At 69.9% G+C, this 57,074-nt stretch carries 51 protein-coding genes and 1 pseudogene (2 of these 52 cut by a window edge); 32 read left to right on the top strand and 20 right to left on the bottom strand.

The window, feature by feature from the left end; translation table 11 throughout:
* On the bottom strand, window positions 1–91 hold the 5' portion of the coding sequence (locus HS104_23190) for a 1-acyl-sn-glycerol-3-phosphate acyltransferase (GenBank protein MBE7482869.1). It extends 743 nt beyond the left edge of the window; 91 of the gene's 834 nt are visible here — the first part of the coding sequence; the start codon lies at window positions 89–91; the stop codon falls past the left edge of the window.
* Window positions 88–912 carry an SseB family protein gene (locus HS104_23185; GenBank protein MBE7482868.1) on the bottom strand — a complete coding sequence of 275 codons (825 nt, stop codon included), beginning with the start codon at window positions 910–912 and terminating at the stop codon, window positions 88–90. The genes HS104_23190 and HS104_23185 overlap by 4 nt, the downstream gene beginning before the upstream one ends.
* A gap of 699 nt (window positions 913–1,611) precedes the next feature.
* Here HS104_23185 and HS104_23180 point away from each other — a divergent pair.
* Together HS104_23180 and HS104_23175 are read left to right on the top strand one after the other, a co-directional pair.
* Window positions 1,612–3,819: a hypothetical protein gene (locus HS104_23180; protein MBE7482867.1), complete on the top strand. Its 2,208-nt coding sequence runs from the start codon at window positions 1,612–1,614 to the stop codon at window positions 3,817–3,819.
* 16 nt (window positions 3,820–3,835) lie between these two features.
* Window positions 3,836–4,747, top strand: coding sequence for an SUMF1/EgtB/PvdO family nonheme iron enzyme (locus tag HS104_23175; protein MBE7482866.1), 912 nt, complete (start codon window positions 3,836–3,838; stop codon window positions 4,745–4,747).
* A 232-nt stretch (window positions 4,748–4,979) separates the two neighbouring features.
* Here the strand turns inward: HS104_23175 and HS104_23170 are convergent, their stop codons facing one another.
* Window positions 4,980–5,486: a hypothetical protein gene (locus HS104_23170; GenBank protein ID MBE7482865.1), complete on the bottom strand. Its 507-nt coding sequence runs from the start codon at window positions 5,484–5,486 to the stop codon at window positions 4,980–4,982.
* Between the two features lie 68 nt (window positions 5,487–5,554).
* On the opposite strand from HS104_23170, the gene pip reads away from it, so the two are divergent.
* The 6 genes from pip to HS104_23140 all read left to right on the top strand — a co-directional run bounded on the left by pip (window position 5,555) and on the right by HS104_23140 (window position 14,842).
* On the top strand, window positions 5,555–6,511 hold the full coding sequence (gene pip / locus HS104_23165; protein MBE7482864.1) for a prolyl aminopeptidase: 957 nt from the start codon (window positions 5,555–5,557) through the stop codon (window positions 6,509–6,511).
* 162 nt (window positions 6,512–6,673) lie between these two features.
* On the top strand, window positions 6,674–8,104 hold the full coding sequence (locus HS104_23160) for an aldehyde dehydrogenase family protein (protein MBE7482863.1): 1,431 nt from the start codon (window positions 6,674–6,676) through the stop codon (window positions 8,102–8,104).
* Window positions 8,101–8,751, top strand: coding sequence for an acetoacetate decarboxylase family protein (locus HS104_23155; GenBank protein ID MBE7482862.1), 651 nt, complete (start codon window positions 8,101–8,103; stop codon window positions 8,749–8,751). The genes HS104_23160 and HS104_23155 overlap by 4 nt, the downstream gene beginning before the upstream one ends.
* A 35-nt stretch (window positions 8,752–8,786) precedes the next feature.
* The gene (locus HS104_23150; protein ID MBE7482861.1) at window positions 8,787–13,211 is read left to right on the top strand and encodes a cation-translocating P-type ATPase; all 4,425 of its coding nucleotides are present in this window, start codon (window positions 8,787–8,789) and stop codon (window positions 13,209–13,211) included.
* 93 nt (window positions 13,212–13,304) lie between these two features.
* On the top strand, window positions 13,305–14,039 hold the full coding sequence (locus tag HS104_23145) for a hypothetical protein (protein ID MBE7482860.1): 735 nt from the start codon (window positions 13,305–13,307) through the stop codon (window positions 14,037–14,039).
* 23 nt (window positions 14,040–14,062) lie between these two features.
* Window positions 14,063–14,842, top strand: coding sequence for a DUF3575 domain-containing protein (locus HS104_23140; protein MBE7482859.1), 780 nt, complete (start codon window positions 14,063–14,065; stop codon window positions 14,840–14,842).
* Window positions 14,843–14,846: 4 nt separating this feature from the next.
* Here the strand turns inward: HS104_23140 and HS104_23135 are convergent, their stop codons facing one another.
* From HS104_23135 to HS104_23115, 5 genes are read right to left on the bottom strand one after another with little or no spacing between them, the layout of a single operon-like run.
* Window positions 14,847–15,176: a TerB family tellurite resistance protein gene (locus tag HS104_23135; protein MBE7482858.1), complete on the bottom strand. Its 330-nt coding sequence runs from the start codon at window positions 15,174–15,176 to the stop codon at window positions 14,847–14,849.
* 20 nt (window positions 15,177–15,196) lie between these two features.
* Window positions 15,197–16,630 (bottom strand): ABC transporter substrate-binding protein, encoded by a 1,434-nt coding sequence (locus HS104_23130; GenBank protein MBE7482857.1) that lies wholly within the window; start codon window positions 16,628–16,630, stop codon window positions 15,197–15,199.
* A complete protein-coding gene (locus tag HS104_23125; GenBank protein ID MBE7482856.1) occupies window positions 16,617–17,453 on the bottom strand; it encodes a tetratricopeptide repeat protein in 837 nt (278 codons plus the stop codon). The genes HS104_23130 and HS104_23125 overlap by 14 nt, the downstream gene beginning before the upstream one ends.
* Complete coding sequence (locus HS104_23120) at window positions 17,450–18,988, bottom strand: serine/threonine protein kinase (GenBank protein ID MBE7482855.1); 1,539 nt, start codon at window positions 18,986–18,988, stop codon at window positions 17,450–17,452. The genes HS104_23125 and HS104_23120 overlap by 4 nt, the downstream gene beginning before the upstream one ends.
* A 35-nt stretch (window positions 18,989–19,023) precedes the next feature.
* Window positions 19,024–19,425, bottom strand: coding sequence for a nuclear transport factor 2 family protein (locus HS104_23115; protein MBE7482854.1), 402 nt, complete (start codon window positions 19,423–19,425; stop codon window positions 19,024–19,026).
* A gap of 41 nt (window positions 19,426–19,466) precedes the next feature.
* Between HS104_23115 and HS104_23110 the strand changes: the two genes are divergently transcribed.
* The 5 genes from HS104_23110 to HS104_23090 all read left to right on the top strand — a co-directional run bounded on the left by HS104_23110 (window position 19,467) and on the right by HS104_23090 (window position 26,281).
* Window positions 19,467–20,681 carry a pyridoxal phosphate-dependent aminotransferase gene (locus HS104_23110; protein ID MBE7482853.1) on the top strand — a complete coding sequence of 405 codons (1,215 nt, stop codon included), beginning with the start codon at window positions 19,467–19,469 and terminating at the stop codon, window positions 20,679–20,681.
* A gap of 98 nt (window positions 20,682–20,779) precedes the next feature.
* Window positions 20,780–22,753 (top strand): hypothetical protein, encoded by a 1,974-nt coding sequence (locus HS104_23105; protein MBE7482852.1) that lies wholly within the window; start codon window positions 20,780–20,782, stop codon window positions 22,751–22,753.
* 44 nt (window positions 22,754–22,797) lie between these two features.
* Window positions 22,798–24,003 carry a hypothetical protein gene (locus HS104_23100; GenBank protein ID MBE7482851.1) on the top strand — a complete coding sequence of 402 codons (1,206 nt, stop codon included), beginning with the start codon at window positions 22,798–22,800 and terminating at the stop codon, window positions 24,001–24,003.
* A 24-nt stretch (window positions 24,004–24,027) separates the two neighbouring features.
* Window positions 24,028–25,320: a serine/threonine protein kinase gene (locus tag HS104_23095; GenBank protein ID MBE7482850.1), complete on the top strand. Its 1,293-nt coding sequence runs from the start codon at window positions 24,028–24,030 to the stop codon at window positions 25,318–25,320.
* Window positions 25,304–26,281 (top strand): hypothetical protein, encoded by a 978-nt coding sequence (locus tag HS104_23090; protein ID MBE7482849.1) that lies wholly within the window; start codon window positions 25,304–25,306, stop codon window positions 26,279–26,281. Before HS104_23095 ends, HS104_23090 begins: the two co-directional genes overlap by 17 nt.
* On the opposite strand, the gene HS104_23085 is transcribed toward HS104_23090, so the two are convergent.
* Window positions 26,278–27,081, bottom strand: coding sequence for a hypothetical protein (locus HS104_23085; protein MBE7482848.1), 804 nt, complete (start codon window positions 27,079–27,081; stop codon window positions 26,278–26,280). The two genes, HS104_23090 and HS104_23085, sit on opposite strands and share 4 nt — an antisense overlap.
* A gap of 89 nt (window positions 27,082–27,170) precedes the next feature.
* Here HS104_23085 and HS104_23080 point away from each other — a divergent pair, with 89 nt between their 5' ends.
* A complete protein-coding gene (locus tag HS104_23080; GenBank protein ID MBE7482847.1) occupies window positions 27,171–27,767 on the top strand; it encodes a hypothetical protein in 597 nt (198 codons plus the stop codon).
* 42 nt (window positions 27,768–27,809) lie between these two features.
* Complete coding sequence (locus tag HS104_23075; protein MBE7482846.1) at window positions 27,810–28,649, top strand: hypothetical protein; 840 nt, start codon at window positions 27,810–27,812, stop codon at window positions 28,647–28,649.
* On the opposite strand, the gene HS104_23070 is transcribed toward HS104_23075, so the two are convergent.
* Complete coding sequence (locus HS104_23070) at window positions 28,558–29,667, bottom strand: DUF1624 domain-containing protein (protein MBE7482845.1); 1,110 nt, start codon at window positions 29,665–29,667, stop codon at window positions 28,558–28,560. The genes HS104_23075 and HS104_23070 overlap by 92 nt on opposite strands.
* A gap of 44 nt (window positions 29,668–29,711) precedes the next feature.
* On the opposite strand from HS104_23070, the gene HS104_23065 reads away from it, so the two are divergent.
* Window positions 29,712–31,301 (top strand): hypothetical protein, encoded by a 1,590-nt coding sequence (locus HS104_23065; GenBank protein MBE7482844.1) that lies wholly within the window; start codon window positions 29,712–29,714, stop codon window positions 31,299–31,301.
* An 87-nt stretch (window positions 31,302–31,388) separates the two neighbouring features.
* On the opposite strand, the gene HS104_23060 is transcribed toward HS104_23065, so the two are convergent.
* Window positions 31,389–31,706 (bottom strand): hypothetical protein, encoded by a 318-nt coding sequence (locus HS104_23060; protein ID MBE7482843.1) that lies wholly within the window; start codon window positions 31,704–31,706, stop codon window positions 31,389–31,391.
* A gap of 142 nt (window positions 31,707–31,848) precedes the next feature.
* Between HS104_23060 and HS104_23055 the strand changes: the two genes are divergently transcribed.
* The 3 genes from HS104_23055 to HS104_23045 all read left to right on the top strand — a co-directional run bounded on the left by HS104_23055 (window position 31,849) and on the right by HS104_23045 (window position 33,853).
* Window positions 31,849–33,174 carry a hypothetical protein gene (locus tag HS104_23055; protein ID MBE7482842.1) on the top strand — a complete coding sequence of 442 codons (1,326 nt, stop codon included), beginning with the start codon at window positions 31,849–31,851 and terminating at the stop codon, window positions 33,172–33,174.
* 68 nt (window positions 33,175–33,242) lie between these two features.
* Entirely contained in the window at window positions 33,243–33,653 is a 411-nt protein-coding gene (locus HS104_23050; GenBank protein ID MBE7482841.1) for a hypothetical protein, read from the top strand.
* Window positions 33,650–33,853, top strand: coding sequence for a hypothetical protein (locus HS104_23045; GenBank protein ID MBE7482840.1), 204 nt, complete (start codon window positions 33,650–33,652; stop codon window positions 33,851–33,853). Before HS104_23050 ends, HS104_23045 begins: the two co-directional genes overlap by 4 nt.
* A 3-nt stretch (window positions 33,854–33,856) precedes the next feature.
* Here the strand turns inward: HS104_23045 and HS104_23040 are convergent, their stop codons facing one another.
* Genes HS104_23040 through HS104_23020 form a run of 5 tightly spaced genes read right to left on the bottom strand, consistent with a single transcriptional unit; the run spans window position 33,857 to window position 38,239 of the window.
* Window positions 33,857–34,291, bottom strand: a complete 435-nt coding sequence (locus tag HS104_23040) for a hypothetical protein (protein ID MBE7482839.1) — start codon at window positions 34,289–34,291, stop codon at window positions 33,857–33,859.
* A gap of 8 nt (window positions 34,292–34,299) precedes the next feature.
* On the bottom strand, window positions 34,300–35,019 hold the full coding sequence (locus HS104_23035; protein ID MBE7482838.1) for a 4Fe-4S dicluster domain-containing protein: 720 nt from the start codon (window positions 35,017–35,019) through the stop codon (window positions 34,300–34,302).
* Window positions 35,016–36,398, bottom strand: a complete 1,383-nt coding sequence (locus tag HS104_23030) for an FAD-binding protein (protein MBE7482837.1) — start codon at window positions 36,396–36,398, stop codon at window positions 35,016–35,018. The genes HS104_23035 and HS104_23030 overlap by 4 nt, the downstream gene beginning before the upstream one ends.
* Entirely contained in the window at window positions 36,395–37,069 is a 675-nt protein-coding gene (locus HS104_23025) for a succinate dehydrogenase (GenBank protein MBE7482836.1), read from the bottom strand. Before HS104_23025 ends, HS104_23030 begins: the two co-directional genes overlap by 4 nt.
* 51 nt (window positions 37,070–37,120) lie before the next feature.
* Window positions 37,121–38,239: a VWA domain-containing protein gene (locus tag HS104_23020; GenBank protein MBE7482835.1), complete on the bottom strand. Its 1,119-nt coding sequence runs from the start codon at window positions 38,237–38,239 to the stop codon at window positions 37,121–37,123.
* Window positions 38,240–38,388: 149 nt separating this feature from the next.
* Between HS104_23020 and HS104_23015 the strand changes: the two genes are divergently transcribed.
* Genes HS104_23015 through HS104_23000 form a run of 4 tightly spaced genes read left to right on the top strand, consistent with a single transcriptional unit; the run spans window position 38,389 to window position 41,877 of the window.
* Entirely contained in the window at window positions 38,389–40,143 is a 1,755-nt protein-coding gene (locus HS104_23015) for a hypothetical protein (protein MBE7482834.1), read from the top strand.
* Window positions 40,140–40,598 carry a tRNA (adenosine(37)-N6)-threonylcarbamoyltransferase complex ATPase subunit type 1 TsaE gene (gene tsaE, locus HS104_23010; GenBank protein MBE7482833.1) on the top strand — a complete coding sequence of 153 codons (459 nt, stop codon included), beginning with the start codon at window positions 40,140–40,142 and terminating at the stop codon, window positions 40,596–40,598. The genes HS104_23015 and tsaE overlap by 4 nt, the downstream gene beginning before the upstream one ends.
* A gap of 16 nt (window positions 40,599–40,614) precedes the next feature.
* On the top strand, window positions 40,615–41,424 hold the full coding sequence (locus HS104_23005; protein ID MBE7482832.1) for an ABC transporter permease: 810 nt from the start codon (window positions 40,615–40,617) through the stop codon (window positions 41,422–41,424).
* Between the two features lie 6 nt (window positions 41,425–41,430).
* Window positions 41,431–41,877, top strand: coding sequence for a hypothetical protein (locus tag HS104_23000; protein MBE7482831.1), 447 nt, complete (start codon window positions 41,431–41,433; stop codon window positions 41,875–41,877).
* Here HS104_23000 and HS104_22995 read toward each other — a convergent pair whose 3' ends face one another.
* Window positions 41,878–43,968: a WD40 repeat domain-containing protein gene (locus tag HS104_22995; GenBank protein ID MBE7482830.1), complete on the bottom strand. Its 2,091-nt coding sequence runs from the start codon at window positions 43,966–43,968 to the stop codon at window positions 41,878–41,880. It lies immediately after the preceding gene.
* A gap of 1,036 nt (window positions 43,969–45,004) precedes the next feature.
* Between HS104_22995 and ltrA the strand changes: the two are divergent.
* Together ltrA and HS104_22985 are read left to right on the top strand one after the other, a co-directional pair.
* Window positions 45,005–46,346, top strand: a pseudogene (ltrA, locus tag HS104_22990) (group II intron reverse transcriptase/maturase).
* Window positions 46,347–46,724: 378 nt separating this feature from the next.
* Entirely contained in the window at window positions 46,725–47,867 is a 1,143-nt protein-coding gene (locus HS104_22985) for an HNH endonuclease (protein ID MBE7482829.1), read from the top strand.
* A gap of 629 nt (window positions 47,868–48,496) precedes the next feature.
* On the opposite strand, the gene HS104_22980 is transcribed toward HS104_22985, so the two are convergent.
* Window positions 48,497–48,679: a hypothetical protein gene (locus tag HS104_22980; protein ID MBE7482828.1), complete on the bottom strand. Its 183-nt coding sequence runs from the start codon at window positions 48,677–48,679 to the stop codon at window positions 48,497–48,499.
* 9 nt (window positions 48,680–48,688) lie between these two features.
* Between HS104_22980 and HS104_22975 the strand changes: the two genes are divergently transcribed.
* From HS104_22975 to HS104_22955, 5 genes are all read left to right on the top strand, one after another.
* The gene (locus HS104_22975) at window positions 48,689–48,862 is read left to right on the top strand and encodes a hypothetical protein (protein MBE7482827.1); all 174 of its coding nucleotides are present in this window, start codon (window positions 48,689–48,691) and stop codon (window positions 48,860–48,862) included.
* A gap of 241 nt (window positions 48,863–49,103) precedes the next feature.
* On the top strand, window positions 49,104–49,733 hold the full coding sequence (locus tag HS104_22970) for a hypothetical protein (protein ID MBE7482826.1): 630 nt from the start codon (window positions 49,104–49,106) through the stop codon (window positions 49,731–49,733).
* Entirely contained in the window at window positions 49,730–50,347 is a 618-nt protein-coding gene (locus HS104_22965) for a hypothetical protein (GenBank protein MBE7482825.1), read from the top strand. The genes HS104_22970 and HS104_22965 overlap by 4 nt, the downstream gene beginning before the upstream one ends.
* A 45-nt stretch (window positions 50,348–50,392) precedes the next feature.
* Window positions 50,393–50,611, top strand: a complete 219-nt coding sequence (locus HS104_22960; GenBank protein MBE7482824.1) for a hypothetical protein — start codon at window positions 50,393–50,395, stop codon at window positions 50,609–50,611.
* Window positions 50,608–51,234 carry a zeta toxin family protein gene (locus tag HS104_22955; protein MBE7482823.1) on the top strand — a complete coding sequence of 209 codons (627 nt, stop codon included), beginning with the start codon at window positions 50,608–50,610 and terminating at the stop codon, window positions 51,232–51,234. Before HS104_22960 ends, HS104_22955 begins: the two co-directional genes overlap by 4 nt.
* Window positions 51,235–51,241: 7 nt before the next feature.
* Here the strand turns inward: HS104_22955 and HS104_22950 are convergent, their stop codons facing one another.
* Both HS104_22950 and HS104_22945 read right to left on the bottom strand, forming a co-directional pair.
* Window positions 51,242–52,423 (bottom strand): glycosyltransferase family 39 protein, encoded by a 1,182-nt coding sequence (locus tag HS104_22950; GenBank protein ID MBE7482822.1) that lies wholly within the window; start codon window positions 52,421–52,423, stop codon window positions 51,242–51,244.
* Between the two features lie 85 nt (window positions 52,424–52,508).
* Window positions 52,509–54,620 carry a hypothetical protein gene (locus tag HS104_22945; protein MBE7482821.1) on the bottom strand — a complete coding sequence of 704 codons (2,112 nt, stop codon included), beginning with the start codon at window positions 54,618–54,620 and terminating at the stop codon, window positions 52,509–52,511.
* A 52-nt stretch (window positions 54,621–54,672) separates the two neighbouring features.
* On the opposite strand from HS104_22945, the gene HS104_22940 reads away from it, so the two are divergent.
* Together HS104_22940 and HS104_22935 are read left to right on the top strand one after the other, a co-directional pair.
* The gene (locus HS104_22940; protein MBE7482820.1) at window positions 54,673–55,425 is read left to right on the top strand and encodes a hypothetical protein; all 753 of its coding nucleotides are present in this window, start codon (window positions 54,673–54,675) and stop codon (window positions 55,423–55,425) included.
* Window positions 55,426–55,486: 61 nt separating this feature from the next.
* Window positions 55,487–57,074 carry the 5' portion of a sulfatase-like hydrolase/transferase gene (locus HS104_22935; GenBank protein MBE7482819.1) on the top strand. It continues 383 nt past the right edge of the window, so 1,588 of the gene's 1,971 nt are visible here — the first part of the coding sequence; the start codon lies at window positions 55,487–55,489; its stop codon lies beyond the right edge, outside the window.

The raw sequence follows: 57,074 nt of genomic DNA, 5'->3' as shown, positions 1-57,074 counted from the left end.
GCGCGAACGTCCCGCGGACGAAGCGGATCTGCGCGCGCTCGGTGCGGCTCAGCCGGTCGCCCGCCTCGCGGAGCAGGTCGGGTCGGGTCATGCAGAGGACGGGAGCGGGGGCTCCGGCGTGCGGTCGAACACGATGTCCACGTAGCCCGGCGGCGGCACCAGGTCGCGCAGTGCATCGATCAGCTGCTCGGTGACCTGCTCGAAGTCGATGCTGCGCGTCTTGGGTCGGAGGCTCAACGTCAGGTGGGGCTCGATGTCGCGATCGGCGTTGAACGTGGAGAGGACCTCGTAGCGCTCGATGTTGCCCAGCTCCTCGAGGCAGCGCTCGAGCGCCGTCAGGAACGCCTTCGGCGGCGGCGCGTCGGCCTCGGCGATCAGCGTCTTCTCGAAGTCTTGCACGGGGATGTCGCGCACGTAGCCGACCAGCGGCAGGGCGCGGCCCTTGGCGATGCTCGCGATCTCGTGGCGGTGCAACATCAGCTCCGTCTCGTGCCCGGCGTTGATGATCAGCGCCATCACGCTCTCTTCGTCGACGATCTGCTGAGCCAGGTCGAGGCCCACCTTGGCGGGCAGCGAGCAGTACTCGAGCGCGCCCTCGTCGGTGCGCCAGCCGAGCTGCTCCGCTACCGGCTCCAGGATGTCCGGCCGGGTGAACATCGCGGAGAACAGCCGGCCCTGGTCGTCCTCGAGCAGGTGGGGCGCGATGGTCAGATCGTCGTCGAGCGCCATCTGCTCGCCGATGGTCGCGCCGGGGACCTGCTTGGCCAGGGGCACGAACAGCTCCCCTTGCTCGATGCGCTGCACCAGCTCGACCACGTCGCGGCGGAGCCCACGGCGCGCGCCCTGCACCCAATGGGTGAGGTCCGTCGGGTCCAGGACGTCCCCGCCGCTGCCGTTGTCATGTGCCGACATGGGTCGGCGCGAATATCACGCAATTGTCGTCGACGCACGCGCCCCGTTCTGGCAAAGCCGGGGGCCAGATGAGCGCCGAGCGACGCACGCTCTACCCGGAGCTGGAAGCGAATCAAACCGGGCGGTTATCCGTCTCGGACGGACACGAGCGAGAACCTGGTGGGGGCGAGCCCGGGGCTGGCCGAGCACCTGGGACGTGCGGCTGGTAGCGCAAGTCGCGGGACCAGGTGTGTAGCACCATGGCGACGCCAAGCTCGCCACCGAGGCACCACAGAGCGATCGGCCAGCCGGAGATGAGCGACCTCCTCTGCGAGGAGACGCGGCGCCTCATTGTCGGTGGCGAGGGAGAGCGAGCCGATCTTGACGACCACGCGCCGCGCGCGGCTCAGGGCTGCGCGTTACTTGTTCACGCGCGGCCTACGATGCGTCAACCCGCGTGCGGCGTCGAGAGCGGGAAGAGCTCGACGATGGGTGCGCCGGCCTTGACGCTCGTCATGCCGCTCCGCGCCGCTGCTTGACTCCGGTCAACAGCGGCGTAGCGTTCTTGGCATGGCGAGTGCTCGGCTCGGCTCGGCTCGGCTCGGCTCAATATCCAGCTGCGTCGTGCTGACATTACTCACCTCTGCGTGCTCCGTCGATGACGGACGTCGCGCACCGCGGGAACCCCTTGGCGAAGTAGAGGAAGAGTTCTCGAGCGCCGTGCAGGAGCGGACGGTGCCGCTTCGCGTGGTCCAGATCGTCAACTCGGCGTCCGATCCCGACGTCATCAGCTACACGACCCTCCAGAGCGGAGTGCAGGCTGCCAACGAGGTCTTCAAGGCCGCCGGCGTGCAGTACTGGATCAAGTCCTACGAGCGCTGGGTCTCGCCGCAGTTCTCCGACTTGTCGAATGCATCGAACCTGGACAAGAGATGGGATCAGGTGAAGAGCGACTTGCAGGGGGTGTTCCCGAACCTGCCGGACAATGCCTGGCTCGACCCGCAGAAGAAACGCGAGCGGGTCTGGCTCCGGGCGGCCGCGACGCGCTACGCGGATTGGTCGGAGACCATTCTCTGGGTGCCGGTCAACGGCGGGACTTATCATCAAGGATTCGCGCCGGAGTGGGGCACGGCCGCGGTGATCTACAGTGGCGGCAGCATCCCGCGCTACAAGTTCGCTCACGAGCTCGGGCACACGCTGGGAGCGCACCATCCGTCGGACATTACGTGGGCGGGGGACGAGCCGCTGTTCGACCCCAGGACCTACACGGTGATGAAGCCCGAGCACCTCTGGGATCTCGTCTACAAGCCCGGCACGCCGAACCTGTTCTTCTCGAGCGAGGCGGAGGCGCAGCCCCACAGCGCGTCGCTCCAGCCCATCCACACGGGAAGCAACTGCATCACCCAGCCGGACGGCTACATGGATTGCACCGTGAACGGCGTTCACTACTACACGGGCTCGAACGCGCTGAAGGGGATCGCGTTCACGTTCGCGTCCGGCTACGGCCCGAACGTGACGAGCTACGACGATCTCAACAGCGAGAGCCACTCGTTCTCCATCAGCGACTCGCAGATTGGCCGTATCCGCAAGTACCTGCGTTACGAGCTCGCTACCCCTGCGCCGTGGAAGACGCAGATCATGGACGGTGCGAACGGCAGCGACGTGGCTGCTGGCCGGCGGCCGCGACTCGGGGAAGGTCACAATCGCGAAGCAAGCTTCAAGCTCGACTTCGACGGTGACGGTCGCCGCGACATCGGCGTGTGGGTGCCGCCGACCGATGGGGCGAGCTACGGTTCGTTCATCGTTCTGTTGAGCACGTACGGCTTCAGCGTGAGCGCCGGGCAGCACATCAATGTTGCGTTCGGCAGGCTGGGCGACATCCCCGTGCCCGCGGACTACGACGGCGACGGTCGTGCGGACGTCGCGGTGTACCAGCCGGGCGGGGGACTCGCCCGGAACGACCCGGCGGCCACGACGGGGTACTGGCGCTGGTGTGCTACCAATACCGGAAATCCCCCGAGCACGTCTTGTGGACACGACGGCGTGAATCCGATCGGCTTTGGCGAGCGTCAATCCGTGCCGCTTCCGGGTCTCGACTTCGATGGAAACCCGAGCACCGCCGAGCTGGCGTTCTACACTCCCGCCTATGGCCTCTGGTGGTGGAGGCCGGTCTCGGGTGGGTCAGGGACCGCGCGCTTCCTCGGGTCGCCCGGAGAAGTGCCCCTAGCGGGTCACTACGACGGCGACTGGAAGACGGACATCGCCGTTTACAACCCCGCCACCGCGCTGTTCCGGATGGCGCGCTCGGAGCTGCTCTGGAGCGAGCCGCTGGTCACCAGCCAGTTCTCCAACGTGTACGTGGGATCGCCCAACACGGTCCCCGGCTCGGGGAGCTCGGCGCAGCGCGGCGCCGGAGTCCCGCTGAACGGCGTGTTCCGCGCCAAGCAGGTGTGTCAGGGCGGCAACTGCTGGAACGAGCCGCGTCGGGTCTTCTCGCTGTGGTTCCCGCCGAATGGCACCTGGGTCACGAAGTGGGACATCTTTGCCGGCGGCTCGCCGACCTCCTGCCAATGGGGGGTCGACATCGACATGCCCATCGTCCACATCGATCGCGACGGCGACATGGCCACGGAGATGGCGATCTACCGCGCGGACAAGCACAGCGGCGCCAACAGCAACGCCTGGCTGTCGATTCGGAATAGCAGCGGAGGAGCCTCCTGCAACGGCACGCAGACGAACTACGCGCTCTGGTCGCTGAATCGGCCGCGCAACATGGTCTTCGCGGTGAGCGACATGACCGGGGACGGCAAGGCGGAGATCCTGATCGTGAACCCCGACACGATGACCGTCAACTGGCTCACCTCGCAGTCGGACTATACGATCTGGGAGTCTCGAACGATCGGCAACCAGCGCGCCGTGGTGCTCTGAGCTTCGGAGGATGAAGATGAACCATCGAATGGCAATGATGGCACCCGCGTTCGTGGCCCTGCTGCTCGCCGCTTGCAGCAAGGACAAGGCCGACAGCGGGATCACCTCCGAGCCGATCGGCGACGCAGAGAGCGATGCCCCGTCCGACGCCGCGAAGCCCGAAGCCTGTCCGGCCGGACTTCCCGGGCCGAAGCTGGTGAAGCTCGCGGCACCGGACGGAACCGGGTACTGCATGGACCAGCGGGAGGTGACGGCGGGGGAATACGTCACGTTCGCCAAGGCCATGGCCGGCAAGACCGGGGGCCAAATCGAGGCCTGCGCCTGGAACACCCGCTACGAACCCAAGCTAATTCCACCGCACGACGGGCAGATGGTCGGGATGGACGGGTACTGCATGGCGGAGGAGTACGACCCGGTGAAGTATCCGGATCGTGCGGTTGCGTGCGTGGACTGGTGCGACGCTGCGGCCTACTGCGCGTGGGCTGGCAAGCGGCTGTGCGGCAAGGTCGGCGGCGGGACCGCGACGCTGGCGGGGATCAACGACCCCGCCCAGAGCGAGTGGACGAACGCCTGCACGCAGGGCGGCAAGACGAAGTACCCCTGGGGTGACTCGTACGCACCGGGGACCTGCGTGGACCCTGTGAAGATCCAGCAGCAGGGCGAGGCCGCGAAGGACGTGACCGGCACGGCCTCGAGCGCGTGCCACGGTGCGCTCGAAGGGTTCGCCGAGGTTTACGACCTGGTCGGAAGCGTGCAGGAGTGGACCGCCGAGTGCGAGAGCCCGGGGCAGAACTGCTCGGTGCATGGAGACGGATCGATGAGCAGCCCCGAGGTCCCGATGTCCTGCAACGCCGGGAGTACCCACGTGACGAGCACCTACTTCGAAAGGGGGTTCCGCTGCTGCGCGGACCTCGTTTCGGGCAAGTGAGGTCACCCGGCTGCCGACCGGGAAATGGGTCACGAAGTGGGACATCTTTGCCGGCGGCTCGCCGACCTCCAATGGGGTGTCGACATCGACATGCCCATGGTCCACATCGATCCGACATGGCCACGGAGATGGCGATCTACCGCGCGGATAAACACAGTGGCGCCAACAGCAACGCCTGGCTGTCGCTTGGGGATAGCAACGGAGGAGCCTCTTGCAACGGCACGCAGACGAACTACGCGCTCTGGTCGCTGAATCGGCCGCGCAATCGAACGATCGGCAACCAGCGCGCCGCGGTGCTCTGAGCTTCGGAGGATGAAATGAACCATCGACAAGCCCTGATGGCACCAGCGTTCGTGGCCCTGTTCTGCTGAGCCAGGTCGAGGCCCACCTTGGCGGGCAGCGAGCAATACTCGAGCGCGCCCTCGTCGGTGCGCCAGCCGAGCTGCTCCGCTACCGGCTCCAGGATGTCCGGCCGGGTGAACATCGCGGAGAACAGCCGGCCCTGGTCGTCCTCGAGCAGGTGGGGCGCGATGGTCAGATCGTCGTCGAGCGCCATCTGCTCGCCGATGGTCGCGCCGGGGACCTGCTTGGCCAGGGGCACGAACAGCTCCCCTTGCTCGATGCGCTGCACCAGCTCGACCACGTCGCGGCGGAGCCCACGGCGCGCGCCCTGCACCCAATGGGTGAGGTCCGTCGGGTCCAGGACGTCCCCGCCGCTGCCGTTGTCATGTGCCGACATGGGTCGGCGCGAATATCACGCAATTGTCGTCGACGCACGCGCCCCGTTCTGGCAAAGCCGGGGGCCAGATGAGCGCCGAGCGACGCACGCTCTACCCGGAGCTGGAAGCGAATCAAACCGGGCGGTTATCCGTCTCGGACGGACACGAGCTGTACTGGGAGGAGAGCGGCAACCCGCAGGGCAAGCCGGTGGTGTTCCTGCACGGCGGTCCCGGCGCTGGCACCGAGCCCAAGCAGCGGCGCTTCTTCGATCCGGCGCGTTACCGCATCGTGCTCTTCGACCAGCGCGGCTCCGGCAAGAGCACGCCCCACGCCAGCTTGGAGGACAACACGACCTGGCACCTGGTCTCGGACATCGAGGCCCTGCGCGCGCACCTGGGCATCGAGCGCTGGCAGGTGTTCGGAGGCTCATGGGGCGCGACGCTCGCGCTGGCGTATGCCGAGAAGCACCCGGAGCGGGTCAGCGAGCTGGTGCTGCGCGGCATCTTCATGCTGCGACAATGGGAGCTCCGCTGGTTCTACCAAGAGGGCGCGAGCCGCATGTTCCCGGACGCCTGGGAGAAGTACCTCGCGCCGATCCCCGAAGCCGAACGGGGCGATCTGATCGCCGCCTATCATCGACGGCTGACCAGCCCCGAGCGCGAGGTCCGTCAGGAGGCCGCCCGCGCCTGGAGCATCTGGGAGGCCGCGACCAGCTTCTTGTACGCGAACCTGGCTCACGTGGCGCACGCCGGCGAGGACGAGTTCAGCCTCGCCTTCAGTCGCATCGAGTGCCACTACTTCGTCAACCGCGGCTTCTTCGCCCGGGAGTCGCAGCTCCTGGACGACGCGGTGAAGCTCCGCCACCTCCCCACCACCATCGTGCACGGACGCTACGACGTGGTGTGCCCGCTGGAGAACGCCTGGGATCTCGCGCGGGTGCTGCCGCACGCGAACCTCCGCATCGTCCCGGACGCCGGCCACAGCGCGTTCGAGCCGGGCATCGTTCACGAGCTGGTCGGCGCGACGGACGCGTACGCCGGCTGACTACGGGACCTGAAGGAAGCGGGTCTGGATCAGCCTCGCGGCCCAAGGCTCACCAGCCGTCGTCCGGACATGACGCCCTCATCCTAGCGCCATCCCCCCAATGATCCTGGGGACTTTCGCGGCTCCGCTGCTTTGTGCGCCGCGGAGACTATGCTCCGGCTCATGGCCATAGCGACCTCGCCCGCAGCCCCCGCCACCTTCGCCGCTCCGCCCGCCAAGTCGGACAAGGAGATCGCCGAGACGGTGCAGAAGCTCCGCGCCACCTTCGAGTCCGGCGTCACGCGCCCCGCCGAGTGGCGGCTGAACCAGCTGCGCCAGCTCTACCGCATGATCGAGGACGAGGAGCCCAGGATCCTCTCCGCTCTGACCAGCGATCTGGGCAAGTGCGCGGCGGAGGGCTGGATCGGCGAGACCGGCTTCGTGATGAACGAGCTCAAGCTCCAGCTCACGCACCTGAAGCGCTGGATGCGTCCGCGCGCGGTGAAGGCACCGATGACCGTGCAGCCCGCCAAGGCCAAGCTCTACCCGGAGCCGCTGGGTGTGGCGCTGGTGATCTCGCCCTGGAACTACCCGTTCCAGCTCGCCATCTCGCCGCTGGCCGGCGCGCTCGCCGCGGGCAACTGCGTGGTGGTGAAGCCCAGCGAGGTCGCGCCCGCTACCAGCGCCATCATGGCCGAGCTCGTCCACAAATACGTGGACCGCAGCGCCGTCGCGGTGATCGAAGGGGGCATCCCGGAGACGACGGCCCTGCTCGCGCAGCGCTTCGACCACATCTTCTACACCGGCAACGGCACGGTCGGCCGCATCGTGATGGAGGCGGCGGCCAAGAACCTCACGCCGGTGGTGCTCGAGCTGGGCGGCAAGAGCCCCTGCATCATCGACCGCGACGTGAACCTGGACGTGGCGGCGCGCCGCATCGCCTGGGGGAAGTTCTTCAACGCCGGGCAGACCTGCGTGGCGCCGGACTACGTGCTGGTCCACGAGTCGGTCGAGAAGCCGTTCCTGGACAAGCTGGCGTCGATCGTGCGCGAGTTCTACGGCGACGACCCGCAGAAGAGCCCCGACTACGCCCGCGTCGTCAACGCCCGACACCACAAGCGCCTGAGCGCGCTGCTCGACAGCGGCAAGGTCTTCATCGGCGGAAAGACGGACGTGGACGATCGCTACATCGCGCCGACCGTGCTCACCGGCGTGAGCCCGTCGAGCCCGGTGATGCAGGAGGAGATCTTCGGCCCCATCCTGCCCGTGCTGACCATCTCCAGCCTGGACGAGGCCGTGCGCTTCGTGAACGACCGCGACAAGCCGCTGGCGCTCTACGTGTTCTCGAACGACGCCGATCGCGCGCAGACGGTCATCGAAGGCACCAGCTCCGGCGGCGCTTGCGTGAACGACTGCATCGTCCACCTGGCACCCCACGAGCTGCCTTTCGGCGGCGTGGGTCCGAGCGGCATGGGCGCGTACCACGGCAAGGCGAGCTTCGACTGCTTCACGCATTTGAAGGGCGTGTTGCACAAGCCGTTCTACCTGGATGCCCCGCTGCGCTACCCGCCTTACACCGACGACAAGATGAAGTGGGTCAAGCGCCTGTCGTGAGTGACTCGCCAAGTTATCCCCCGCCGCCCTGGGAGACCTACGGCTTCGGGGTGATGTGCCCGTACCTCGTGCGGGTGAGCGAGGTCGAGCTGCCCCCCGGGCTCGAGCCGGTGGCCGCCGCCGGGCGCACGCTCGGCATGTTCGGCTACATCGAGTACCGGCCGCCGTCGCCCTTGGTCTACGCCGAGCTCTTGTGGATGCCGGCCACGGTGCGGTTCCGGGCCAGCGACGGCAAGACGAGCCAGGGCTACTTCGTCTCACGCATGTACGTGGACCACGAAGGCTCGCTGGCGGCGGGGCGCGAGCTCTGGGCTTTGCCCAAGACGTTGGCTCGCTTCGAGCGGCGCGCGGGCGGCGTCGAGGTCGAGGCCGACGACGGCACGCGTCTCAGCTTCGACTACCGCGGCCTCGGCCCCGCGCTTTGGCTCAAGAGCCGGGTAGCGACGCTGCAGCGCGGCGAGGGCGGCGTGGTGCGCTTCCGCTCGGACTTCGCCGGGCTGGTGCGCCCGGCGCGCACGCGGGTCAGCGCCTTCGCGAGCTCGCACCCGGGATGGGCGGCGTTCCCACACGCGCGCCGCGCGTTGGGCCTCGGCAGCTTGCTCGAGCGCTTCGAGAGCACGATGCACGCGCCGCTTCTCCTCGGCTAGACCGGCAGCGCGTGATACTAGTCGGGACTCGGTCGATGTCCGAGCGTCCCTCACTCTCCAGCATCATCGCGGGCATCACCGAGACCTTCGGGCCCCGCAAGCGCCGCTCGTGGATGGGGCAGACGCGGGCGCACGTCGAGCTGCGCGACCTGAGCAGCGACGAGCTCGGGCGCTTCTCGACGGCGCTCAGGGAGGCGGCCGCGCGCTTGCCGCGGATCAAGTGGGTCGAGATCAACCCGCACACGCGCCGCGCCGTGATCGAGATCGAGCGTGGTGCGCACGAGCTCGAGGAGCTGGTGGAGCTGGTGCACGCGGCGGAGCAGAGCGCGGGCGTGGAGAAGGCCGCCTTCTCCGAGAGCGCCGCCGAGCACCCGGCGGACGCCGAGCCCCTGCACCGCCTGGGCCTCGGGGCGGCGCTCGACGTGATCGGTTTCGGTGTCGGAGCCGCGCTGCGTTTCTCGCCGTTGCCGGCCTCCGGCATCGCGGCCTCGGTCGCCGCGGCCTCCGCCGTGGTGCGCGCGACGCCGCGCCTGCGCCAGAGCCTGGATCAGGCCCTGGGAGGCAAGCGCGCGGATCTCACGCTGAGCAGCGTGATCTCCTTGGCCCAAGGCGCCGCCCAGCGCCCCGTGGCGTCGCTGGTCGATCTCGCGCACAAAGCTGCGCTCTTGCGCGAGGCGCGGGCGCGGCAGGACACCTGGGAGGCGCGAGAGGCCGAGCTCTGCTCCGCGTCCTACGAGCACGATCTGGGGCGGGCACGGGTCGATCCCCGACCAGTGCCGCTGCCCCGGGGGCCCATCGAGGAGTACGCCGATCGGGCCTGGATCGTCTCGCTGGGCGGATTCGCGGTGAGCTTCCTGACCACGCGCAGCGTGCAGCACGCCGTGGCCGCGCTGTTCGGCGCGCTGCCCAAGCCGGCGCGCCTGGGTCGCGACGTGTTCGCGGCGGAGCTCGGGCGCACGCTCGCGGCGCGTCGCGTGCTGGTGAACGACCCGGACGTGCTCCGCCGCCTCGACCGCATCGACTGCCTGGTCATCCAGGGCGACTTGGTCGCGCGCGATCGCTTCGAGGTGACCGAGGTGGTCACCGTGGAGGGAGTCTCTCGCCGTGAGACCCGGCGTCGCGTTCTGGAGCTGTTCGAGCCGGACCACCCGGTGAGCGTGGTGCGGCGCGAGAGCTGGGTGCTCGGGCCGCCGGCGCGCCTGGGCTTGTCGCTGCCGCTCGAGCTGGAGACCCGGGCACGGGAGCTCTCCCGGCGCGGCGAGCTCTGCCTGGGCCTGGCGAGGGACGGTCGCGTCGAGGGCCTGGTCGCGCTCTCGATGATCCCGCAGACCGGCATCGAGGAGCTGATCACCGCGGCACACGAGGCGCAGATGCGGGTGGTCATCGCCTCGAACGACGAGGCGGTGCTGCAAGGGCTGAACGTGGACGACGCCATCCCCTTCGGCGACGGCCTGCCGAGCGGGATCCGGCGCCTGCAGCGCGAGGGGCGCAGCGTGATGCTGGTGGTGACCGGCCGCGCCACGGGCATCGGGGCGGCCGACTGCGCCATCGGCCTGGTGCGCGCCGGCGAGCCGCCGCCATGGGGCGCGCACCTGATCTCGAGCGACGACCTGTCCGACGTGCGCTTCGTGCTCCAGGCCTGCGTGACCGCCAAGAAGGTGGCGAAGCAGAGCGTGAACCTGGCGCTCGGAGCCGCCGGCGTGGGCACGCTGGTCTCGGCGGGCGGAGTGGTGAGCATGACCACGCGCCGGGTGTTCGCCGTGGTGAACACCGCGTCGCTGATCGCGATGGCGAACGGTCTGCGCAACAGCGCGTCGCTCGAGCGGCGCGCGCTGCCGCCGCCCCGCGACCGCACGCCCTGGCACGCGCTGGACGCCCAGGGCGTCTTGGCGAAGCTCGGCACCAGCGAGACGGGGCTTGCGCGGGCGGAGGCGCACTCGCGCCGGCGCCCGACGCCGGGTGACAAACCCGCCCTGCTCGAGCTCTCGGAGGCGGTGACGGACGAGCTGTTCAACCCGCTGGCGCCGCTGCTCGCGGCCGGCGCCGGTCTCTCGGCGGTGGTGGGCTCGGTTGCGGACGCCGGCATGGTGGGCGGCGTCGTCGCTTTGAACGCCGTCGTCGGCGGCGTGCAGCGCTTCCGCACCGAGCGCGCGATTCGCCGCCTGGCCAGCGACACGAAGCGTCGCGCGCGCGTGCTCCGCGGCGGCGAGCTCACGGACGTCGATGCCGCCGAGCTGGTGCGCGGGGACGTGGTGCTGTTCTCGCCGGGCGACGTGGTGCCCGCGGACTGCCGCATCATCGGCGCGGAGAGCGTCGAGGTGGACGCCTCGAGCCTCACCGGCGAGTCGTTGCCGGTCCGCAAAGGCCCCGCGGCGTCCTTCGATCCGGAGGTGGCCGAGCGCGGCAGCATGCTCTACGAGGGCACCAGCATCGCGGCGGGTCGCGCCACCGCCGTGGTGGTCGCCACCGGGGACGAGACCGAGGCGCGCCGCGGCTCGAACACCTCGCGACGGGACATCGCCACGAGCGGCGTCGAGCTCCGGCTGCGCTCGCTGATCAACCTCACCGGTCCCATCGCGCTCGGGGCGGGCGCCGCGCTGATCACCACAGGGGCGCTGCGCGGTCGGCGTTTGAAGGAAGTGGTGAGCTCCGGCGTGAGCCTCGCCGTGGCCTCGGTGCCGGAGGGCCTGCCGCTGCTCGCCACCGCGGCTCAGCTCGCCGCGGCGGAGCGCCTGAGCAAGCGCGGCGCGCTGGTGCGCAACGCGCGCAACATCGAAGCCCTCGGCCGCGTGGACGTGCTCTGCGTGGACAAGACCGGCACGCTCACCGAAGGGCGCATCGAGCTCCGGCGCGTCTCCGACGGTACGTGGGACGAAGCCGCCGATGCGCTGGGTCCGGCGGCGCTCCGGGTGCTGGCGGCGGCGCTGCGCGCGACGCCGGCGCTGGAGCAGAGCCCGGCGTTCGATCCGCTCGACGCCTCGCTGCACCGCGCGGCTGCCGGCTACGCCCTGCGGGCCGCCTACGGCGCGGAGGGCTGGCGCTCGGTGAGCGAGCTGCCCTTCGAGGCGGGGCGCGGCTACCACGCCGTGACCGGCGAGGGGACGAGCGAGCGCTTCCTGAGCGTGAAGGGCGCACCGGAGGTCGTGTTGCCGACGTGTACGCGGCGGATGCACGACGGCACCCGTGTCCCCCTCGACGAGGTCACCCGCAACGCGCTCGCGGAGCGGGCGTCCGAGCTGGCGCGTCAGGGCCTCCGGGTGCTGGCGGTCGCCGAGCGCAGCGTGGCCGAAGAAGACCGCCTCGATCCGGGTCGCCTGGTCGGGCTCTCGTTCGTCGGCTTCATCGCCTTCAGCGACCCGGTGCGCTCCTCGGCGCGCGCCGCCCTCGATCAGCTCCGCGCCGCCGGCGTGGCGACCATGATGATCACCGGGGACCACCCGAGCACCGCGGAGGCCGTGGCCCGTGAGCTCGACCTCTTGACCGGCAAGCGTGTGATGACCGGTGCGGAGCTGGCGGAGCTGTCGGAGGACCAGCTCGACGCGCGCATCGGCAGCATCAGCGTGTTCGCCCGGCTCACGCCCTCGCAGAAGGTGCGCATCGTGCGCGCCTTGCAGCGCGCGGGTCACTGCGTGGCCATGGTCGGTGACGGCTCCAACGACGCGCCCGCCATCCGCCTGGCGAACGTCGGCATCGCGATGGGCGAGCGCAGCACCAGCGCGGCGCGCGGCGCGGCGGACGTGGTGATCACCGACGAGCGCATCGAGACCATCGTGGACGCCATCGTCGAGGGCCGCGCCATGTGGGCGAGCGTGCGCGACGCGGTGTCGATCTTGGTCGGGGGGAACCTGGGCGAGATTGGCTTCTCCGTCGCGGCGGGCCTGGTGGACGGGCGCTCGCCGCTGAACGCCCGGCAGCTCTTGCTCGTCAACATGCTGACCGACGTGGCGCCGGCGATGGCCATCGCCCTCAGGCCTCCCTCCAAGGAGACGCTGGAGTCGCTGGCCAGCGAAGGGCCGGACGCTTCGCTCGGTGACGCGCTCAGCCGCGACATCGCGTCCCGTGCCATCGTCACCGCGGCCGGGGCAGGCGCGGCGTTCGTGGTCGGACGCCTCACCGGGAGCCGCGAGCGTGCCGCGACCGTCGGGCTGCTGGCGCTGGTGGGCACACAGCTTGGTCAGACGGTGACCTCCGGCGGGCTGAGCCGCCCCGTGCTACTGACCAGCGCGCTCTCCGCCGCGGTGCTCGCCGGCGTGGTGCAGACCCCGGGGGTCAGCCACTTCTTCGGTTGCCGGCCGCTGGGTCCGGTGGGCTGGGCGACCGCCGTCGGCGCGTCCGCAGTCGCCACGGTCGCGGCGGCGAAGTACCCGGAAGTGATCGAGAGGGTCGCGCAGCGGCTGCGCCTGGTGCAGGTGCTGCCCCGCGAGGACTCGCCGCGCGTCGAGCGCCTGCCGGCGTCCTGAGTCGACCTTCGCCGAGCGGAACCCGAGTCCGAGCGCTTCGATAAGCGGCCCGAAACTTGGCCGAAGCGTCGCGCGCTTGGCATTGGCACGGGCATGCGAACGAACCTCTTTGCCCTGATCGCGCTCCCGCTCGTCGCCGCCGCTTGTGGCACCGCAGGAGTTCCGCACCCCACCACGCTGGACGACGTCGAGGTCGCCCAGGCCAAGCCGGCCGAGAAGACCGCCATGCGCGGCGACGACGATCTGCCGTTCATCGAGGAGATCCCCGGCGCCGAGGAGACGCTGCCGCCGAATCCCTCCCAGTTCGCGAACAAGCAGGTGGGCGACCGCACGGTCCACCGCTTCAGCGGCTCGTTCCGCAAGGCCAATCTGATTCTGACCCAGGAGGTCGTGGCGCGGGCCGGCAGCCTCGTCGTGGTGGACTACCTGCTCGAGGAGGGCGACGCCGCCACCCGGCTGCGAGTCACTCACGACATCGGCAGCGATCGAGTGCTGCGCGTGCGCGAGGTGCGCGGCAAGAAAGAGCTGCCCTCCAGCACCGCCGCCTTCGAGAAGCTGATGGCCAAGACGACGTTCGCCCCCGACGACAACGAGGCCGAGATCGCCAAGGAGAAGGCTACCTGCCTGATCGGCAGCGAGCCCATCGAGTGCGAGAAGACCGCGTACCGCGTCAAGGTGGGCGACAAGACCGCGACCTTCAGCGTGGCGCGGAGCAGCGATGGCCGCGACGTGTCCGGCGAGATCAGCGCCGAGGACGGCGCCATCATCTACAAGGCGGAGCTGATCGAGTCGCGCACGGGACTGCCGGCTGGCGTCGCCAGTCGCTGAGCATCCGTGGTAGCTTCCGGCCCATGATGCGGGCCAGGAGCGTTCTGATTGGCACGGCCGTCGCGCTCGCGACGGCCGTCGCGTTTGCGCAGGGCTCGAGCGGCGCGCTGCCCCCGGTGGAGGAGCAACCGCCGCCGCCAACGGGCGCACAGCCGCCGGTGACGCCGCCCGCGGAGCCGGGCCCGCCGCCGTCCGCCACGGCCCCGCCGCCTGCCCAGCCACCGCCGCCTGCCGCGCAGCCGTATCCGCCCGGTGCCTACCCCGCGTACCCGCCGGGCTACGCGTATCCGCTGCCGCCGAAGCCCGAGCCGGAGCCGGTGCGCAGCGTGTCGGTCACCCTCTCGCCCATCCACCTGCTCCTGCCCATCTTCGAGCTGACGGTGGAGGCGCGCGTCGTGGATCACTTCGGGCTCGCACTGCTCGGCGGCTTTGGCTCGGTGACGGCGGAGAACAACCTGGGCGAGAGCGAGAAGTTCTCGGCTTACGAGGTCGGGGGGCAGGCGCTGTGGTACCCGATGAAGCCGTTCCACGGCCTGCACGTCGGGGCCGAGGTGCTCTACCTGAAGGTCGAGTCGGACGACATGAACGACGGTCGGGTCAGCGGTACGGGCACCGGGCTCGCGGTGGGTCCGCTCATCGGCTACAAAGTACTGACCAGCGGCGGGTTCACCTTCGTCGCGCAGGGCGGCGTCGAATACGTCGCCATCCAGGCGGAGGCGAACGACCAGGCCGGCAACTCCGCCCAGGAGGACGAGAGCCGCTGGATCCCGCTGCTCAACCTGAACCTCGGGTTCTCGTTCTGAGCGGTCAGGCCCCGAGCGCGGACTTCAGGCGCTCGAGCTGCTCGCGCTCTTCGGCTTCGACCTGACCGTCGGCGTACATCACGGCGCGCACCGCCTCGACGAACGCGCGCCGGTGCGCCTCCGGGACCAACGCGGGATCCACCTCACCCGGCGCGGGCGCGACGTGCAGCCACTGCTCGACCTGGGCCCGCTCGCTCGCGTCGAGCTCCAGGCGCTGGATCAGGCGCTCCACGAAGCGTCGCTCGCCTTCATGAATCTGGAGATCGGTCCAGGCTTGGGCGCAGACGAACTTGAGCAAGAGCAGCCGATCTTCACGCGACAGGGCTTCGAGCATGACCGCGACAGGATAGGACGTTACGGCACGAGTGTCTGCTCCACCTCGAAACCGCCGCCGAGCGAGGTGATCCGCCAGATGTCCACGGGCCCTTCGGTCTCTTCGCTGAGCGGATCGTAGTCGAGCGCGCCGGAGGCCCCCGTCACGTCCACGCTTCCGCCCAGGGTGAGCTCCTTGGCGATGTCGCCCCAGGTCGAAGGCACGATGTCCACCGGCTCGCCCAGGGAGAGCCGCCGGAGGCCGCGCGCGATGCCGAGACCGTGCACGATGCCCTCCTGGCCGCTCGAGCGCGCGGCGCCGTAGAACGTGAGCCAGGCTGCGTCGTAGGCGTGAGCGACGTAGGAGAAGTCGTTGGCCTCGGCCTGGAACGCCGCCTTGAAGCTGGCGCGAAACTGCTCGTACACCGGGCCGGCGGGCACCGCGAAGCGACTGCCTCGTACACGCGGGAAGAGCGCGGCGGCGCCGCTGGCTTTGGCCAGGAGGTCTGCGTTGGCGGCGCTGTCGGTCAGGAAGAGCTTCTTCTGCTCGTAGCCGGCGGTGGACACCGCGACGTTCAAGAAGGCGGCCGCGTCCGCGGTCTGCGACGAGAAGAACAGCACCCACGGCGCCGGGCTCTTGCCGGCCGCGACCACCCTGGCGTCGCGCTCGGAGGTGTTCGAGAAGCTCGAGCTGGCGGTCTGGCCGCCGATGCTGGAGAACGCCTTCTCGAACACGGCGGTCAGGCCCTCGCCGTAGGCGCCTGCTTCGTGAACCAGCACCACGGACGTGACGCCTTGCTGCTGGAGATAGATGGCGATGGCGTCGCCCTGAAGCGTGTCGGGCGGAGCCGTGCGCCAGAGCCGGCCCGGCGTCTCGTCGGTCGGGTTCTTGCCGTCGAGGCCGCTCAAGCTCGGGCTGGTGGCGGAGGGCGAGATCAGGAGCACGTCCTTGCCCGCCAAGGCCAGGTACACCTCGACGGTGTCGGTCGAAGCGCTCGGGCCGACGATGGCCGGGACGCCGATGGCGTCGGCCAGGTAGCGGGCGCTCTGGACCGCGGCCTGGGTGCGGTCCAACGAGTCGAACTGCGCGTTCTGGGAGATGTCGCACAGCACCACGCCGAAGGCTCGCCCTTGCAGGCCGCCGACCTCGCGGACCTGGGTGATGGCGAGGCGTAGGGCGCTCTCGCGCGCCAGGTGCGTGGTCACCGAGCGGTCCATCAGGCTGCCGATCAGCACCGCGCCCGGGTAGTTCTGCGGGCGGGTCAGAATGTCTTCGGGGAAGGTGGCGGCACAACGCGGGTTGGGCGGCGCCTTCTCGCAGTATCCGTCGGTGTTGCACACCGAGCCCGGGCCGAAGACGGCGCGGCAACGCGCGCTGCTGGAGCAAGCCGTGATCTCGGGTCGCGACAGCGAGCAGCTCGCGAGGGCGAGCCCGGTGAGCACCAGCGCTCGCGCGGCTCGCTCAGAACTCACCATGGACACGCAGCGTCCCCCCGCTTGGTTGGAGCGCAAAGCCAGCGGCGACGCCAGGCTTCTGCTCCTTCGCTGAAGGCGCGGTCAGCAGAAAGTAGGTACCGGCTCCCGCAGCCACCAGGCCCAGCCCCAGCCCCAGATCGGCGAAGAGCGAGTAGCGCTGATCGCGATCCACCGCGTCACGCGCGGAGGCGTCGCACAAGGTCTGCCCGGCGGACTGCTTGCACCCGGCATCCACGTCTTTGCGCGCCGAGAGCGCCATCAGCCCGAACACCGCACCCGCGCCCATCGCCACTCCGCCGGCGCCGAGCAGGACGTAGCCGAGCGTCGTCTCGCCGCCCGAGTCGGCCGCGCGCGGCTCCACGGGGCGCGCGCGCGGCGCCGCCTCGGCTGGCGCGGTCTGCTTCGGCTCGCGCTCGGGCTTCCGCTCGGGCTCCTCCTCTTCTTCCTCGAGCACCACCTTGGAGGTTGGCGCGGCGCGTTTCCTCAAGTTCTGGACCCGCTTCGAGAGCACGTCGCGCTCGGTCGGCTTGGCGTGCGGCAGGTACTTCTCCAGCGCGTCGGCGGCCTCGGAGAGCTTGCCCAGGCGCTCGAGGGCGTTGCCGATGTTGAACATCAGCCGGGGTCGGTGGCTCAGTCGATACGCCTCCTCGAAGGCGCCGAGCGCGTCTTCGTAGCGGCCCTCGGCGTAGGCCGCATCTCCCTGCTTGAACAAGCTCCGCGCCTTCGCGTCGTCGGCGGCACTGGGCTGGTCGGGCTTGGCGACGGCGGGCCCCGCTGAGCACAGCAGGTGAGCGGCGAGCAGAGCGACGAGCAGGCGCTTCACTTGTCGTCCCAGGGATCGACGTTGTCCGTCTTGAGCCCGGTGCCCTTCGGCGGAGCCGCGCTGGGCGCCGGTTTGGGCGGGCCAGGCTGGGGACGCAGCGTGCCCTTTGCGGGCTTCTGCGGCTCCACCTTCGGTGCGAGCTCGGTCAACGCGATGCTGGTGGGCGGCGGCGAGGTCGCGTCGAACTCGAAGGTTCGCGTCTCGTGTCCCGCCGCGGTGACGCGCAGCGTGTGGCGCTTGCCGTCCGCCTTGAAGGTGCTGGTGAAGCCGCCGCTCCCGATCTGGCGCCCGTCGAGCTCGATGCTGGCGTCCACGGGCGTGACCTTGACGCTCACCGTGTAGCTGCCGGCCGATGCGCCGACGCCCTCGACGACCTCGCCCTCGTCGCTGGAGGACTCGAGGTTCTTGGAGTAGCTGACCAGTCGGGTCGCCCCGAAGGTGAGACCGAGACCGAACAGCAACGCCGTCACGCTCGCCAAGGACCACCAGGCCAGCCCCAGCGGGCGCCCACCCGGGAGCGCGCCGGTGCCGAGCGCGCTGGCGCTCTGGCCGAGCGTGCCGCCCGTCTCTTCGTAGGGCGTTCGCGGCAGATCCGGGACCGTCACGTCCTGGTTCTTCGGGGCCGACATCGTGCCGAACTGCGGCTCCCAGATGGTGCGCGTGCGCGGGCTCGCGAACGGCAGGAGCGCGCGACCGAGCGCTCCCACGCTCGGGAAGCGATCGTTCTTCTGGCGCGCCATGGCCCGGAGGATCACCCGCTCGAAGTCCGAAGGCAGCCCGGGGCGGTGTACGTGCGGCGCGTCGAAGTCGCCCTGCGCAATGGCGTACATGAGGCCCATGAAGGTGTCGGCCTTCTTGGCGAACGGGCGCACGCCGGTCGCACCTTCGTACAGGATCACTCCGAGCGAGTATTGGTCCGCGCGACCGTCCAGGTTGCGATCGCCGCGCGCGAGCTCCGGTGAGACGTAGTGGGGTGATCCCAGGAACGTGGAGTCGGTGGTCAGGTCCGAGGGTGCCGTCTCCTGCACCACCTTCGAGATGCCGAAGTCGAGCACCTTCGGAGTCATCTGGCCGTTCCAGCCCTGGGCGAGGAAGATGTTCGCGGGCTTCAGATCCCGGTGGATCACGCCTTGCGCGTGGGCCGCCTCGACGGCGGCGAGCACCGGTAGCATCAGGTCCACCAGTCGCGACAGGTCGAGGGCGCCCTCGCGGCGGAGGAACGAGTGCAGCGACTCGCCGTCCAGGTACTCCATCACCAGGCACGGGAGCCCGTCGATCACGCCGACGTCGGTCGCGTCCACGATGTGCGGGTGGCGGATGCGCGACGCGAGCTGGCCCTCGCGCAGGAAGCGGGTCACGACCGTGTCGTTCTCCGCGTAGGCGCGGCGCAGCGTCTTGATGGCGACGCGCTTGCCGAGCCCGGTGTGGACCGCCTCGTAGACCTCCCCCATCCCGCCGGAGCCGATGCGCCGCTTGATGGTGTACTGGCCGACGGAGGTACCGCTGGCCAGATCGGGGGTCTGCTCGGGCTTCATCGCGGGTCGGCCCCTCGAGTGTAACAGCGCCCGGGCTAGTTCAAGAGCTCCGGGTCGAAGTCCGGCTCAGAACGCGCGCGGGCCGGGCCCGCCTGGTGGTGGACCAGCTTCCACACCCCGCTTTCACGCGCGAACACGTTGGTCGCGCTGAGCTCCACGCCGGGGAGCTCCTCGGTGCAGGTGACGATGGCCGTCTCTCCGATCACCAGCGCCTGGGCGTTTCGCTGCTGGACCGCCGGCGCTTCGGGATTCCCCAGGATGGCCCGCCAGCTCGCCGTCACCTGCGCGTGCCCGCGTAAGATCTGCCAGCCCGGGTGAATGCAGACCACGGCGTGATCGCTCGCCCAGAGCTCGAGCATGCGCTCGACGTCGCGGTCCCGGAACGCGGAGTAGAAGGCCGCGTTCGCTGCCAAGACCTCCGCTTCGTCGGTCGCCACGGGCGTGAAGGTAGCACGTGGCTCGTGTTAGCTTGGTGCGCATGCTCGGGCGCGCCTGGCTGCCATTGAGCCACACCCAGGAAATGAGCGTGTTCTCCAAGCGCAGCGCCTTCGATCGTCAGCCGAACGCCATGGCTCGGGCCGTCGAACGCGCGCGAGCGCGGGGCCAGAAGCTCATCGACCTGACCGTGTCCAACCCGACCACTGCGGGGCTGCCCTACGAAGAAGACAGGATCCTGGCGGCGCTCCGGGCGCCGGCCGCGCTCCGCTACGAGCCCGCCTCGTTCGGCCTCGACGCCGCGCGCGACGCAGTGGCCACGGAGCTCGGGCGCGACGGCGTCGAGCTAGCGCGCGAGCGAATTCTGCTCACCGCCAGCACCAGCGAGGCCTACGCCTTCGCGTTCCAGCTCCTGTGCGATCCAGGTGACGCGGTGCTGGTCCCCGCGCCGAGCTACCCGCTGCTCGAGCACCTGGCCGCGCTGTCGAGCGTGCGCCTGGTGCCCTACCGCCTGGCATATGACGGCGCATGGCACTTGGATCTGGACTCGCTCCGGCGGGCAGCCGTACCCGGGGTGCGAGCCGTGTTCGTGGTGAGCCCCAACAATCCCACCGGCTCCTATCTGAAGCGGAACGAGCTCCACGCCATCGCCGAGCTCGGCCTGCCCGTGGTGAGCGACGAAGTGTTCGCGCGATACCCGCTGACTGAGGACCCGCAGCGGATCCGGAGCGCGCTCGACGGCCAGGGCACTCTGGTGCTCGCGCTCGGTGGTCTGTCGAAGCTCGCGGCCTTGCCGCAGCTCAAGCTCGGCTGGATGCTGCTCGGAGGCCCCGAGCACGCCGTGGACGAAGCGCTCGGCCGACTCGAGCTGATCGCGGATTCGTACCTGTCGGTCGCCGCGCCGGTGCAGCACGCCCTGCCGGAGCTCTTCGCCGCCACGCGGAGCACCGTGGAAGCGATCCGTGTTCGCACGCGTGAAAACCTCGCGCGGATCCGAGCCGAGCTCTCGGAGAGCCCCGTGAGCGTGCTCCACGTCGAAGGGGGCTGGTATGCGGTGCTGCGGCTGCCGCAGGTGAAGAGCGAGGAGGCCTGGGGGACGGAGCTCGTCGAGCAGGCGGGTGTCCTGGTGCAACCCGGCTGGTTCTTCGACTTCCCGGGCGAACCCTACGCCGTCGTCAGCTTGCTCACGCCGAGCGACCAGCTCGGCGTCGGGGTGCGGCGCCTCGGAGAGCACTGTACGTCCGTCCTCCGGCTCTGACTGAGATTGCCTTCGCACCCGAGCTTCGCCATTCTGGGGCGGCCCGGAACTTGCTCATCATGGCGGCCGCACCGGCTCGCCGTGCGCAGGAGGACACCTTGATTCGCCGCCGTTCGCTTGGGTTCGTGGTCGTTGCCAGCGGAATTCTCATCGCTTGCGGAGCGCGCGACGCGATGGACAGCCCTTGCCCCATCGGCTTCCAGGAAGACGACGGCCAGTGCATTCCGATCACGGGTGGCACAGGCGGCCAGGGTGGCACAGGCGGTGGGATAGGTGGCCTCGGCGGCGGCGGCTTCGGCGGCGGCGGCTTCGGCGGCTTCGGCGGCGGCGGCTTCGGCGGCGGCGGCTTCGGCGGCGGCGGCTTCGGCGGCGGCGGCATGGGGGGCTTCGGCGGCGGGGGCATGGGTGGCACGGGCGGCTTCACCGGCGACTGTTGCTCTCCCCACGCTTGGCCGGGCTGCGGTGACCCGTTCATCACCAAGTGCGTCTGCGCCAGCGATCCCTATTGCTGTCAGGGCCAGTGGGACAGCGCGTGCGCCAGCGAGGTCACAGCGCTGAACTGCGGGAGCTGCGGCGGCATGGGCGGCATGGGCGGCATGGGCGGCTTCGGCGGTTTCGGCGGCGGTGGCTTCGGTGGCACGGGCGGCTTCGGCGGCTTCGGCGGCGGTGGCTTCGGCGGCACGGGCGGCTTCGGCGGCTTCGGCGGCGGTGGCTTCGGCGGCACGGGCGGCTTCGGCGGCTTCGGTGGCACCGGCGGTTTCGGTGGCTTCGGCGGCACGGGCGGCTTCGGCGGCATTGGTGGCATCGGCGGCATCGGTGGCACGGGCGGTATCGGTGGCACCGGCGGCATCGGTGGCACCGGCGGCACGGGTGGCATCGGTGGCACCGGCGGGGTTGGCGGTTCGGGCGGCACCGGCGGTGGCTGCGCGGTCGGCGACTGCGACAACGACGGTTACACCGTCGCGGACGGCGACTGCTGCGATCAGCCCGGCGGCTGCAGCACCACGCCGGAGCTCGTGAACCCCGGCGCCATCGAGTACATCGGCAACGCGGTGGACGACGACTGCGACGGCTTCTTCGACGAGATCGATCCGCCCTGCGACAACACGGTGACCAACAGCGGCACCGGCGATCCGCTCGACTACGCCAAGGCTCTCGACCTGTGCCAGTTCACGACCGAGGTCGTGCCCAGCATGAAGGAGAAGAAGTGGGGCGTGATCAGCGGCAAACTGACCCGCGCGGACGGCACCGGACTGCCTGCCACGCAGAGCCGCGCCGTGCGCTCCAAGTTCGGCAGCGCGCTGTTCCCGCTCAAGGGTCAGCGCTTCGCGGCGCTCTCCTCGGGTACGGCGGCGGCGCCGGGTGACACCAACCCGTCCCACCAGGCCTTCCAGTCCGGCGTGGACACCGGCACGAGCAGCGGTTTCCCGGCCGACTGGTTCGCGGCCAACGGCAACGTCCTGCCGAACGCCCCGGGTTGCCCGGGCGCCGGTCAGGGTGGCGGGCAGGCGTTCAATCCGGTGATGCTCACGCTCCGCCTGCGCGTCCCGACCAACGCCAAGTCGTTCAGCTTCAACTCCTTCTTCTTCTCGGCGGAGTTCCCGGAGTTCGTCTGCACCACCTTCAACGACTTCTTCGTGGCGCTGGTCGACGCGCCCGTCACCACGAACCCGAAGGACAAGAACCTCGCCGTCTTCATCGCGCCGGACTTCAAGCGCTACCCGATCGGCGTGAACCTGTCGTACGCCACCAACCTGTTCGCGGTGTGCGACGACGGTCCCACCGGTTGCTCGGGCGGCAACCCGGGCAGCGCGAAGTGCCTGGCCGGGCCGGCCCTCCTGACCGGCACCGGGTTCGACACCGTGACGGGTGGCTGCGGAACGCCGCCGAACGACAGCAAGCTGCTCGGCGGCGGAACCGGCTGGCTCACCACCGCCGGCAACGTGAAGTCCGGCGACATCATGGAGCTCCGGATCGCCATCTGGGACACCGGCGACGGCATCTACGACTCGCTGGTGCTCCTGGACAACTGGATCTGGAACCTCAGCCCGGCGTCTCCGGGCACACGCTGAGCGACTGCTCGCCGAGCGCTGGGCGACCGGGCTAGACTGGCGCAATGGTGCGCGTTCTGGTGCTGGTGGCGGCGGCGCTCTCCGTCGCCTGCAACAGCATCACCGGCGTCGACGACCTGGAGAAGGTCGATTGCGTGACCAATTGCGGCAGCGGCGGCGCGGGTGGCGGTGCGCTCACTCCGCTGGGCGTCTCCGTCGGCCGCCGCGCCAGCTGCGTCATCGTCAGCGACAAGTCCGTGCGTTGCTGGGGTGCGAACCCAGGTGTCCTGCCCGGCACCGTTTCGACCACGCCCGTCCCCGTGGCAAAGCTCGCGGACATCGACGGCGTGTCCATTGGTCTCGAGCACGCCTGCGCTCTGGACGGCAGCGGAACGGTCTGGTGCTGGGGCCTCAACAACTTCGGGCAGCTCGGGGACGGCACCAACGAGGCGAGCCCCGAGCCGAAGCAGGTGCCGAACCTTCCCGCCATCGACACCGTCAGCGTGGGTTCGACGCACTCGTGTGCGTACACCAGCCCAGACATCGATCCGGTGCAGGCGTACTGCTGGGGCCAGAACGACAGCGGTCAACTCGGCGACGGAACGAAGCAGGACAGCCCGAGCCCGGTGAAAGTGGCGCTGCCGTCCGGGGCCAAAGTCGTTCGCATGGGTCCAGGCGGCGGCTTCACGGCGGCCATCGTCGACGTCGGCGGATTGCTCGAGACCTGGTGCTGGGGAAAGAACGACAAGGGTCAGTGTGGGCAGCCAACCACCAAGCCGACGATCGACGCGCCGGAGAAGATCCCAGGCGTGCCGCAACTCGAGCGCGTGTACCCGGGCTTCGAGCACATGTGCGGGCGGACCGTCGGCACCAAGATCCCTTGGTGCTGGGGCGCGAACGAGCACGGCCAGGTCGGCATCAACGCGACCAGCCCGTGGGAGGCCCCGGCCGCAGTGATTGGTGGCGAGCAGATCGACACCATGTTCGTCGGCTACCGGCACACCTGCTTCTCCAAGAACACGTCGCTCGAAGGCGTCTGCTGGGGAGCCAACGACTTCGGGCAGCTCGGCGGTCAGCCCAGCGTGGATCAGCCACTGCCTTCCCCGGCGCCCTACCTGGACGGAGCCGCAGTCTCCATGCGTCAGGCGGAGCATGGCTGTCGCATTCTCGCCGACGTGGTGTCGTGCTTCGGCGCAAACGACAGCGGACAGCTCGGCAACGGCAAGATCGGGCCCTCCAGCCCTCCCGGCGAGGTCAATCTCGGCCTTTAGCCGCGGACCCCGTATAGTGAGGGGGTGACCGAGCTCAGCGTGGGGATGGAGGTCACTCCGTCGATTCGTCTCAAGCGCCGCCTGGGGGCCGGCGGGATGGGCTCGGTCTGGGTCGCCGAACACGCCGCGCTGAAGACGGAGGTCGTGGTGAAGTTCCTGGCCGACCGCTTGGTCGAAGACCCCGTGAGCCAGGCGCGGTTCGCCAGGGAGGCCTCCGCTGCGGCGCAGGTGAAGAGCCCGCACGTGGTGCAGATGCTCGATCACGGCATCTTGCCGGCGGGCCACCCCTACATCGTGATGGAGCTGCTCGAGGGGCGGGACCTCGCGCAGGAGATCCGGCAGCGTGCGCTGTCTCCGGCGGAGGTCGCGCACATCGTGGAGCACGTGGCGCTGGCGCTGGCCCGCGCGCACACGCGGGGCATCGTTCACCGCGACATCAAGCCCAACAACATCTTCTTGTGCGACGTAGGGACGCCGCTGCCATTCGTGAAGCTGCTCGATTTCGGCATCGCGCGCGAAGGCGACCAAAACCTCACCTCGACGGGGCAGTTGGTCGGGACGCCCGCGTTCATGAGCCCCGAGCAGCTTTCGGGGCAGCCGGTAGGAGCATCGAGCGACTTGTGGTCGCTGGCCATGGTCGCGCTCAAGGCCTTGACCGGCAAAAACCCGTACGAACGCCCTACCATCCCGGAGACGATGGGCGCCGTCGTGAACGGAGACCTGCCCGTGCCTTCGGCGCTCTCGCCCGGGCTACCGCCCGCGGTGGACGCCTGGTTCGCTCGGGCCTGCGCGCGCGACCCCGGACGGCGGTTTTCCAGCGCGAACGAGCTGTCCGAAGGATTGTGGGCAGCAATCGGCCTGCCCAAGGCGGTGGCTTCTTCACCGAACGCCAGCTCCGGTCCCGTGCTGCCGCCGGCGGCGACCACGGTTTCAATCACGCCGTTCGAGCCGATCACCGAGGGAACGTTGAGGTCCACGGTGAACGGGCGGGCGTCACGGAGCAGCCTGCCCGCTCCGGCTGCGCGACCGTCGGGGGGCGCTTGGGTGGCGCTCGGCGGGGTTGCGGCGTTGGTCGCGATTGCGGGGCTGTCGGTGGCGTGGAGCGCTTCTTCGACGGCTGTGGAGTCGCGGCTGGGTCGCGCGCTGCCGGGCGTCGCTGCCGGAAGCGCCGAGCTGTGGTCACGGCTCCGCCTGGCGACCCCGCCGGCCGAGTCGAGCGCCGCACCCGCCGCGCCCTCCGCGGCGCCCAAGCCGACCCCAAAGCGGGTCCGCCCGAGTCGAGGCGCGGCGAAGGAGGACGATGACCTCGGCTTCTAGGCTGCTCGGCGTCGCGCTCGCCGCGAGCCTGTGCTTCGCGGCGGCGACGGCCTCCGCCGAGCCTTCCGCTGCCGAGAAGGAGACCGCTCGCAAGCTGGTCAAGTCCGGGCGGGCGAAGCGGCAGGCCGGCGATGCCAAGGCAGCGCTCGAAGACTTCAAGGCCGCTCACGCCATCATGGGCGTGCCGACCACGGGCCTGGAGCTCGGCAGGGCCCAGCTCGAGCTCGGGTTGCTGGTCGAAGCGCGGGACACGTTGCTGGAGGTCGCGCGCAGCGTTCCTGCCCCGCGCGAATCGCCGCTCTTCGCCAAGTCCCGTGGGGAAGCGAAGGAGCTGGCCAAGGAGATCGAGCCGAAGATCCCGCAGCTCACGCTCGAGCTCGCCAATGCTCCAGAGGGAGTGCGCGTCTTGGTGGACGATGCCGAGGTTCCGAGCGCTGCGCTCTCGGCGCCGCTCTCCTTGAACCCGGGCAAGCACGTGATCGTCGCCCGCGCGGGTGAGCGCGAGAAGCGCGCGGAGGTGAGCGTCGAGCGCGGACAGTCCCGAACGTTGACGCTCGATCTGTCCGGGCTCGCGGCGTCTCCGAAGAAGAAGGCGAGCCCCTCCACGGCCCAGAAGCCGAGCGGCAGTACCTGGGTCTACGCGGGATTCGGCGTGGCGGGTGCGGGAGCGCTGGTCGGCAGCGTCACCGGCCTCATGGCGCTGTCGAAGAGCTCCTCGGTGAAAGAGCAGTGCGTGGACGGTCGCTGTCCGCCTCCGGCGCACGACGACCTGGACTCGGCACGCCGGTTCGGCACGGTGTCGACTCTGGCCTTCGTCGTGGCCGGGGTTGGGGCCGGAGTCGGCGTATACGCGTTGCTCGCATCGGGCGAAGACAGCTCGCCCGAACGCCGGGCCTCCCGCCCGCAGCGCCTGGAGGCGTGGGTCGGGCCGGGGAGCGCCGGCGCGCGTGGCTCGTTCTAGGCCCGGCGCGCGCGCCGAGCAGAGAACAGGCCCAGGGCCCCGAGAGCGAGGGCGAGCGCCGCAGAAGACTGGCCGCGGGTGTCGGCGAGCCGGCAGCCACAGCCGCCCGGCTTCTCCTTGACCTCACCGGGCTTCTCCTCGACGGGAGCTTCGGCGGGCTCCTCGGCCTTCTCCGCGGGAGCGGGCTCCTCGCTCTTTTCCTCGGCCTTCTCGCCGCCCTCTTCCTTCTTCTCCTCGGCCTTCTCGCCGCCCTCTTCCTTCTTCTTCTTCTTCTCCTTGGGGTCGGCGAAGACCATCGCCCGGCGGTCGATGATCTCGTTCTCGCCGTCGAGCTTCAACGTGGTCGGCGCGCCGATGATCTGACCGTTGCGCGCGTCGCGCACCGTCACCTTGTATTCGCCGGCCTCGATGCCGTGCGCGCGGGTGATCTTGAAGCTGAACATCGTCCCCTTCTCGATCTTGCCGCTGCCCGGGTCCATGAAGCCGATGTCCACGCCCTCGATGATGTCCTGGCGCCCCGTCAGCGGGACCCTCCGCTCGACCAGCTTGTCGCCGTCCATCATGGCGCGCTCGAAGTAGGAGAGCGGCGAAAACTCGAACTTGACCGGGATGTGCGCCGTGTCGGGCGATTTCGGCAGGAAGATCTTCAGCTCGAGCTTCCACGACTTCGCTTCCGTTTCCTTGATGGTCGTCTTGCTCCACTGCACGCGACCGGCAGCGAGCGCGAGGCTCGTGATCGCCAACACCGCGAGCAGCGCGGCAAAGCTCGCGATGCGTCGAACCCAGGAATACCGCCTCATCGTGAAACCTCCGAGGCGGAAAGCTAGCGCGATTCGTCCCGGACGAGATTGAAAATCCGGCGGACCACCGTGCGCGATAAGCTCGCCGCATGGTGCGGCGCGCCGCGGACCTGCTGGCGATCTCGTGTCTGGTCTCCGCCTTCGCCTGCGGCGAGCGCGGCGCGGCGCCCGGCCCGACCGCACCCGCCATCGCGGCCCGGTCGCCGATCCGCGCTCCGGTGCCGGGTACCGCTCGAGCGCCCGAGCCGCTACCCGCGCCCGCGCCCGCGCCCGCGCCCGCCGAGTGCGACGACTCCCTCGGCGGGGCTCTCGCCAGGGTGAGCTGCGATGGCACCCGCGTCCTGGTCGCGCACCCCGTCGAGCTCCACCCCGATCGGCCGGCGCCCGCCGAGCCGACCCGCGCCGTGCTGCACGCGGTCAGCGACCTCCTGCAGAGTCAGCCGGAGATCCTGTTCGTGCGCATCGAGGTCTACGTGGGCCGGGACGTGGGCGAGGACCCCGAGAAGCGGCGCGCGGAGCTGGCGGCTGCCCAGCGCCGCGCGGACGCGCTGCTCCAGTATCTCTGGCGCAAGCGCGGTGTCTCGGCGGAGCGGCTCGAGGCCGTCGGCTACGAGCACGATGCCCGGCAGAGCTCCGGCGTTCCTTGGCCGGTGGTTTTGCGCATCGTGCAGCGCGCGCGACGATGAGCCTTTCCTTCCTTCGCGAAGGCAGCGTACGCTCCGCCCTCGATGCGTCGGGGATTCGTCATCGCGCTCGGTTCGTGTGCGTTCTTGGCAGCTGCGTCCGCCCGGGCGGAGCTGCCTCGGGACTACTTCTTGGACGCGCCGGCGGCCGGCACCTACTCGATGTCCGACGTGTACAACGTCGGTGCCCAGCAGAGCCTGGAGAACCGCGCTCACCTCGAAGAGGGGATGAGCATGCTGACCACGCGCCTCTCGGGCATCGCCAGCTATCCCTACGCGGACGGCAGCATCAACCTGGACGCGCGGGTGTTCCTTTTCACGCTCGGCGGCAGCGCCGGCTACCGGCACGTCTATCGCAATCACACCTTCGAGCCCGGCGAGGACTCGAGCCGCGACGCGCGCAACGATCGCGAATCCGACGGCGACTTCGACTCGCAAGGTTACGCCTACGGCGAGGGGCGCCTGCGCATGGTCATCCCGCTCGATCCGTTCTTCCTCATCAGCACCAACACCCTGCGTTGGGAAGACGCGGACGACAACTCGTTCGACTGGCTCCACGCGAACAAACACGACGGCGGCAGGCTCTTCAAGAGCGAGGCCACGCTGTTCTTCCGCCACCGTGACCTCGGCGGCATCGGCCCCTACGCGCGTTACATGAACGTGCCGCGCACCAAGTCGGACGGCACGCACGACCGACGCGACGAGCTGCACTACGGCCTGGTGTTCGGCACGCGTCCCGGCTGGGTCAGGCCCCGTGGTGGCAACGCCGACCTGTTCCTGCTCCAGCTCGTGTTCAAGTTCGGCGACGAAGACTTTGGTCTGCACCCGTATCGCCTGCCGGTGTACCCGCTGGCGGTTTACCGGGTGGTGATGAAGCTGTTCTGAGCGCGCGCGCCTCGAGCGCCCAGGCCAGCGCGAAGCAAGCGAGGGCGAGGCCGGCGCAAAGACCCCAGGTCTCCGCCGGCGTGCTTGGGCTGAGGCCGGCGAGCTCGACGGCTCCGAGCAGGCCGAGGTGCACCACGTAGGCCGCGAGCGCGTGGCGCCCCAGCACCAGCATGGGAGCGAGCAGGCGTCGTTCGGCGAGCCGCCTGCCAGCGAAAAGCGCTGCCCAGAGCGACGCCAGGAGCGGCGCGATGAGGGCCAAGGCGCCTAGCGCCGAGTGGTTCCAGAACCGCACCGGCGCGCGCGGAGACTCCTGTGTCAGGTGGAGCAGGGCCAGCTGTCCATCGTGGACGCGGTACAGCGACGAGCGCTCGGTGATCCAGCTCTGGCCCAGCCAGAGCACGACGCCGAGCACCGGCAACGCCAGCGCGAGGCCGAAGCCGAACGCTCGCCGGCCCGTGCGGCGCCAGGCGCGCATCGCCAGGGCCCCGAGCGCCGTGAACGCGACAAGCGGAAAGGCGCCACCCGGTCCCGCGTTGAGCCCGGGCAGCGTGGCGCCGCTGCGATCGAGGGAGGCCGTCACCCCGAGCACGCCGATACCGAGAGCGCACAAGGCCAGCTCCGGCGCCGGGCTCCGGAGCGCCAGCGCCGTCGTGACCAGGGCGAGAGCGATGGCGGACAGGATCCCCGGCGAGACCAAGAGGTCAGGCAGCTCGAGGCCGTATTGCGGCACGAACAGCACGACAGCGAGGGCGTAGAGGCTCAGGGCGCGACGAAGCGTCGTCGGTAGAAGCGCCGAGCCTGCCCTCTCGTGCGCGAGGCTCGCCGCTGCGCCCGCGATGAACAAGAACGACGCGGCGATGAACGGCTCCGCCCACATGAAGAACGCGAGTGACGACTCCAAGACACCCGCGCCAGCCGGCGTTTGGAGCCGCCGGGCGTGGACGACGAACATCATCAGCACGACCAGCGCCCGGTAGAGATCGAGCCCCGGCTCGCTGCGCCTGTTCGCGATCGTCACGCTCGAGCTAGAATGGCTGCTTCGAGGTGCACATGGGAAGCCGGGTGAGCTCAGGTTGGTCGATTCTCTCGGCAGCCGCGCTCGCGGCCGCTTGTGGCTCGACGAACGCCGACCCGGGCGGGGACGGAACCACCGGAGGCAGCGGCGGCGGCGGCGGCACCGGTATCTCCGGCAGCGCGGGCTGGGTCAGCGGCGGCGGTGGCGCTGGCGGCGGCGCCGGCGGCGCGTCCGGCGGGGGCGGCAGCGGTGGCCTCGCTCCGCTGCCGTGCGACTCGCGCTTCCAGATCACCGACCCAGCGACGGTCGGCGTGCCCTTCGACGTCACCGTGACGGACACCTCGCCTCACGCTTACGTCGACCTCGAGGTGAGCGGGCCCGGCTCCCCCGCGACCGCTTGGGGTGGTGTCGTAGGCAACGGTCCCTGGAGCTGGACCTGGAAGGTCAGCGGTCACGGCGCCGGCGTGCTCGACCTCACGTTCAAGAAGGACAAGAACGGCAACGCCGGCACCACGGTCGCGACCTGCCAGATCCACTCGGTCGGCGGCGCTGGTGGCAGCGGCGGCGGCGGTGGTACGGGCGCCACGGGTGGGACCAGCAGCGGCGGGACCAGCAGCGGTCCACCGCCGGCGAACCGCTACGGCATGGGCTTGGTGAACCCGGGCGACGCCACGGACGTGGATCTCACCGCGAAGCTCGCCGGTCCGGGCGGCTGGTACCTGGTGATCTTCGCCGACATCACGCCGAGCCGGACCAGCGCCGACGCGAGCTGGAAGGCGAGCATCCAGCAGGCCTACGCCAAGGACTTGATCCCGGTGATCCGCATGGCGCCGCCCTGGGGCGACCGCCGCGTGCGCAACATGGGCGAGAGCCCCACCGCGTACAAGAAGCTCGCGCAGGCCTACAAGGCCGTGATCCAAGATCTACCGAAACGCGCCGACTGGCCGCTCTACGTGCAGGTGCACAACGAGCCGAACCTGTGCGACGAGTGGCAGTGCGACTCGCCGGCGGGCACGCTGAGCGACAAGACCATCGCCAGCGAATACGCCCACATGCTGCGCGACGTCGCTGACGCCCTGCACTCAATCGGCGACCCTCGGATCAAGGTCCTGAACGGCGCGCTGGCTCCGGGCGGCGTGCAGTGGTGTCAGTGCGGAACCAGCAACTTCGCGGCCGGCACCCTCTCCGCGACCTTCTTGACCTACATGAACCAGGCCGTGCCAGGCGTGTTCGACAAGATCGACGCCTTCGCCGCGCACTCGTACCCCGCCAAGGGCGAAGGCTGGGGCTTCTTCGTCTCGTACGCCGAGTCGGCGACGGGGCTGAAGTACTTCGAGAAGGAGCTGGCCGCGATCGGCAAGGGCAGCATGAAGGTGGTGATCACCGAGACCGGCTGGCCGACGAACGGCGACGGTCAGACCTGGAGCCGCGATCAGGTCGGCGACTTCACCGTCGAGGCGGTCAAGAACGTCTGGCTCACGCACCCGAACATCCTGGGCGTGACGCCGTTCATCCTCCGCGACGCGGGCACCTGGGACAAGTTCGCCTGGGCCAAGCCCGACGGCTCGCCCTACCCGGTCTACACGAAGGTGCGCGCGTACCGCTGCGCGCAGGCCGGCGCGAAGAACTGCAACTGAGAACACCGGCCGGTCCCGGGGGCAGTTGTTTCGCAGAACGGAAGCGTCGCGCGACCTGTCAGGTCACCCCGCGGAGCGAAACTCAGCTCACGATTCCGCCGCCGGTCCCGGCGACGGAATCGTATCCCTGCTCTCGTCGTCGTCCGGCATCTCCACGGTCGCGCGGCTCTGCGGCGGAGGCGCGGCCAAGGTCGGCATGCTGCTGCTGCTGCTCGGGACCTCGTTCTCCGGCTGGGTCGGGACGTGATCTTGGTCAACTGAGTCGGGCCAACCGATGGACGGCACGCGCGGCGCACGCGGCACCGACACTGGCTCGCTGGCGTCGATGCGCCGCGTTCCGCTCCGCCGCCGCGACTCTACGGAGTCGTCCGCAGTCGGATCCTTCTTCTGATTCGGCTGAGTCATGGCCCCATCGCCCCCGCTGCGAGCCGGGAGTCTAGTCCTGGCCTCCGGGATTGCACGCGCGTTCCGCTCGGGGCCAGAAAGGCGAAGGGTTCCGCGGCCCCCGAAAGTGGACGGGTCTGGCCGATGGGCGCATGCTTGGTGCATGAGAATCACCCAGGCGGCGGTGGCGCTCTCGGCGGTGGGGTACTTGCTCTCGGGCTGCGGCGCGCGGACCGGTGACGAGCTCTTCGGTGACGGCAGCGGCGGCTCGAGCGCCAGCGGTGGCTTCGGCGCAACGGGTGGCATCGGCGCCAGCGGCGGCTCCGGCGCGACCGGCGGTTTCGGCGGCACGCCGTTCGGCGGCGGTGGCTTCGGTGGCACGCCGTTCGGCGGGGGCGGTTTCGGCGGCGGCGGGTTCGGCGGCACGCCGTTCGGTGGTGGCGGTTTCGGCGGCACGCCGTTCGGCGGCGGTGGCATGGGCGGCGCGCCGGGCGATTGCTGCGTCGCGCATGGGTATCCGGGCTGCTCAGTGCCCTACATCGCGTCGTGCGTGTGCGCTCAAGATCCGTATTGTTGCCAGCAGCAGTGGGACAGCCTGTGCGCGAGCGAGGTGAGCTCGCTCGGCTGCGGCAACTGCGGCGGCGGCGGCACCGGCGGCGTGCCGTTCGGCGGCGGCGGCATGGGCGGCATCCCGATTGGCGGCACCGGTGGCACGGCCAACTGCGGCGGCGTGCCGTGTCCGCCGAAGCAGGTTCCAAACACCCCCATCACGCTGCCGGGTTGCTGCCCGCCGTTCGGCCCGTTCGTCTGTGGCCTGGACACGTCACCCATCTCCCAGTTCGTCCCGCTGCCCAACGGCTGCGTACAGAAGAACCAGCCGGGCACCATCGATCCGACCTGTCCCTCGCAGGCGACGCCGCAGGGGCCTTCGCTGCCCGGCTGCTGCAAGCCGAGCGGCATCTGCGGAACTTGGTATGGCTTGATCGATCTCGGCTGCGTCGAGACCTGGCAATACGGCGGGCCTCCGCCGATGAAGTGCGGCGGCGGCACCGGGGGCATGGGCGGCAGCGCAGGCTTCGGCGGCTTCGGCGGCTTCGGCGGCGTCGCAGGCTTCGGTGGCAGCGGCGGTGGAGGTGGATTCACCGGGGACTGCTGCACCACACAGAATTGGCCGGGCTGCGGCGATCCCAGTGTGTGGCAGTGTGTGTGCCCGAAGGACCCCTACTGCTGCAACAACAACTGGGACGGCATCTGCGTGAACGAGGTGACCCAGCTCGGTTGCGGCAAGTGCGGCGGCAGCGGCGGCAGCGGGGGCGTCGCCGGCAACGGCGGGAGCGGGGGCTTCGGCGGTGTCCCGCTCTGCAACCCGCAGTTCTGTCCGAGCCCGGGTCCCCTTCAGGCGTGCTGCATGACGCCGAACGGCCCGTGCGGCGTGATCACGCCCAGCGGCTGCCAGCCGTTCTCCTTCGGCGGCGCCGGCGGGCAGTGACGGCCCAAAGAAATCGCGCAACCCGGCGTCAAGCGTGACCGAACGAGGGGCTTCCCAGGAGGTGCCCCATGCCCGATCCCATCGGAAGCTACGGCCGCGCGAGCAATATGAGCAGCATCGACGATTTCCCGAACCAGTCTAGCGTACCAAGTCCGCCAGCGAAGACCTCGACCCCCGCGAACGGAGTGTCGCTCGAGGGTGGCTACACTTCGAAGGATGGATCGACCGGCGTCTCGCGGGATACGGTCAACAAGCTCGTGGCGTCGGTCCCGAAGCCGTCCGCGAAGCCCGCGCCGCGCTCCGCCGCCCAGTGCGGCGACAAGGCGGTGAAGACCGCCGTCGTGTGCGCAGGTGGTCTCGCGGGCGCGGTGGCAGCGGCGACCACGGTGGTCGGCGCGTTCGTGGCAGGCGGCGCCGCGGGCTTCGCCTGCGCCGACAGTTACGCGGATTACACCGACTGCCTGGAGGGGAAGAAGTGACGCTCCCGACGCTGGTCTTCGCCGTGGCGTTCGCGCTCGTGGGTTTGACGGCCGCGTTGGTTTCGCGCCGCTACGGGGCGAGGAACCCCCGGGCACGCCTGGCGTTCATCGCGGTAGGTTTCGCTCTCGCAGCGGCGTACGTGTGGACGGACCGCGCCCAGAGCGGAGCGGCCGAAGCGAGCGCGGAAGCCCAGGAGTGATCTTCAGTGCGTGACCGCGGGTCGAGGCGTGTGCTCGACGATGGCGATGGGCCAAGCGGCGGGATCGCGCCGCCATTCGCCGGTGCCCTCGACGCGCACGTCCACCCGGAGCTGGTACATCCCGTTGACGGGTGGCACGGGCAGCCCGAGGGAGCGCGTACGGAAGCGGGGGGTCAGTGACTTGAAGTCGAACGTCTCCGTGTACGACTCGAGACCGGTGTCGCTGACCATGGCCAGACGCACTTGAAAGGTCTGGTTCAGCTCGTGCGGCGCGATCTGGAAGTAGGCGTGGAGCTCGAGCGGCAACAGGCCTCCGGGTGGCGGCGGAGCGTTCGGCGGGATGTTGAGCTGCTCTACCAGATTGAACAACGTCACGTTGTTCGAGTGCTGGTCGAGGGACGAGCCGCTCGACACCGCGAGCAAGTAGCAGCGAGGCATGGTCGATGTCAGCGGCGTAGTAGCGTCCTGAGCCAGCGTCGAGTGGTCTGGCGCTGGAGCACCAGGATCGAGTCGAACAGCGGGATCCGCTCGGGGCAGACCTCGATGCAGACCTGAGCCTTGCCGCAGCCCGCCACGCCACCGTCGGCCATGCTCGCGTCGAGGCGTCGGCCCTGCGCCGGCGCGCCGGCCGCGAGCTCGTTCAAGAGCCGCACCTCGTTCAGTGCCGCAGCGCCCACGTAGCGCCCCGCGCTGGTCTCGGGACAAGCTTCGAAGCAGGCACCGCACTCGGTGCAGCGATCGAGCTCGGCGAGCGCGAGCGGGACGTGAGCCGCCGGCGGCTCCTCGAGCCAGGCGCCGAGCTTCTTGCGCGCCGCGCGCAGGCGGCTTCGATCCACCACCAGGTCGCGCACGAGCGGGAACTTGGAGAGCGGCGCGAGCACCACGGGGCCACGCTTCGGTCGCGCGTCAGCGAGGAGCGTGCGGCAGGCGGGGCGCACGTGGCCGTTCACGAGCAGCGTGCAGGCCCCGCAGCCATCGGCGCGGCACGCGGACTCGAAGGCGACCGGCGCGACGCGCTGGCCGTCGGTGGTGACAGGCCGCTGCCGAACGGAGAACAGCGCGGTGGCGATGCTGTCTCCCGGGCCGTCCTCCACCTGGAACTCTTCGAAACGCAGCGTCTCCGGGGCGCTCGGGGAGTCCTGGCGCTGGATGCGCAGCACGGTCATGCGTCCCCCGGACTGGCGAGGATGCGACGGGCGAGGAGCAGTGCCGGAGCGAGCTCGAGGGCCAGGTGCAGCGCCGAGTTTGCGCGGAGCGACGCGTCGCCGAGGTGGGCCTTCTTCAGGCGCTCTTCGAGGGCGTCCAGGTCGCCACTTCCGGCCGCGAGGGTTTGGCGGACCTCGCGCGCGATCTCCTCCACGCACGCGCCTTGGTCGTCACGACTCAGCCACGCGCGAGCCGCCTCGTCGCTCCGCTTCTCGGCAGCAGCCAGGCGCGAGCCCAGGCTCTTCGGCTCGCCGCGCTCGAGGCGGTAACGTTCGATGGCGCCAGCTGCGGGGCGGGCGGCGTGGAGCGCGGCGGTGAGCGGGGTGCCAGGGCTGGTGGCCTCGCCGAAGTACGCGGCGGTGACGCCGCCCACGGCGTAGAGGCCGGGCACCGAAGTGGCGTGATCCAGGTCTACCCAGAGGCCGCCGAGGCTGCGGTCGGGCGCGCTTTCCACGGCCACGGGCTCCGCGTACGGGTCGGCGCCGGTCGCGCGCGCGTAGGCGTCGAGCGCGGGCCCCGCGGCGAGCCGCAACGGGGCGCGATCCAACTTCGAGAGATCGAGCAACCCCGCGTCGAGCTCGGCCCCCAGACTCTCCAGGCGGCGGGGCAAACGTCGCAAGAAGCCGCCGGCGCGGTAGCAGAACGGGTGGAAGCTCACGCGCTCCGGGGCGACCACGCGCGCGCCGTGGCGTAGCGCCAGCCCGGTCACCGCGCCGAGGCCGGCTGGCGCCAGAGTGTCCGCCATGAACGAGCCCGCGTGACCGCCGCTCGCGAGGCAGACGCCCGTGGCAGCGAACGCGCGGCTCTCGCCGCTGGCGAAACAGAGCGCCACGGCGCCGCGCGCGTGCCCCTCGTCGTCGAGCAGGAGCTCGACCACGCTCCAGCCGAGCTCGCGCTCCAGGAGGCCATCGACTTCGTGGCGAAGCAGCCGCTGCGACAGCCGGCGGCTCACGTGTCGCGCGGTCTGACAGCCGGCGTGAACTGCGCGCGGCCGGCTCGCTCCCGGGAGCCGGGAGAGTGCGAGCTCGCCTTTGCGCGTGCGCTCGAAGGGCACGTCGAGCTGGGCCAGCGCGCTCACCAGCTCCGGCGCGGCCTCGGTCATCGCCTCCAAGAACGGGCGCGCGGGCTCCCCGGCCAGCGCCACCAGATCGTCGAGGTGGCGCGCGGGGCTGTCGTCGGCTCCGAGGGCAGCCTCGAGACCTTCGTGCCGGTGCGTGGACTCGGCGTGCTCCGCGGGCGACCGGGCCACGAGCAGCACGGGCACGCCGCGGTCCAGGAGCGCGAGCGCCACTGCTTGCCCGGCGATGCCTTCGCCGACGACCAGCACGGGCTCGCTCACGATCTTCCCCAGGGCGTCGCGGTTCCGGTCGCCAGGTGGATCACCGTGGCGGCACTCAGCAGGAACAGGAGCGCGCCGAGCACGTTGGAGAAGAGCTGCACGCGGTGCAGCGCCCGGGCGCTGGTCACCAGGCCGAAGCTCGCGGAGAAGCCGACGACGCCGTTGGCCAGATGGTACACGGTGGCGGCGACGCCCAGGAGGTAGGCGACAGCATGGACGGGGAAGCCGAATGGTCCAGCGCTGGACAGGCTGGCCACGAGGTCGGTGTGGAAGTCGGCGCTGGCGGTCTGCCCGAGCAGGACCTTCACGCGGTACTCCCAGAGGTGCACGAGGAGAAAGAGCAGCACGACCACGCCGCTGGCTCGCTGAAGGGCCCAGGCAAGGTTGCCCGAATAGGGATAGCTGCCGACGTTGGGTCGCGCCTTGGTGGCGATGGACAAGCCGATGCCGGCGTGCACCAGGAGGGGGACTCCGATCAGGGCGGCCTCGAGCGCCATTCGCAGCGGAGTCAGTCGGGCGAGCGCGCCCGAGAACGCCTCTGGTCCGCGAACCGCCTGCGCCATGGCCAAGAGGTGAGCGAGCGTGAAGACTCCGAGCGGCACCACGCCGCACAACGACATCACGCGCCGTCGTACGAAGGTGCGTCGGTCCGTCGCTACGAGGTCACTCACACTGCTGCCGGCGACCGTATCGCACGCTGGCCGGAAGCTCCACTCGGGCGCTCAGGCCGGTCCCTTGGTAGCGCAGCCGAACAACACGTCCACCTGGCCCTTGGTGTTCTTGACCATGGAGCAGGTGCCCGGGCAGAGCAGGATCTTGGTCGGGGAGATGTCGTTGTCGTAGTACCAGCCGTTGCCCGTGGGGGGGCAGGCCGCCTCGTTGGCGTACTTCGGCCAGGTCTCCGGCTGGCCGCCGTCCGGGGTGAAGGTCACGTTGACCTTCGTGGGGTCCACCGTGCCCGTCTGCGGCTTCGGGATCAGGTACTCGCAGGCCAGCGCCGCGCCGCGGATGGCGTTCAATGCGTCGATGAACTGCTGGCCGACGTTGCCACTGGTGTCCACGATGAACGCGGAGTTGGTGCCGCCGGCCTGAGCGATCTGGTTCAGGTTCGAGAGCGCGCTGCCCACGCCGATCACGAAGGTCAGGATCTTGGGTGAGCCGTTGACGCCTTGCTGCGCGATGCCCGACACGCCACCCACGCTGCTGCTGCAGTCGTTGGGCTGCCCGTCCGTGGCGAGCACGATGACGACCACGTGGTCGGGGTTCTTGATGGCGTGAGTCTGCGCGTAGGAGAGGGCGCCCTGCATCGCTGGCAGCGTCGGCGTGCCGCCGCTCGGCCCGGTGCTCGAGAGCGCGCCCGAGATGTTGGTCGCGTTGCCCGGCAAGACTGCGATGGGTACGCTCGGGGTCGAGTACGTGCCGATCGAGCACTCCGGATTGTCCGGGAAGAAGTCGAGGCCGACGCCGATGCCCGCGGACTGCGCGTCGTTCACGAACGAGTTGATGGCGCTGACCGTGCTCGTCCACTTGGTGCCGAGCATGGAGCCGGACTTGTCGAGCATGATGTAGATGTCGAGCGGCAGGGGCTCGGCCTTCTGCGTCTCCGTGGCGCAGGCGTTGGCGTCGGTGAGCGAGCCGTCGCCAGGGCCACCTTCCAGGATCAGGCCGCCGCCGCTGCCGCTGGTCGCGCCGCTGGCGGCCGAGCCGCCGCCCTTGCCGCCGGCCGAGACGCCGCCGTCGCCGCCGGCGATCCCCCCGTCTTCCGCGCTGCCGCAGGCCTGCGAAAGCGCGAAGGTGCCGAGGGCTGCCCAGAGTCCGATCCCCACGAACCGCTTGGCCATGTCGCGTTCTCCTGCGCAGAGAGTACCCTAGCAGCGCCATTCCGGCGAGCCGCGCGATGCACGTTCCCCGCCTTCCGATCCCGCGCGAGCTTTCCGTTGCCATCGCTCTCGGCCTCGCGGCCTGCGGAGGAGGGAGCTCTGGCGAGCTCATGCCCCAAGCGAACGTGGCCGAGTCGCTGGGCGCGCAGCGCGACTTCCGTGACATCCATCGGCTCTGGACCTCGTCGCGCCCCGCCGACAGAGCGCGCCTCGAGCCCGCGATCGTCTCGTTCTTGGACGCGCACTCGCGCGACCGGCGAGCTCGCACCGCGCGGGTCTACCTGGCGTGGCTCTACGTCCAGCGCGGACGTGTCGCGGAGGCGCGGGCCCTGGTTCAGGAGATCCGGCAGGGACCCGGCGGGACGGTGCGGGATTTTGCGGCGGTCGCCGAAGCCGCCATCCTCCTGCGCGAAGGGAAGCCGGATCAGGCGCTCAGTGTGCTCACGCCGCTGGAGGGAAAGATCATCGACCCGGACGAACGCTTCTTGTTCGGCGAGCAGCGAGTGGTCGCGGCGCTGGGTGCCCGGCGGCCGGGGCTTGCGGTGCGCGCCATGAGGGACTGGCTCGCCGAGACCGCGCCGGAAGAACGCGACGCGGTGCGCGGTCGCATCATCGAGCTCAGCGCGCAGATCGCCGCGGAGCCGCTGTTCCGCTCACTCACCGAGCTCCTCGCCGAGGAAGGCTCCGCCAACGTGAACCCGGAGAAGGAGCGGGCACGCAGCTTCCTGGTGCCGCTGGTCGCCGAGCGTCTGGCGAAGCTGTGCGTGCAGCACGAGGACGGCGCGTTGGCGCGGCGCTTGCTCGACACTGGGCTCCCGCTGTTTCGGCGCGGCGAGCTCGGGCAAGAGCTCGTGCGGATCGCGGCCTCGGGTTCGGTGCTGCCGCGCGTGGCGGGCCGATCGCTCGGGCTGGTGCTCAGCATCGGCAGCGCGGAACAGCGCCGGCGCTCGGCGCAAGTCGCGACGGGGGTGTCTCGCGCGCTCGGCCTACCGGCATCGGCTGCGGATCGCGAGGCCGTCCAGCTCGTGACGAGCGAAGACGACGGATCCGAGCACGGCGTCGCGCACGCGCTGGCGGAGCTCGCTGGCGAAGGCGCGGCCATCTTGATCGCCGGAATCGATGAAGCCTCCGCCGTGGCAGCGGCCAAGTACTCGGCCAACACAGGCATCCCCGTGCTGTTGCTCGCGCCTGCGCCCGCTCGAGGTGGGGCGGAGTTCGTGATCGCCGAGACCCCCGAGCGTGAGAGCCAAGCTCTGCTCGAGGGCGCCACAGCGCTCTCTTTGGACAAGCGGGCGAGCGTCGGCCGCGGGGGTGTTCCGTGCGACGCCGCGCCGAGCGCGGCCGGGCAGCCGCGCTTCCCGGTGCTGGCCTGGAAGAAGGAGCGCGTGGACGGCGTGCTCGTCACCGGGGACGCCGTCTGCGCGCGCGAGGTGGCGCGGGAGACCCAGGAGAGCGGGCGGCGGGTGACGCTCGGGCTCGGGCTCGAGGCTGGCGAAGTGTTCGCGGAGCTGGAGCCTGGGCAGCCGCGCTTCGCGCTCTCTGCCGGCGCGTTCCCGCACCGGCCGGGCACTGCCGCGCCGGAGTCGCAGAAGAAGCTGGTCGTGCAGTCGGGACACGCGCCGAGTTGGTACACGACCCTCGGGCACGACGCGGCAGTCCTCGCGCGGCAGGCGTTGTCGGAGCTTCCATTGGAGCGCGCGGACGACGCACGCGTCGTGGCGGAGTTGCACCGGCGCGCGAAGGAGCGACTGGCCGTTGCGGAGGGCGAGCTGTGGTCGAGCGAGCACGCGGGCTTCGCTGGCAAACGCGTGCTCCCGCGCACGCTCGGCAGCGTGGTGTGGAGCCGAGGCAAGGGCGCGCCGTGAGCGTCGTCGAGCTCCCGAGCCGCCGCGCCACCAAGCAGCTAGCGCGCTCGCTGGCGCCACACCTCCGCGCCGGTGACCTTCTGGTCCTGTCTGGCGAGCTCGGGGCCGGCAAGACGTTCTTCGTGCGCGCGCTGTGCCGCGCGCTGGGCCTACCCGAGCGCGTGTCGGTCACGAGCCCGACGTTCGCGCTGATCGTCGAGCACGACACGCGGCCTCCGCTCGCTCACGCGGACCTGTATCGGCTGAGCGCGGCCAGAGAGGTCAGGGACTTGGGCCTCGACCACCAGCGTGACGAAGGCCGGCTGGTCGTCGTGGAGTGGGGCGAGCCCTGGATCGAGCTCTTGGGTGGCGACGCGCTCGTCCTCACGCTGGGGCTCGGGCCGCGCCGCGCGTCATTCCGGGCCACCGGACCGCGCTCGGGGCAAATTCTGGCGGAATTCTCGGGGAAGGGCTAACCCTGGTAGCCAAGGGATGGCCGTGGCGGCAGCAGAACAGACGGGTGGCGAGCCGGGCTTCTTCCAGAGCCTGACTCGGGGGCCACTCGCCGGGCTCGAGGGCGTGGGGCAGTTCGTGCTGCTCACGACGCGAACGCTCACCTGGATGATCCGCCCGCCCTATCGCCTGGGGCAGCTGCTGAGCGCCATGGACTTCATCGGCGTGCAGTCGGTGTTCATCGTCTCGCTCACGGGCATCTTCAGCGGCATGGTGCTGGCTTTGCAGACCGTCAACAGCCTGCGTCAGTTCGGCGCGGAAGGCAGCGTCGGCGCCATCGTCGCCATCTCGCTGGCGCGCGAGATCGCTCCCGTGTTCAGCGCGCTGATGGTCACCGCGCGGGCCGGCAGCTCCATGGCCGCGGAGATCGGCAACATGCGTGTGACCGAGCAGATCGACGCGCTGGTCACCATGGGCGTGAGCCCGGTGCAGTACCTGCTCTCGCCGCGCATGCTTGCCTCGGTCTTGATGGGCCCGCTCCTGTGCGTGCTGTACGGGTGCGTCGGCATGGTGGGAGCGTGGGTCGTAGCGGTGAAGTGGCTGAGCGTGGACCCCGGTGTGTTCGTGTCGAACATCGAGCGCTACCTCGAGCTCAAGGACTTCTGGATGGGCATGATCAAGTCCGCGGTGTTCGGCTTCTTGGTCTCCGCCATCTCGTGCAACCAGGGCTTCTTCGCCAGCGGCGGCGCTCGTGGCGTGGGCCTCGCCACCACGCGCGCCGTGGTGCAGAGCGCGGTGGCGCTCTTGATCGCCAACTATTTCATCACCGACTGGCTCACGGAGCTGTGAGGGGAAATGGACGCCGAGCTACCGAACACGAAGCAAGACGACGCCGACGACGTGCGCTGGGCCCTCGAGACGGCCAACGCCGTGTGGTCCCAGGGTGACAAGCGCGCCGCCCTCTCCTGGGTGCGTCGCGCCGCGGAGGCCGCCGCGGAGGCTGGCGCCGACCTGCGGGCGGTGGAGCTGGCCAAGAGCGCGGCCGAGCTCCGCGCGCTGCTCGAGATCCCGCGCACCGTGCCGCCGCCGGCTCCGACCGGCGACGAGCCCATCGCCTCGGTCCCGCCGCAGGCGCGGGTCCGACACCACGCGGTGCGGGTCGCGGTGATGCTCTCGCCGGATCACGACGGCGCGTTCCTGGCTTGGCCGCTCAAGAAGGGCGAAGCCGCGCCCTCGAACGCGCACGAGGCGTTGTTCGTGGCCCTGGATCCCGAGGCAGATCTGTTCGTGTTCAAGCTCTGATCACGGCTGCCAGAACGAGCCGAGCAAGCCCTCCTCCCCGCTGCTCACGGCGGAGAGCGTCGCCTGCTCGAGGCTCGCGCCGCTGCGCAAGCGCAACAGCTCGGAGGCCTCGCCGGAGAAGGCGTCCGCCGAGTGCACCACGCCTTTCGGCGCGTCGTAGCGGGCGCGCAGGGTGAGCAGCTTGCCGTCGCTCACGCGGTGCAAGCGCGCCTGATGACTCGCGGAGAGCAAGACCTCGCCGCTCGGGTGCCACGTGAGGCTCCAGATCCGCGCCTCGTGCCCAGCCAGGGTGCGGAGGAGCTTCCTCGATGCCACGTCCACCACTCGGATCAGGCTGTCGTCCGTGGCGACGGCCAGGCGTTTGCCGTCGGGGCTGAAGCGAATCTGACGCACGGCGCTGTCGGCCCGCAGCACCTCGAACGTCGTCCGACCGTCCCACAGCGTGATGGCGCGCTTCCGATCCGGAAACGCGATCAACCGCCCGTCCGGCGAGAACACCGGCGCCGCGTGCAGCGACCGCCCCTCGATCTTGGCGACCAGGGTTCGGGAGCCCACGTCCCAGCGCCCGATGTGCTGGCTGGTGGCGACCACCAGGCTCTTGCCGTCGGCCGAGAGCTCCAGGTCCTCGACCCGGCCCCAAGCCACGAGCTGCTTCACGTCGAGGCGCCCGAGGGGCTTCCAGGCACTCGAGTCGAAGAGCTCGACTCCTTCCCCGCCGCCGACGGCCACCACCGAGCCGTTCCAGACCAGATCGCTCGCGAGCGAGAGCTTCAGGGCGATGCTCTTGACGATCTTGCGCTTGCCGCGATCCCAGATGCTGAGGCGATCTCCGGCGAACATCGCCAGCGCCTTCGAGTCCGGCGAGAACGCGAAGCGCGGCCCCCAGTCATCCCGGGTCGGGACCGTGATCTGACCCAGCTCCGCTCCGCTCTCCGCGTCCCACACGCCCACGCTGCCGTCGGCGACGCTGGCCGCGACGAGAGCGCCGTCGGGCGACCACGCCGGAGCGCCAGGCTGCTTCTTCTTCGCCCGCAGGCGTCGGAGGATCTTGCCGCGCTGCGCGTCCCAGACGTCGATCCAGAGCGCCGCCGCCGTGGCGATGCGTTCGCCTTTCGGATCGAAGCGCGCCGCGCTCACCTCGCCCCAGGGCGAGCCCAGCGCGCGCACCGGTGCGCCGCTCTCCGCGCGCCAGAGCCGCACCTGCGGATCGTCGTTGCCGGTGGCCACGAGCGATCCGTCCCGGCTCACGCCCAGCGCTTCGATGATGCCGGCGGAGTACTTGGCGAGCCTCTTGCCGGATTCGGGGTCGAACACCATCACGTCGTTGCCCACGCTCGCGAACAGGCGCCGGCCGTCCTGGCCGAAGGCCACGTGGCTCACGCCGTTGCCCGTCGCCAGCTCCCGCTCGACCTTGCCGGTCTCGGCGTCGGCGATCAGCACGCGGTCACCCGAGGGCACTGCGAGGCGGCCGCCCGAGCCGAACGCCAGACGCCAGGTGCGCGCCGCGAGCTTGGCGCGCACCGCGAGCTTCGACGTGTCCCAGACGTGGACGAGCCCGTCGAGGCTCGCCGTCGCCACGAAGCGACCGTCCGCGCTCAGCGCCACGCCCAGGAGCTGTCGCCCCTCTCCGTTGGGCGTCCGAGCCGAGTCCAGCAGCTTGCCGGTCTCGGCGTCGTACACCGACAGCTCCGCCTGCGGTCCCACGGTGTAGATGCGTTTGCCGTCGGCGCCGAGCGCGAGATCGAAGCCCGGATGCTCGATCACCCGCTTGGCCGCGAAGCGAGCGAGATCCCAGACGATGATGCGCGAGTCCCGCGCGATCGACGCGAGCACTCTGCCGTCGCCGCTCCAGGCCACCCGCTTCAGCGCCTCGTGGTGACCCGTGAGCTGCGCCAAGAGGCCACCCTCCAGGTTCCAGATGCCGACCGTGTGGTCGAAGCCCCCGGTGGCCAGGAAGCGCCCGCTCGGGTGGAAGGCCACCGACCACACCTGCGAGACGTGACCCGTCTGCGGCACCAGCACCGGAGCCGACGGCTGCTCGGGTGGTGGCTGGGCCTCGGGCTCCGCAGCGCTCGCTAGCGGTCGCGCCACGATCGGTTTTCGTGGCGGCAAGTCGGGAGGAAGCCCTTCCATACACGCGCCGGTGAGGGCGGCGCAGCACAGGGCGGTGAAGGGCTTCCGCACGGCGGTTCTACGATCGGCGAGGCGCGAGCCTTCCTGGTCGTCCAGTCCAGCTCGGTAGTTCTCCATCCGCGGGCCGCGGACCCCGTTGGATGAAACCGGGTGGCATCGGGTAGGCTTCGGCGGTCGGTCGGCACCGAGGTCGGCAAGACTATGGTGCGTTCGAGCCCGTTCGGTAGTTGGGCCGGACAGAGGTTGAGAAGCGACGCGTTCTCGAAGAGTCGAGGACGGTCACGGGTACGGCGCGCGAGCAGGCGCAAATTCGCACTCGAGGTCAGGACGGGCCGGCGCTGGAGGTCGGGACGTGGCTCTCGGGTGGCGCCGGGCGTTGGTGAAGCGCTGGCGGCGTCGGCGCAGCGGTCGAGCGCACGACGCAGAGCTCGATGACCGCGAGTGCGGCACTGCGTGCAGCTGCCTGGAGGGAGCGCCATCGGACTCGAGCTCGACGCGCAGCTTCCGGACCCACGGCGCTGCCGCTGACAAAGACCACCAAGGGCATCCCGTGCACGCCCGTTTGTTTGCGGGCGTGCGAGCAGCGGTGCGCCCGGCATGGGCACAACCTTGGAGGTGGAAGTCCTCTCGAAATTTGGTCATCAAAATCGAAGCGAACCGCAACTGCGGAAGGGTGACCGACCGTGGGAAGGAAGCGGGGAGCGAAACCGTGGGCCGACGAACAGGAATCGGATACGAGGCGGAGTCGGGTGAGCGAGCAGGCCGTATTCTGCGAAGCTCGGATGACCAAGACCCGACGACGTAGATCCGGCGGTCGTGCGGTGAAGGGTTGTGCAATTACCCGGGGAGATCTCGCCTTGCGCCTGAAAGGGCGACGCTGTGCGAACGGCGGAGCGAGAAGTCAGCAGAGGTCGTAGTAGTCGCTGAGCTCGGCGACGAAGGACCGAACGAAGAGGAGAGCGAACGAACGGGTCTCAAAGGCACCAGGTCTCAGATGTCCGGGCAACTGGAGCTCCCGCTGGCAGATAGGGGTGAAGCCCCGAACAACCCGCGGAGCGAGGAAGTGCCGATGGCGACGCATGAGCTCGTACGCTCGGGAGCGAGCGACCTGATGATGAAGGTGTGTGAACGCCAGAATCTTCAGGCCGCGTTGAAACGAGTGAAAAGGAACAAGGGCAGTCCTGGTATCGATGGGATGACCGTAAGCGAGTTGCCCGACTACCTGCGCGCTCACTGGCACGAGCTCCGCGAGCAGTTGCTCACGGGGCGTATCGGCCCGCGCCGGTGAGACGGCAGCTAATTCCCAAGGAACCGGCGGAATGCGAGAGCTCGGCATTCCTACGGTGCTCGATCGAGTTCATCCAGCAGGCCCTGCTTCAGGTCCTGCAACCGATGTTCGATCCGAGCTCGCAGCACAGCCACGGCTTTCGACCCGGGCGGGCGCGCACGACGCTGTTCGTGAAGCGCAACGCTTCGTGCAAGAGGGCCGGCGGTGGGTGGTCGATGTCGATCTGGAGAAATTCTTCGATCGCGTCAACCACGACGTGCTGATGGGAAAGCTCGCGAAGCGGATCGCGGGCAAGACGATGCTCGGACTCATCCGCCGCTACTTGAACGCCGGCATCATGGTCGGCGGAGTGGTGGTGGAACGGCACGAGGGAACGCCGCAAGGCGGGCCACTCTCGCCGTTGCTCGCGAACGTGCTGCTCGATGACATCGACAAGGAGCTGGAGAAGCGCGGACACGCCTTCGTGCGCTACGCCGATGACTGCAACGTTTACGTGCGGTCGCGGCGCGCCGGCGAGCGCGTGATGGAGCTGCTCCGGCGGCTCTACGCGAAGCAACGGCTCCAAATCAACGAGTCGAAAAGCGCGGTCGCACATGCCTTCGAGCGACAGTTTCTCGGTTTCGCATACTGGGCAGCGCCCAAACGCGAGATCCGAGTCCGCGTCGCACCGAAGGCCGTTGCAGCGATGAAAGCTCGAGTGCGGCGGACTACCCGCCGTAACGGCGGAAGAAGCCTGGCGCGGGTTTGCGAGGACTTGAAAGCATTCCTAACCGGATGGAAGGCATACTTCGATCTGGCCAAAACGCCGAAGGTCTTCGCCGATCTCGACCGTTGGATTCGACGCCGGCTGAGAATGCTCCAGCTCAAGCAGTGGCGACGCGGTCGCACCGTGTTTCGGGAGCTCGTGTCACGCGGTCTGACCGTGTGGCGCTCTCGTCGCGGTGCTGCCAACCACCGCCGTTGGTGGCGGAGCGCAATCAGAGACATCCAAATCGCACTTCCAAACTCGCTCTTCGACGAGCTGGGCGTACCCCGGCTCGCCGCGTGACCTCAACTTTTCGAACCGCCGGATGCGGTCCCGCACGTCCGGTGGTGTGGGAGGGGTCGCCGGGCGAAACCGGCGCCCCTATCCCGATTTTCAGCGTACGGTGACCTGAAGGAAAGAGCATCGAGACGTCGATTTCTCTTGACGCATTCTCGAGCGACGCGCGTTCGCGTTCGACGACCACGCGGGTGAGGGCCTCTCGCTCGCGCGTGGTGACGCGCTCGTGCGCGTTCGTGCGCGCGACGACGCGCGACGCGTTCAGATGCCCGAAACGCGCGCAGCGTGTCAGCAGCGAGCTCGAAAAATCGCGTGATATGCCAGAAAGCATGAACGCTCTCTTCGGTCTCCGACCACGAGCTCCGCGAGCGACTTTCGGCCGCCGTGAGCTCGGAGCGGTCGGCGTGCGCCAACGTCATCTTCCACCTGGCAGAGCTCGACCGCCGCAACCTGTACCTGGACGATGCGTGTTCCTCCCTCTTCGCCTACTGCACCGAGCGCCTCGGCTATTCCGAGGACCGCGCGACCAAGCGTGTGCGTGTGGCCCGCCTGGCCCAGCAGTTCCCCCAGGTGCTCGATGACCTCGCCAGCGGCGAGCTCCACCTGACGGGGCTGTTCCTGCTCTCCGGCCACCTGACGGACGACAACGCCGAGCAGCTCCTCGCCGAGGCGCGAGGGAAGTCCAAGCGACAGCTCGAGGAGCTGCTCGCCCGCTGGTTCCCGCGGCCGGACGTGCCGCCGACCATCACCCCGGTCACGCCCGAGCCGGTACAAGGGCAGTTGTCCACATGGTCCGGGGCAGGTACCCCGGCCCCGCCGCCGGCCCCGCCGCCGGCCCAGGCGCCTCGCCCTCGCGTCGAGCCGCTCTCGCCGGAGAGCGTTCGCGTGGAATTCAGCGCCCACGCTGCGTTCCGCGACAAGCTCGAGCAGGCCCGGGCGCTGCTCAGCCACACGGTGCCCAGCGGCGACCTCGCGACGATCCTCGAGCGCGCGCTGGACCTGCTCATCGAGCGGGAGACGAAGCGCCGCGCCGGCGCGGGCAAGCCCCGCAAGCGCCGCGAGACGAAGCCGGGCTCGCGGCACGTTCCGGTGGATGTCCAGCGAGCGGTCAGGGAGCGGGACGGCAACCAGTGCACCTTCACCGATGCCGAAGGGCGGCGTTGCTCCGCCAAGCGCTTCCTCACCATCGAGCACATCGATCCGTTCGCGAAGGGCGGGCCCACGACGGTGGACAACTGCTGCTTGCTTTGCAGGCCTCACAACGCTCACCGAGCGCGCCAGGTCTTCGGCGAGGAGCACATCCAGAACAGGATCTCGGAGGCGCGAGCGAGGCGAAAACGGAACACGCCTCCCACGCCGCCGCTTGCGCCCGAGGGCGGCGTCTCCGAGAAGGTCCTCGGAGCGCTGGTTCGGATGGGGTTCAAGCGAGCGGACGCGCGACGAGCCGTCGAGCAGGCACGCCTCTGCGAGGTGGAGCCGCTGCTCGAGCCGATGCTTCGCGCGACGCTCGCCATTCTCACACCCTGAGACGGTTCGGGCACACCCCGACAAAGGGTGTGCTCGGAGTGCCCTCATTGGTCTTTGTCAGCGGCAGCGCCGTGGGCACGCATGCGGACGAAGGAAAGGAGCTCATCCGTGCCTCGAACAGGTCGCACTCAACGCAGAGTCATCGGCATGCCGGTCAAACGCTTCGGCGACGCGCGCCTCGACGAGGTCCGCGACCCGCGCAACCCGTACATTTCGTGTTCGGCGCCTCGCGCCAGGTGGCGCTGTCGCGACAAACGCCTCGCTGGGAGCGAACTCCTCCGGCTCGGCCGGACTCTCTATTTGACGTCGCTGGCAGCTCGGCAGGCCGCTCGCCAGCGCGCTGCTCGGGGGGCCGGGAGCAGGAGCCTGCGCGAGGTCGAGCAGCTGACCGCGGAGCTCACGCCCGCGGTGCGCGCGAAGCTCGGCATCCCACGTCGTGTTCCGGACACTACGTTGCGGGACGCGCTCGCAGCGCTCGAGCCCGACGACGTCCGCCCGGCCCTGCACGCTGCGACTCGCGCTGCCCAGCGCCGCAAGGCGCTCGAGCCCAACGGCTTACCCTTCGGCGTCGTCTCGCTCGACGGCAAGGCGACCCGTGTGCCTGCCGCTGACGACTTCTTCGCCCAGCGTCAGACGGCGACGGCCGATGCGCGCCTGGTCGGAGTCGTTCGGACCGTCAGTGCCACGCTGACCAGGGTGGCCTGGAGCCTGACCAGGCCGCCGCCTCCAGCACGGATCTCCACCACGGTCGCTCCGTCGTGCGGCGCATCTACCTCGGTGAAGCCCTTGCCGCGCCGGAAGGTTGGGAGCATCTCAGGACCGTGCTCCGCGTCGAGGTCGAGACGCTCGATTCCAAGGGCGTCCGGGTCGCGAGCGACAACCGCTACTTCGTTTCCAGCTTGCCGCGCTCTCGACTCAGCGAGGTCCAATGGCTGCTCGTCGTGCGCCGCCACTGGGGCGTCGAGACTGCCCATCAGCCGCCGGCGCCTGCGTGAGCGCTGCCAAGGCCTGCGCGCCGACCTGCTCTTTGACAGACTTCGCCTCGATCATTGCCCTCGGGCTTCTGCCCCCGTAGCGGCTCGATGGCGCTTGCTCCTGTGCGGCCCAGGCTCCTCTCTACCGCCCCGTCCCGGGTCACCACTTCCCAGCCGGTGGTGGCGACCCAGTTCGACTCGCGGAGAACCGATCGAGACTGCCTGGTCGTCCGCGGCGCGGACCCGTAGTAGGGGAGATGGTGTGGAGCTGAAGCTGGCGGTCGCAGCGGTCGCCCTCTCGTCCGCGGCGTGCAGCGGAGGCGGCATGGGCTTGGTTGCCCGCTACCCCTACGTGGAGGACCAGGGCCTGGCCCTCGCCCACGAGACCCTGAGCATCGACGTGGAGCGCGACGGCAGCGTGAACGTCAGCGCGCTGTTCCGCTTCGTCGCCCGGGGCGCGCCGCGGGATCGGGTCATGACCTTCCCGGTGGCCGGCCCGCGGGGCGCCGCGCAAGGCTTCGCGGCAGAGCTGGTTGGACGGGAGGCGCTGCCGCTGCCCGTGGCGCCGAGCGAGCCGGGCCACCTGCCCGTGGGCGACGCGGCCCAGACCTGGGATCTGTGGGTCGGCGGCGCCGAGCTCGCGCGTCACGACGGCTGGCTGCGCGTCCGCTACACGCAGCGAGGCAACGGCGACTTTGCCTACACCCTGAAGAGCGGCGCCTACTGGAGCGGACCCATCGAACGGCTCGAGGTCCTGGTGACGGATCCCCACGGGCGCATCGCCTCGCTCAGCGTGGAAGGACGTCGCGTGGACGTCGCCGGGCGCGCCCGCGTCGCCGTCGAGCTCACGGAGCTGGAGCCGGTACACGGCGTGAGACTGGAGCTGAAATGAAGAAGAGCCTTCGCACCTGGACCTTGGCCGGCTTCGCCTGGCTTGCGGCGAGCCTCGGCGCCGGCGCCGCCCGCGCCGACGGCGGTCCGAAGATCCGCGACTCGGTCTGGCTGCCGGTAGGCATGAGCTTCGGGTACTCCATCAACCCCGACCCGGCGCCGAACGGCTTCCTGGTCGGCCCCGAGCTCAGCTTGGTCTACCTGGACGAGAGCGCGTATTGGTTCGGCGCGTACACGGACGTGCTGCGCGACTTCGGCTCGGACATGACGCGCCTCTCCGCGGGGCTCGAAGGCGGTGTCGCGATCTTCGGGCTCGACTTCGGCTACGTCTCGGCGTTCTCCGACGGCGCGCGGGCAGACGGGTTGCGCGGGCGCTTGCTCTTCTCGCTCGCGGTCGTGCACCTGTACGGCGGCGTCGGTCACCTCTTCGGAGAGCCCGAGTCGCGAACCTACGGCGAGGTTGGTTTGCTCTTGAAGGCGCCGATCCCGCTCTGGGAGGACCCGACGCCGCGCCGACCTCACTACTTGCCGGAGCCGCGACCCGAGCCGCCGGAGTACCCCGAGCCGCCTTCCCCACCCGAGCAATCGCCGTTCGCACAGCCGCCGCCGGAGTAGGCGCCCTCCGTTGGACAACCTCGGCGTTTCACGTAGGCTTTTCGCATGAGCACCGCGGCTGACGAGACCCGCGCCGACTTCGGGGATCCGTCGTTCGACCCGACGGACGCGCAGCTAGAGCTCTTGGCAAAGGAGGCTTTCGCGGGCGTCGCCGAGCGCCATCGGGCGGCGCTCGCCCGGCTCCGGGACGATGTGGCGGTGCTTCGAGCTCGTGTCCTTGCTCAGCTCGATCAGCAGGCTCGCCGCACCGAGAGCGAGCGGTGACCCGCCCCGTCCTGCTGGTGATCGCCGGACCCAATGGCGCCGGAAAGACGACGGTCACCGTGCGCCTGCGAGACGACCACTGGAGTCACGGCGTCGAGTACCTGAACCCCGACGACATCGCCCAAACGCGCTTCGGGGACTGGAATTCTCCCCGCGCAACGCTCGAGGCCGCTGAATGGACGACCGCGCGGCGGGAGGAGCTCCTGAGGAAACAGTCCGGCATCGCGTTCGAGACGGTGTTCTCGACGCCCGAGAAGGTCGACTTCTTGCAGCGAGCCAAGTCCAGCGGCTACTTCGTGCGGGTGTTCTTCATCGGCACGGAGGATCCGCGCATCAATGCCGCGCGGGTTGCGGGCCGGGTGATGCAGGGTGGGCACACCGTCCCCATCGAGAAGATCATCAGCCGCTACGGGAAGTCGATGGCGAACCTCTCGGCAGCAATTCGCCTGGCCGACCGCGTGTACATCTACGACAACTCCGTGGACGGCGTCGATGCGCGCCTGTGTGCGCGCACCGAGGACGGGAAGCTGAGAAAGATCTACGGGGCGCTTCCGCCATGGGTCGCCGACGCCGTTCAAGGGTTGGAGCGCCACCCGGCGTTCGTGGACCTCCGAGCTGCGTGACGGCGGCTCAGCTCACCCGCAACGCCAAGACGTACGCCAGCGAGAACGCGACGAACAGCTCGACCAGCAGATAGCCGGCGTGCCAGAGCCAGAGCCCGCGACGGCGCAGGCCGTAGGTGATGTCCACGTAGAGCGCGCTCGCCGGGATCAGCACCGGAAAGACGAAGCGGAAGTCGGCGTGGTGCCCCGTGGGGACCAAGGCATGGAACGCGACGGCCGCCGCGACCCAGACACCGGCGGACACCGCCAGGAGCTCCCGATATGGCCCGGCGAAGCGCCGCGACAGCCAAGCGCCTGCGATGCCGAACGCGAGCAGCGCGAGGAGCAGCGCGTTCAGCGTCTGGGCGACGCGGCGCGCCGCGGGTGGCTCGGGCGCGGCGAGGAACGCGAACACCCGGGTGCGCGTGCCGTGCAGGCTGGACTTGAGCCAGTGGTTCCAGAACGTGGGCTCCAAGCCTCTGGGGATCGCGGCCTCGGCGTACGGCACCCGGACGAAGGAGCGCGGCTCGAAGCGCGTGTAGTAGCCCGCGCCGCGCGGGTCGAGCTCGCCGGGCGCGGTCTTGTAGGCGGTGCCGAGCACGCGGTGCGAGAGCGCTCCCCCGGCGCCCGCGCGGAAGAAGCCGTGGAGCGCGGCCACCATGACCAGCGCGCCCGCGAGCAGCCACTGGCTGCGCCCCGATCCACCGCGACGCGCGGTCCGGAGCAGGACCACCGCCAGCACCAAGAGCACCAAGACCAGCGCGTTCGCTTTCACGAACAGGCCGAGCGCGGCCGCGCCCGCGGCGAGGCCGAGCCAGCGCGTCTCGGGCGTTTGCCACCAGCGGAGCAGAAAGTAGAAGCAGGCGGCGGCGACCAGGTAGAACGCCACGTCGTTGTTGACGCGGGCGGAGGCGATCACGCCGAGCGGCCAGAGCACCACCAACGCCGTGGCCAGCGCCTGCTGGGCCGGCCGCGCGAACAGGCGGGCGAAACAGCGCGCCGCCAAGAGGCCGAAACCGCCCAGCGCGACCAGCGACAAGAGCTGCAGCGCGCGCCCGGAGCCGAAGGCGAGAGACACCAGCGCGGCCGCCGCGTAGTAGAGCGGCGGGTGGTGGCACACGGAGCAGTCGCCGGGGCCGGGCAGCGCCTGCTTCTCCGCCAGGAAGCGCACGTACGCCAGGTGCGAGCCCGCGTCCGGGTTGCGCTGCATCGGGCCCGTGTACGAGAGGTACAGAGCGTAGGCGCCGAGCGCCGCGAGCCAGAGAATGATGCTCGGCGCGGAGAGCCGGCTCAGCTCACTTGCACTGGCTCTCGTAGGTTTCGTCGCAACGCTCCTCTTCCTTGGGGTCGGCGCTCAGGGCGTCGTTGCAGTTGCAGGCGCCCTTGCAGTACCAGCCGATGGTCCCGGTGCGGAAGAACTCGTCCTGCTGATCGAACGAAGGGGTGAGGTCGCGCACGCGGTCGTGGGGATCGCAGCCGTCTTTGGCGGGAACGTTGCTGGCCGGCAGCGGCTTCAGGCCGAAGTCGTACTCGATCAGCGCGGACTGGTCCTTCAGCGGGGCCTTCTTCTGCTCGATGCCGTAGTAGTCGTCGAACACCGGCTCGGCCGGGTCGTCGGACGCGAGTTGCACGGCGCCGATGGCGCGCGCCATCAGGTGCGCGCCGAACGGAGTCACCTGGTGGTCGCCGCGAGCGATGTGCAAGAGCACGTGGTGCGCGGGCGTGCCGGGCAGGAGGTCGTCGCTCATGTACGGCGCGAGGCCGCCGGGCTCCACTCGATCCCAGACCATCTGCACCGCGCCCAGCATGAGCTGCGCGTACGCGCCGTTGAAGGAGAAGCCCGACTCCAGCATGATCTCGTAGGCGGGCCAGTCGAGGCTGCGGTTGAGCAGGAGGTTGTACGGCATACCGGTCTCGCCCAAGAGGCCGCGGGTCACGTCGGTGCTCACCGCCATGTAGGCGGCACCCATGATGCCGCCCTGGCTGTCGCCGCGGTAGCCGCGGACGCTCGGGTCGATCCAGGCCGGATCCAAGATCAGCGTGCCGCCCTCGTCTTTGATGCCCTCCTTGGCGACGCGACCCATCATCATGCGCATCGCCAGGAGCTGGTTCACCATCCCCTGGATCTGCCGCTCGGGGAAGCCCTTGATGCCGTTGAAGTTGCCGAGCAAGAGGTCCAAGGCGAGCGGTACGCTGTCCCCGTCGAAGCCGAACAGGTTGGTCGAGAAGGCGATCCAGGAGTTGCGGTTCGCGGCGCGCGCCAGGTAGCCGCCCTGGCCCTCGAAGCGGCTGCCGAACAGGCCGTGACCGTTCTGGAGCAGGCCGTGCTTCTTGCCGCTGGTGACGCTCTTCGGCACCAGCACCAGCACGTCCCAGTCCATGGTGCCGTTCTGCTCGAGCTCGCCTTGGGCGTTCAGGTTCAGCCGATCCATCGGCTTCTTCTTGTCGTACTTCACCGCCGCGCTGGTCAGGTAGAGCGGCACGGTCATCACCAGGTGGATGCGTCGGATCAGATCTTCGCTCGAAGCCAGCTCCTCGACCTGCTTCACCTTGAAGGTCGGGCCGTCCTCGCCGACCACGGCCAGCGCCTTGTCGCGCATCGAGACGATGTGGCGCGTGATGTTGTCCTTGCTCGCCGTGGTGAAGTCCCAGGCGATTTGCAGGTCCTGCTTCTCCACGCCGGCCTTGCCCAGCTCGGAGAAGATGTCCTTGTAGAGATCCCGCCGCGCGTACACGCTCCACTTCTCGGCCGGAGTTCCGCTCGACAGGAGCTTGCCGTCGCGGATGGCCGCGAACACCTTGCTCGGCGGGATGAGCTCTCCCTCCTGGTTCTCGACGTTGCGGATGGCGACGATGTAGCGCGTGCCGTCCTTCAAGCGCTCGGCCGGCCGGATCAGCGTCAGCCGCTGGTCCGGGTAGTCGTCCGTGCCATCGTTCGCCGTGCTCATGTCCAGATCGACCCAGTGCGGCACCTTGCGGCCGGTCGGCACCTCGAGCAGCACCGTGGGGTGATCGGCCTCGAGCGACTTCTCGATGCTGTAGGGCGTGGCGCAGGCCGCGCACTTCGCCCGGGGCAGGTGGGTCATGGGCGCTTGCGAAGGCGAGAAGCCGTCGTGGTCGTGGAACAGCTCCGGCGGCGCGTGCGTGCCGTCCGCGCGCGGCGGCAGCGTGGTGGGACCGAACTCCACGCGTTTGCCCGTCCCGCTCGGATCGTCTTGCAGGTACACGTTCGACGGGAACGGCAGCCCGCAGTGCGTGGGCACCATCGGGTCGCAGTCGGCGCCGAGCAGCGGCACGGCGCTCTCCGGCTGGGTCGGGATCGCGACGGTCCCCTCCTCGCCGTCGTCGCAGCCGAAGGCGAACAGACACAGCGCGACTGCCAGAACGCGAGAACGAAGCAAGCTCATGGCGCGAGCATACCAGCCGGCCGGCCGTCGGGGAGTGCGGTAAGCTTCCTGAGTGACGTCTCGCACGCGCGCCGCAGTCCTCGCGCTGGTCCTCTCGGGCGGGTGTTCGGCGGAGGAAGCGACGCGCCCACAGGCGACGGGCGGCGCCGCGGGCACGGCCCCCGACGCCTCGCTCGGCGGTGGGTCAGGAGGCGGGCTCATTCTGCCCGAGGCCGGCACGCCAGACGCCCCTTTCCCGCCGTTCTGTGGCTGGCTCGAGCCCGAGGCGCCGGACGCGAGCGTCGCCGGAGCCGAGCAGTGGTGCGACGCTGGGCTCGTCAATCCGTCGGCTTGCCCGGCGACCGAGCCCAAGGCGGGCAGCCCGTGCACCGACCTCGGGCTCGACTGCAAGTATGCATCCTTCGACGACGGAGTGGTCGTCGCGCGCTGCGAGGGGACCTGGCAGGCGCGTGCGCACCTCTGCGTGCGGAGCTGCGGCCCGCTCGACGGTGGAGCCAAGGTGCTGTTGACCCAGAAGACCTGCGGCGAGTCCGGGGTGGTCCCTTGCGGGGTGTCGCCGCTGGTGACGATGCAGGAGCTCCTCGACGGACGACTGCGCCACGCGGCCAAGTGCTGCGGGCTGGGGTCGGAAGGAATGGTGACCGTCTGGCTCCAGGACGGCTGCGCCATCGGGTTCACCGCCGCGGTGCCGCCGCTGGCGCTCGTGGCCTTCAACGACTGCTTGCGCGGGATGCTCGAGGGCTACCGTATCGAGTGCGCCGAGGGCCTCTCCTGCGCCGAGGCGGTGGTGACGACGCTGCCCTGAGAATTTCCCGGACAAACCCCGGGACTCGCCGCTTTCGCCGGTTGCGCTAGGATGCGCGGCCGTGTCGGATCTGGACGCCAGCGTCGAACAGGAGCCGCGCGCCCAGGTGGGGCGCGTGCCTCCCGTGGTCGTGGGCGAGCCGGAGCCCGCATGGCGCGCGCGCCGGCGGCGCATGCGGCGGGCGCGCAAGGCCATCGGGCTGTTCCTGCTGCTCACGCCGGTCGTGGCCGTGGTGGCCGTGGACGCCTCGCGGCGAGCCGAGCTGCTCGGGACCTTCCAGGGTTACTACCGCTGGACCTACTTCGGAGCGGTCGTCGAGAGCCTGGTGCTCTGGGGCACCCTGCTCTACGCGGCCTCGCGCCGCAGCGGCTGGGCGCGTTGGCTGGCGGCGGCCCTGTTCGTCGTGGGGATCACCTTTTCCTTCGGCGGCCAGGCCTACTTCTACTCGCAGTACCACGCCTACCTGAACGTCGACGTGTCCGTGTTCGCGTCGAACTTCATGGACAGCGTGATGAACCAGCTCTTCGCCGACATCGGCAACTACCTGAAGGCGAAGGCGCCGCCGCTGGTCGCGGCAGTAGCCGTGCTGGTGTTGGCGCGGCGCGTGATCCGACCGCGCCGCGTGCCCAGCATCGTGGCCTGCTACGTGGCGCCGGTGCTGGTGATCGCGTCGTTCTTCATTCCGACGCAGCACCGTCACATCCAGGCGGCGACGCCGGACGTCCTGTACCTGCACGCCGTCGGCGGTCTCATCCGCACGCAGCTCGGGCTCACGGATCAGTCGAACCAGCTGCGCCCGCGCCAGCGCGACTCGCTGCCCGTGGAGCAGCTCACCGCCAAGCCGCACTCGCCCCGCAACGTGGTGCTGCTCATCTTGGAGAGCGTGCGCGCCGACGCGGCCTGCATCGAATACGATCCGGAGTGTATGCGCACCGGCGCCACCAACCAGCTCTTGCCCAAGCGCTTCGGGCTGAACCAGATGCGCTCGCTCGACTCGTCCACCGCCATCTCGCTGGCGGTGCTCTGGGCCGGGATCTTGCCCACCGAGGACCGGGAGACGCTCCACACCTGGCCGCTGCTCTTCGACTACGCGCGGGCCGCGGGCTGGGACACGGCCTACTGGACCAGCCAGAACATGATGTTCGGCAACGCGCGGCTCTGGGTGAAGAACCTCGGGGTCAGCAAGTTCGTCGCCGCCACCGATCTCGACCCCACCGCGGATCTGGACATGGGCGCGCCGGAGAACCTGCTGGCCGAGCGCGTGAACGCGGAGATCGGCGAGCTCAGAGAGCCGTTCTTCGCCGTCGTTCACCTGTCGAACGTGCACTACCCGTATCACATCGATCGCAACGGCCCGCTGCCGTTCCAGCCTTGGACCACCAGCAAGGCCCCCGACGACAACCCCTACTTCTTCAACTACTACCAGAACTCCGTCTACCAGCAGGACCTGCACGTCGCGAACATGCTGAAGCACCTGCGCTCCACGGAGGCGGGGCAGCGCACCGCCGTCGTGTACCTGAGCGATCACGGGGAGGCGTTCCGCGAGCACGGCCAGATGGGGCACACCTTCAGCGTGTTCGACGAGGAGATCCACGTGCCCGCCTGGATCGACGCGCCGCCAGGTGTCTTGACGGAGGAGCAGGCGAAGA

Source organism: Polyangiaceae bacterium (genome assembly GCA_015075635.1).
Taxonomy (GTDB): domain Bacteria; phylum Myxococcota_A; class Polyangia; order Polyangiales; family Polyangiaceae; genus JADJKB01.
Note: the sequence above shows the minus strand (reverse complement) of the source record. Positions and strands in the feature narration are given on the sequence as shown.

Coding starts and splice junctions, on each gene's coding strand:
- HS104_22950 (MBE7482822.1), bottom strand. CDS start 52,423: ATGCAGCGCAACCCGGACGCGGGCTCGCACCTGGCGTACGTGCGCTTC.
- HS104_22965 (MBE7482825.1), top strand. CDS start 49,730: ATGAAGAAGAGCCTTCGCACCTGGACCTTGGCCGGCTTCGCCTGGCTT.
- HS104_23040 (MBE7482839.1), bottom strand. CDS start 34,291: ATGCCTCGCTGCTACTTGCTCGCGGTGTCGAGCGGCTCGTCCCTCGAC.
- HS104_23020 (MBE7482835.1), bottom strand. CDS start 38,239: ATGGCCAAGCGGTTCGTGGGGATCGGACTCTGGGCAGCCCTCGGCACC.
- HS104_23185 (MBE7482868.1), bottom strand. CDS start 912: ATGTCGGCACATGACAACGGCAGCGGCGGGGACGTCCTGGACCCGACG.
- HS104_23120 (MBE7482855.1), bottom strand. CDS start 18,988: ATGAAGCCCGAGCAGACCCCCGATCTGGCCAGCGGTACCTCCGTCGGC.
- HS104_23085 (MBE7482848.1), bottom strand. CDS start 27,081: ATGAGGCGGTATTCCTGGGTTCGACGCATCGCGAGCTTTGCCGCGCTG.
- HS104_22945 (MBE7482821.1), bottom strand. CDS start 54,620: ATGAGCTTGCTTCGTTCTCGCGTTCTGGCAGTCGCGCTGTGTCTGTTC.
- HS104_23135 (MBE7482858.1), bottom strand. CDS start 15,176: ATGCTCGAAGCCCTGTCGCGTGAAGATCGGCTGCTCTTGCTCAAGTTC.
- HS104_23050 (MBE7482841.1), top strand. CDS start 33,243: ATGCCCGATCCCATCGGAAGCTACGGCCGCGCGAGCAATATGAGCAGC.
- HS104_23060 (MBE7482843.1), bottom strand. CDS start 31,706: ATGACTCAGCCGAATCAGAAGAAGGATCCGACTGCGGACGACTCCGTA.
- HS104_23110 (MBE7482853.1), top strand. CDS start 19,467: ATGCTCGGGCGCGCCTGGCTGCCATTGAGCCACACCCAGGAAATGAGC.
- HS104_23140 (MBE7482859.1), top strand. CDS start 14,063: ATGATGCGGGCCAGGAGCGTTCTGATTGGCACGGCCGTCGCGCTCGCG.
- HS104_23175 (MBE7482866.1), top strand. CDS start 3,836: ATGAACCATCGAATGGCAATGATGGCACCCGCGTTCGTGGCCCTGCTG.
- HS104_23130 (MBE7482857.1), bottom strand. CDS start 16,630: ATGGTGAGTTCTGAGCGAGCCGCGCGAGCGCTGGTGCTCACCGGGCTC.
- HS104_23035 (MBE7482838.1), bottom strand. CDS start 35,019: ATGACCGTGCTGCGCATCCAGCGCCAGGACTCCCCGAGCGCCCCGGAG.
- HS104_23005 (MBE7482832.1), top strand. CDS start 40,615: ATGGCCGTGGCGGCAGCAGAACAGACGGGTGGCGAGCCGGGCTTCTTC.
- HS104_23080 (MBE7482847.1), top strand. CDS start 27,171: ATGGTGCGGCGCGCCGCGGACCTGCTGGCGATCTCGTGTCTGGTCTCC.
- HS104_23075 (MBE7482846.1), top strand. CDS start 27,810: ATGCGTCGGGGATTCGTCATCGCGCTCGGTTCGTGTGCGTTCTTGGCA.
- HS104_23015 (MBE7482834.1), top strand. CDS start 38,389: ATGCCCCAAGCGAACGTGGCCGAGTCGCTGGGCGCGCAGCGCGACTTC.
- HS104_23100 (MBE7482851.1), top strand. CDS start 22,798: ATGGTGCGCGTTCTGGTGCTGGTGGCGGCGGCGCTCTCCGTCGCCTGC.
- HS104_22980 (MBE7482828.1), bottom strand. CDS start 48,679: ATGCTCCCAACCTTCCGGCGCGGCAAGGGCTTCACCGAGGTAGATGCG.
- HS104_23000 (MBE7482831.1), top strand. CDS start 41,431: ATGGACGCCGAGCTACCGAACACGAAGCAAGACGACGCCGACGACGTG.
- HS104_23055 (MBE7482842.1), top strand. CDS start 31,849: ATGAGAATCACCCAGGCGGCGGTGGCGCTCTCGGCGGTGGGGTACTTG.
- pip (MBE7482864.1), top strand. CDS start 5,555: ATGAGCGCCGAGCGACGCACGCTCTACCCGGAGCTGGAAGCGAATCAA.
- HS104_23150 (MBE7482861.1), top strand. CDS start 8,787: ATGTCCGAGCGTCCCTCACTCTCCAGCATCATCGCGGGCATCACCGAG.
- HS104_23145 (MBE7482860.1), top strand. CDS start 13,305: ATGCGAACGAACCTCTTTGCCCTGATCGCGCTCCCGCTCGTCGCCGCC.
- HS104_23090 (MBE7482849.1), top strand. CDS start 25,304: ATGACCTCGGCTTCTAGGCTGCTCGGCGTCGCGCTCGCCGCGAGCCTG.
- HS104_23170 (MBE7482865.1), bottom strand. CDS start 5,486: ATGTCGGCACATGACAACGGCAGCGGCGGGGACGTCCTGGACCCGACG.
- HS104_22960 (MBE7482824.1), top strand. CDS start 50,393: ATGAGCACCGCGGCTGACGAGACCCGCGCCGACTTCGGGGATCCGTCG.
- HS104_23160 (MBE7482863.1), top strand. CDS start 6,674: ATGGCCATAGCGACCTCGCCCGCAGCCCCCGCCACCTTCGCCGCTCCG.